General features: G+C 64.4%; 55 protein-coding genes. 17 read left to right on the top strand and 38 right to left on the bottom strand.

Features of this window, described 5'->3' with window-relative positions:
* Positions 1-133: 133 nt before the first annotated feature.
* A complete protein-coding gene (locus WBR68_RS19830) occupies positions 134-811 on the bottom strand; it encodes an ABC transporter ATP-binding protein (protein ID WP_050446919.1) in 678 nt (225 codons plus the stop codon).
* On the opposite strand from WBR68_RS19830, the gene WBR68_RS19825 reads away from it, so the two are divergent.
* On the top strand, positions 810-1,460 hold the full coding sequence (locus WBR68_RS19825) for an arylesterase (RefSeq protein ID WP_050446920.1): 651 nt from the start codon (positions 810-812) through the stop codon (positions 1,458-1,460). The two genes, WBR68_RS19830 and WBR68_RS19825, sit on opposite strands and share 2 nt — an antisense overlap.
* Positions 1,461-1,466: 6 nt before the next feature.
* Here the strand turns inward: WBR68_RS19825 and WBR68_RS19820 are convergent, their stop codons facing one another.
* Complete coding sequence (locus WBR68_RS19820; protein ID WP_050446921.1) at positions 1,467-3,431, bottom strand: SurA N-terminal domain-containing protein; 1,965 nt, start codon at positions 3,429-3,431, stop codon at positions 1,467-1,469.
* Between the two features lie 260 nt (positions 3,432-3,691).
* Between WBR68_RS19820 and ugpQ the strand changes: the two genes are divergently transcribed.
* Both ugpQ and WBR68_RS19810 read left to right on the top strand, forming a co-directional pair.
* Positions 3,692-4,441 (top strand): glycerophosphodiester phosphodiesterase, encoded by a 750-nt coding sequence (gene ugpQ, locus WBR68_RS19815; RefSeq protein ID WP_127184681.1) that lies wholly within the window; start codon positions 3,692-3,694, stop codon positions 4,439-4,441.
* A gap of 13 nt (positions 4,442-4,454) precedes the next feature.
* Positions 4,455-5,345: a 23S rRNA (adenine(2030)-N(6))-methyltransferase RlmJ gene (locus WBR68_RS19810; protein ID WP_050446924.1), complete on the top strand. Its 891-nt coding sequence runs from the start codon at positions 4,455-4,457 to the stop codon at positions 5,343-5,345.
* A gap of 76 nt (positions 5,346-5,421) precedes the next feature.
* On the opposite strand, the gene WBR68_RS19805 is transcribed toward WBR68_RS19810, so the two are convergent.
* From WBR68_RS19805 to WBR68_RS19795, 3 genes are all read right to left on the bottom strand, one after another.
* Complete coding sequence (locus WBR68_RS19805) at positions 5,422-6,858, bottom strand: dihydrolipoyl dehydrogenase (RefSeq protein WP_230695045.1); 1,437 nt, start codon at positions 6,856-6,858, stop codon at positions 5,422-5,424.
* A gap of 235 nt (positions 6,859-7,093) precedes the next feature.
* A complete protein-coding gene (locus WBR68_RS19800) occupies positions 7,094-7,822 on the bottom strand; it encodes a glutathione peroxidase (RefSeq protein WP_100855924.1) in 729 nt (242 codons plus the stop codon).
* Positions 7,823-7,997: 175 nt separating this feature from the next.
* Positions 7,998-8,198, bottom strand: coding sequence for a heavy-metal-associated domain-containing protein (locus WBR68_RS19795; RefSeq protein ID WP_050446927.1), 201 nt, complete (start codon positions 8,196-8,198; stop codon positions 7,998-8,000).
* A 165-nt stretch (positions 8,199-8,363) separates the two neighbouring features.
* Here WBR68_RS19795 and WBR68_RS19790 point away from each other — a divergent pair, with 165 nt between their 5' ends.
* A complete protein-coding gene (locus tag WBR68_RS19790; RefSeq protein WP_230695044.1) occupies positions 8,364-10,643 on the top strand; it encodes a heavy metal translocating P-type ATPase in 2,280 nt (759 codons plus the stop codon).
* A 15-nt stretch (positions 10,644-10,658) separates the two neighbouring features.
* Positions 10,659-11,051 carry a Cu(I)-responsive transcriptional regulator gene (gene cueR / locus WBR68_RS19785; RefSeq protein ID WP_230695043.1) on the top strand — a complete coding sequence of 131 codons (393 nt, stop codon included), beginning with the start codon at positions 10,659-10,661 and terminating at the stop codon, positions 11,049-11,051.
* A gap of 115 nt (positions 11,052-11,166) precedes the next feature.
* Here the strand turns inward: cueR and rlmD are convergent, their stop codons facing one another.
* The 10 genes from rlmD to surE all read right to left on the bottom strand — a co-directional run bounded on the left by rlmD (position 11,167) and on the right by surE (position 20,775).
* Positions 11,167-12,678, bottom strand: a complete 1,512-nt coding sequence (rlmD, locus tag WBR68_RS19780) for a 23S rRNA (uracil(1939)-C(5))-methyltransferase RlmD (RefSeq protein WP_230695042.1) — start codon at positions 12,676-12,678, stop codon at positions 11,167-11,169.
* A 117-nt stretch (positions 12,679-12,795) separates the two neighbouring features.
* A complete protein-coding gene (locus tag WBR68_RS19775) occupies positions 12,796-13,977 on the bottom strand; it encodes an MFS transporter (protein ID WP_230695041.1) in 1,182 nt (393 codons plus the stop codon).
* A 96-nt stretch (positions 13,978-14,073) separates the two neighbouring features.
* On the bottom strand, positions 14,074-14,970 hold the full coding sequence (locus WBR68_RS19770) for a LysR substrate-binding domain-containing protein (protein WP_050446934.1): 897 nt from the start codon (positions 14,968-14,970) through the stop codon (positions 14,074-14,076).
* Between the two features lie 10 nt (positions 14,971-14,980).
* Complete coding sequence (locus WBR68_RS19765; RefSeq protein WP_230695040.1) at positions 14,981-15,328, bottom strand: Imm51 family immunity protein; 348 nt, start codon at positions 15,326-15,328, stop codon at positions 14,981-14,983.
* A gap of 267 nt (positions 15,329-15,595) precedes the next feature.
* Complete coding sequence (locus tag WBR68_RS19760) at positions 15,596-16,348, bottom strand: TorF family putative porin (RefSeq protein WP_050446935.1); 753 nt, start codon at positions 16,346-16,348, stop codon at positions 15,596-15,598.
* Between the two features lie 395 nt (positions 16,349-16,743).
* Positions 16,744-17,376: a hypothetical protein gene (locus WBR68_RS19755; RefSeq protein WP_230695039.1), complete on the bottom strand. Its 633-nt coding sequence runs from the start codon at positions 17,374-17,376 to the stop codon at positions 16,744-16,746.
* A 186-nt stretch (positions 17,377-17,562) separates the two neighbouring features.
* Positions 17,563-18,342: a 3'-5' exonuclease gene (locus WBR68_RS19750; RefSeq protein ID WP_050446937.1), complete on the bottom strand. Its 780-nt coding sequence runs from the start codon at positions 18,340-18,342 to the stop codon at positions 17,563-17,565.
* Complete coding sequence (locus WBR68_RS19745) at positions 18,339-19,190, bottom strand: peptidoglycan DD-metalloendopeptidase family protein (RefSeq protein WP_050446938.1); 852 nt, start codon at positions 19,188-19,190, stop codon at positions 18,339-18,341. The genes WBR68_RS19750 and WBR68_RS19745 overlap by 4 nt, the downstream gene beginning before the upstream one ends.
* Positions 19,191-19,207: 17 nt before the next feature.
* Complete coding sequence (locus WBR68_RS19740; RefSeq protein ID WP_050446939.1) at positions 19,208-20,032, bottom strand: protein-L-isoaspartate(D-aspartate) O-methyltransferase; 825 nt, start codon at positions 20,030-20,032, stop codon at positions 19,208-19,210.
* Entirely contained in the window at positions 20,017-20,775 is a 759-nt protein-coding gene (gene surE, locus WBR68_RS19735) for a 5'/3'-nucleotidase SurE (protein ID WP_050446940.1), read from the bottom strand. Before surE ends, WBR68_RS19740 begins: the two co-directional genes overlap by 16 nt.
* A 192-nt stretch (positions 20,776-20,967) precedes the next feature.
* Between surE and plsY the strand changes: the two genes are divergently transcribed.
* Positions 20,968-21,609, top strand: coding sequence for a glycerol-3-phosphate 1-O-acyltransferase PlsY (plsY, locus tag WBR68_RS19730; protein WP_050446941.1), 642 nt, complete (start codon positions 20,968-20,970; stop codon positions 21,607-21,609).
* A 40-nt stretch (positions 21,610-21,649) separates the two neighbouring features.
* Here the strand turns inward: plsY and tsaD are convergent, their stop codons facing one another.
* Positions 21,650-22,681: a tRNA (adenosine(37)-N6)-threonylcarbamoyltransferase complex transferase subunit TsaD gene (tsaD, locus tag WBR68_RS19725; RefSeq protein ID WP_050446942.1), complete on the bottom strand. Its 1,032-nt coding sequence runs from the start codon at positions 22,679-22,681 to the stop codon at positions 21,650-21,652.
* A gap of 111 nt (positions 22,682-22,792) precedes the next feature.
* Here tsaD and WBR68_RS19720 point away from each other — a divergent pair, with 111 nt between their 5' ends.
* The 3 genes from WBR68_RS19720 to trxA all read left to right on the top strand — a co-directional run bounded on the left by WBR68_RS19720 (position 22,793) and on the right by trxA (position 25,917).
* A complete protein-coding gene (locus tag WBR68_RS19720; protein WP_127184689.1) occupies positions 22,793-24,085 on the top strand; it encodes an NCS2 family permease in 1,293 nt (430 codons plus the stop codon).
* Positions 24,086-24,346: 261 nt separating this feature from the next.
* Complete coding sequence (locus WBR68_RS19715; RefSeq protein WP_050446944.1) at positions 24,347-25,369, top strand: LLM class flavin-dependent oxidoreductase; 1,023 nt, start codon at positions 24,347-24,349, stop codon at positions 25,367-25,369.
* Between the two features lie 173 nt (positions 25,370-25,542).
* Complete coding sequence (gene trxA, locus WBR68_RS19710; protein WP_050446945.1) at positions 25,543-25,917, top strand: thioredoxin; 375 nt, start codon at positions 25,543-25,545, stop codon at positions 25,915-25,917.
* A gap of 144 nt (positions 25,918-26,061) precedes the next feature.
* Here trxA and WBR68_RS19705 read toward each other — a convergent pair whose 3' ends face one another.
* From WBR68_RS19705 to WBR68_RS19630, 16 genes are all read right to left on the bottom strand, one after another.
* Positions 26,062-26,649, bottom strand: coding sequence for an IMPACT family protein (locus WBR68_RS19705; RefSeq protein WP_230695038.1), 588 nt, complete (start codon positions 26,647-26,649; stop codon positions 26,062-26,064).
* Positions 26,650-26,685: 36 nt separating this feature from the next.
* Positions 26,686-27,513, bottom strand: coding sequence for a transporter substrate-binding domain-containing protein (locus tag WBR68_RS19700; RefSeq protein ID WP_050447015.1), 828 nt, complete (start codon positions 27,511-27,513; stop codon positions 26,686-26,688).
* A gap of 10 nt (positions 27,514-27,523) precedes the next feature.
* Positions 27,524-28,297, bottom strand: coding sequence for an ABC transporter permease (locus WBR68_RS19695; RefSeq protein ID WP_050446946.1), 774 nt, complete (start codon positions 28,295-28,297; stop codon positions 27,524-27,526).
* Positions 28,294-29,292, bottom strand: coding sequence for an ABC transporter substrate-binding protein (locus WBR68_RS19690; protein WP_050446947.1), 999 nt, complete (start codon positions 29,290-29,292; stop codon positions 28,294-28,296). The genes WBR68_RS19695 and WBR68_RS19690 overlap by 4 nt, the downstream gene beginning before the upstream one ends.
* 73 nt (positions 29,293-29,365) lie before the next feature.
* Positions 29,366-30,136 carry an ABC transporter ATP-binding protein gene (locus WBR68_RS19685; protein ID WP_230695037.1) on the bottom strand — a complete coding sequence of 257 codons (771 nt, stop codon included), beginning with the start codon at positions 30,134-30,136 and terminating at the stop codon, positions 29,366-29,368.
* 238 nt (positions 30,137-30,374) lie between these two features.
* On the bottom strand, positions 30,375-31,979 hold the full coding sequence (locus tag WBR68_RS19680; protein ID WP_050446949.1) for an ABC-F family ATPase: 1,605 nt from the start codon (positions 31,977-31,979) through the stop codon (positions 30,375-30,377).
* A gap of 116 nt (positions 31,980-32,095) precedes the next feature.
* Positions 32,096-33,220, bottom strand: coding sequence for an LD-carboxypeptidase (locus tag WBR68_RS19675; protein WP_230695036.1), 1,125 nt, complete (start codon positions 33,218-33,220; stop codon positions 32,096-32,098).
* Positions 33,217-33,717 carry a tRNA adenosine(34) deaminase TadA gene (gene tadA / locus WBR68_RS19670; protein WP_127186366.1) on the bottom strand — a complete coding sequence of 167 codons (501 nt, stop codon included), beginning with the start codon at positions 33,715-33,717 and terminating at the stop codon, positions 33,217-33,219. Before tadA ends, WBR68_RS19675 begins: the two co-directional genes overlap by 4 nt.
* Before the next feature lie 10 nt (positions 33,718-33,727).
* Positions 33,728-34,576, bottom strand: a complete 849-nt coding sequence (locus WBR68_RS19665; RefSeq protein ID WP_230695035.1) for an HAD family hydrolase — start codon at positions 34,574-34,576, stop codon at positions 33,728-33,730.
* Between the two features lie 174 nt (positions 34,577-34,750).
* A complete protein-coding gene (locus WBR68_RS19660; protein WP_230695034.1) occupies positions 34,751-35,248 on the bottom strand; it encodes a hypothetical protein in 498 nt (165 codons plus the stop codon).
* Between the two features lie 258 nt (positions 35,249-35,506).
* A complete protein-coding gene (gene mnhG, locus WBR68_RS19655; protein ID WP_050446952.1) occupies positions 35,507-35,848 on the bottom strand; it encodes a monovalent cation/H(+) antiporter subunit G in 342 nt (113 codons plus the stop codon).
* A complete protein-coding gene (locus tag WBR68_RS19650; RefSeq protein ID WP_050446953.1) occupies positions 35,845-36,126 on the bottom strand; it encodes a K+/H+ antiporter subunit F in 282 nt (93 codons plus the stop codon). Before WBR68_RS19650 ends, mnhG begins: the two co-directional genes overlap by 4 nt.
* A 2-nt stretch (positions 36,127-36,128) precedes the next feature.
* Positions 36,129-36,611: a Na+/H+ antiporter subunit E gene (locus tag WBR68_RS19645; RefSeq protein WP_050447018.1), complete on the bottom strand. Its 483-nt coding sequence runs from the start codon at positions 36,609-36,611 to the stop codon at positions 36,129-36,131.
* Entirely contained in the window at positions 36,611-38,239 is a 1,629-nt protein-coding gene (locus WBR68_RS19640; protein ID WP_050446954.1) for a monovalent cation/H+ antiporter subunit D, read from the bottom strand. Before WBR68_RS19640 ends, WBR68_RS19645 begins: the two co-directional genes overlap by 1 nt.
* Positions 38,236-38,580, bottom strand: a complete 345-nt coding sequence (locus WBR68_RS19635; protein WP_050446955.1) for a Na+/H+ antiporter subunit C — start codon at positions 38,578-38,580, stop codon at positions 38,236-38,238. Before WBR68_RS19635 ends, WBR68_RS19640 begins: the two co-directional genes overlap by 4 nt.
* On the bottom strand, positions 38,580-41,495 hold the full coding sequence (locus WBR68_RS19630; RefSeq protein ID WP_230695033.1) for a monovalent cation/H+ antiporter subunit A: 2,916 nt from the start codon (positions 41,493-41,495) through the stop codon (positions 38,580-38,582). The genes WBR68_RS19635 and WBR68_RS19630 overlap by 1 nt, the downstream gene beginning before the upstream one ends.
* 556 nt (positions 41,496-42,051) lie before the next feature.
* Between WBR68_RS19630 and WBR68_RS19625 the strand changes: the two genes are divergently transcribed.
* Together WBR68_RS19625 and WBR68_RS19620 are read left to right on the top strand one after the other, a co-directional pair.
* A complete protein-coding gene (locus WBR68_RS19625; RefSeq protein ID WP_050446957.1) occupies positions 42,052-43,038 on the top strand; it encodes a tripartite tricarboxylate transporter substrate binding protein BugE in 987 nt (328 codons plus the stop codon).
* Between the two features lie 407 nt (positions 43,039-43,445).
* Positions 43,446-44,441 (top strand): FapA family protein, encoded by a 996-nt coding sequence (locus tag WBR68_RS19620; protein WP_230695032.1) that lies wholly within the window; start codon positions 43,446-43,448, stop codon positions 44,439-44,441.
* On the opposite strand, the gene WBR68_RS19615 is transcribed toward WBR68_RS19620, so the two are convergent.
* The 5 genes from WBR68_RS19615 to WBR68_RS19595 form a co-directional block, all read right to left on the bottom strand.
* Positions 44,422-45,303, bottom strand: a complete 882-nt coding sequence (locus WBR68_RS19615; RefSeq protein WP_230695031.1) for a DMT family transporter — start codon at positions 45,301-45,303, stop codon at positions 44,422-44,424. The two genes, WBR68_RS19620 and WBR68_RS19615, sit on opposite strands and share 20 nt — an antisense overlap.
* Before the next feature lie 198 nt (positions 45,304-45,501).
* A complete protein-coding gene (locus WBR68_RS19610; RefSeq protein WP_127184701.1) occupies positions 45,502-45,732 on the bottom strand; it encodes a hypothetical protein in 231 nt (76 codons plus the stop codon).
* A 52-nt stretch (positions 45,733-45,784) separates the two neighbouring features.
* Complete coding sequence (locus WBR68_RS19605) at positions 45,785-48,412, bottom strand: AAA family ATPase (RefSeq protein ID WP_230695030.1); 2,628 nt, start codon at positions 48,410-48,412, stop codon at positions 45,785-45,787.
* Positions 48,409-49,533: a metallophosphoesterase family protein gene (locus tag WBR68_RS19600; protein WP_230695029.1), complete on the bottom strand. Its 1,125-nt coding sequence runs from the start codon at positions 49,531-49,533 to the stop codon at positions 48,409-48,411. The genes WBR68_RS19605 and WBR68_RS19600 overlap by 4 nt, the downstream gene beginning before the upstream one ends.
* Before the next feature lie 75 nt (positions 49,534-49,608).
* Complete coding sequence (locus WBR68_RS19595) at positions 49,609-50,910, bottom strand: D-amino acid dehydrogenase (protein WP_050446962.1); 1,302 nt, start codon at positions 50,908-50,910, stop codon at positions 49,609-49,611.
* Between the two features lie 134 nt (positions 50,911-51,044).
* On the opposite strand from WBR68_RS19595, the gene WBR68_RS19590 reads away from it, so the two are divergent.
* The 5 genes from WBR68_RS19590 (at position 51,045) to WBR68_RS19570 (ending at position 53,588) form a co-directional block, all read left to right on the top strand.
* Positions 51,045-51,512, top strand: coding sequence for a winged helix-turn-helix transcriptional regulator (locus WBR68_RS19590; protein ID WP_050446963.1), 468 nt, complete (start codon positions 51,045-51,047; stop codon positions 51,510-51,512).
* Between the two features lie 140 nt (positions 51,513-51,652).
* The gene (locus tag WBR68_RS19585; protein ID WP_050446964.1) at positions 51,653-52,330 is read left to right on the top strand and encodes a DUF502 domain-containing protein; all 678 of its coding nucleotides are present in this window, start codon (positions 51,653-51,655) and stop codon (positions 52,328-52,330) included.
* Positions 52,331-52,363: 33 nt separating this feature from the next.
* Positions 52,364-52,591, top strand: a complete 228-nt coding sequence (locus tag WBR68_RS19580; RefSeq protein ID WP_050446965.1) for an RNA-binding S4 domain-containing protein — start codon at positions 52,364-52,366, stop codon at positions 52,589-52,591.
* The gene (locus WBR68_RS19575) at positions 52,588-53,163 is read left to right on the top strand and encodes a restriction endonuclease (protein WP_230695028.1); all 576 of its coding nucleotides are present in this window, start codon (positions 52,588-52,590) and stop codon (positions 53,161-53,163) included. The genes WBR68_RS19580 and WBR68_RS19575 overlap by 4 nt, the downstream gene beginning before the upstream one ends.
* 44 nt (positions 53,164-53,207) lie before the next feature.
* Positions 53,208-53,588, top strand: a complete 381-nt coding sequence (locus tag WBR68_RS19570; protein ID WP_050446967.1) for a DUF2784 domain-containing protein — start codon at positions 53,208-53,210, stop codon at positions 53,586-53,588.
* A 72-nt stretch (positions 53,589-53,660) separates the two neighbouring features.
* Here WBR68_RS19570 and WBR68_RS19565 read toward each other — a convergent pair whose 3' ends face one another.
* Positions 53,661-54,788: an acyl-CoA dehydrogenase family protein gene (locus WBR68_RS19565; protein WP_050446968.1), complete on the bottom strand. Its 1,128-nt coding sequence runs from the start codon at positions 54,786-54,788 to the stop codon at positions 53,661-53,663.
* A 237-nt stretch (positions 54,789-55,025) separates the two neighbouring features.
* Between WBR68_RS19565 and WBR68_RS19560 the strand changes: the two genes are divergently transcribed.
* Entirely contained in the window at positions 55,026-55,928 is a 903-nt protein-coding gene (locus WBR68_RS19560) for an NAD(P)/FAD-dependent oxidoreductase (protein ID WP_370641255.1), read from the top strand.
* Positions 55,929-56,229 lie beyond the last annotated feature (301 nt).

Here is a 56,229-nt window from a genome sequence, read left to right as displayed (position 1 = left end):
CGGTGAGCAGACCATCAAGATCTTCCCCGTCAGCCAGGAAGCGGCCGCCACCGACTATGAAGCGGTGGTCGCGGCCTGGAACCAGGCGGTGGCCAAGGCGAAGTAATACCGGGGCCGGCCGGGTCGGGGCGTATCAGTCGCCCTGCACCATCCGGCCGGCGGCCAGCACAAGCTGGCGGCCGCAGCGGGCGGCCAACTGCGGGTCGTGGGTCACCAGCACCAGCGTGGTGCCGTGCTCGCGGTGCAGGTCGAACATCAGGTCGATGACGGTGACGCCCGTGGCGGCGTCCAGGCTGCCGGTGGGCTCATCGGCGAACAGCAGGTCGGGCTGCACCACGAAGGCGCGCGCGAGCGACACGCGCTGCTGCTCGCCGCCCGACAAGGTGCGGGGGTAATGATGCAGACGCGCACCCAGTCCCACGCGCTCCAGCATGGCCTGCGCGGCTTCGCGCGCGGATTGCCCGGCCAGCTCCAGCGGCAGCATCACGTTTTCCAGCGCCGTCAGGTTGGGCAGCAACTGGAACGACTGGAACACGAAACCCACATGATTGGCGCGCAAGCGCGCGCGGCCGTCCTCGTCCAGGGCAAACAGGTCCTGCCCGGCCAGATGCACGCTGCCCACGCTGGGAACATCCAGCCCGGCCAATAGTCCCAACAGCGTGGACTTGCCCGAACCGGAACTTCCGGTGATGGCGACGGCGCTGCCCGCCTGCACCGTAAAATCAATTCCTTCCAGGATAGACAGCGTCCCGCCGGCATCGGCTACCCGCTTGCCCAGCCCTTTCACCTCGATCGAATTCTTGCTATCCATGCGCCTATTTTCCCTTCTGCATCTAACGTCCGCCTTGGCGATTGCCGTCATGGCGCTTCCCGCCCACGCTCAGACCGCCAAGGCGGCCGAGGGTTCCGCGTCGCGCACCGTGCTGGTGGTGGGCGACAGCCTGTCCGCCGAATACGGTATCAAGCGCGGCACGGGTTGGGTGCCCTTGCTGTCCGCTCGGGTTTCCGAACAATACCCCAAGTACCAGGTCGTCAATGCCAGCATCAGCGGCGACACCACCAGCGGCGGCATGGCGCGCCTGCCGGCGCTGCTGCGCCAGCACGCGCCCTCAGTCGTGGTGCTGGAACTGGGTTCCAACGACGCCCTGCGCGGCTTGTCGCTATCAATGACCGAACAGAATCTACGCGCGATGACGCAAGCCGCCAAGCAGGCCGAAGCAAAAGTCGTGATTGTCGGGATGCAGATCCCGCCCAACTACGGCCGCGATTACACCCAGCGCTTCGCCCAACTGTTTTCCACGGTCGCCAAAGACGAAAACGCCCGGCTCGTGCCCTTCCTGATGGAAGGTATTGCAACGAACCGGGCGATGTTCCAGGCTGACGGCATCCATCCTAACGAGGATGCCCAACCCCAACTGCTGGACAACGTATGGCCGACGCTGCGGCCCTTGTTGAACTAGGGCGGATCAGCCCTCTGCCTGCGGCTGATCGCCGCGGATGACCTCGGCAGCGCTGGGCAGTATTTGCACCTTGTACTGTTCACGCAGCATTTTCAGCATGGCTTCAATTTCGGCCTGACCCAGGCCACCCGACAACTGCTGCGCCAGTCGTTCCTTGGCGCTAGCGTCTACCGTGCCGGCCTCAACCTTTTCCACGCGAACCAGCGTGTAGTCGTCACCCGATTGAACGCCGGCATAGCCCGGCAGCGGGGTCGACGGCAGGCGCATCGCGGCATCCACCACCGCTTGCGACAGGTCCTTGGGATCCTGGCGCGAGATCACCACGGCGGGCATGAAGCCTTCCGGCGCGGCGGACGGGTTGGCCTTGTCGGCAGCCAGCGCCGCTTCGCCGGCCTTCTTGGCGGCTTCAGCCGAACGCTCTTTGATCAAGCGGGCACGGATGGAATCGCTGACCTTGTCCAGTACCGGTACATGGGCCGGTTCCACATTGGCGACACGCAGTGCCAACATGACGGCGGGCGAGAGCTCAATGACGCCGGAGTTCTGCTTTTCACGCAGCACGTCGGGCGAAAACAGCACTTGGCGCACGCGCGGGTTGTCCAGCAATTCGGCATCGGGGCTATCGGCGGCGGCGCCCGGGCCGGCCTTGTCGGCAGGCAAAAGGCCTTCACGCGTTACGCCGGAGGCGGTGCGCAGCTTCAGGCCCACGGCATCGGCGGCGGGTTGCAGGCTGTCGCGCTGGTCATAGACCTGCTTGTTCAACTGGCTGGCCATTTCCGAGAAGTGCACGGCGGCAAGCTGCTTGCGCACTTCGCCAGTGATCTGGTCCTTGACCTCGGCCAGCGGCTTGATGGCCGCGGGCTGGATTTCGGTGACCTTGACAATGTGCAGGCCGGACGGGGTTTCGATCACACCGGATACCTGGTCCTTGGCTTGGCTGAAGATGGCCTTTTCCAGCGGGCCCGCCAACATGCCCGGCGCCAGCCAGCCAAGATCACCGCCCTTGCCGGCGGAGCCGGCGTCTTGCGAATTCTTGGAGGCCAGTTCGGCGAACTTGGCCGGGTCGGCGGCAGCCTGCTTGGCCAGGTCCTCGGCCTTGGCGCGCGCGGCCTTGCGGGCCTCTTCCGAGGCACCGGAGGGCAGCTCGATCATGATGTGGCTGGCACGGCGGCGCTCGGGTTGACCAAAGCGGTTCTTGTTTTGTTCGTAGTAAGACGCCAGGTCTTCGTCCTTGACCTGGATGCCCTGCGTAGCCGCAGCTTCGTCCAGCACCAGATATTGCACCTGGACCTGTTCGGGAATCTGCAATTGCTGCTTGTTGGCGTCGTACCAGGCCTGGATGTCGGCCGGCGTGACGGATACCTGCGAACGGTAGTCTTCGGCGGCAAAACGGCGCAGTTGCACGGTGCGCTGCTGCGTCAAGGCGGATTCCAGCGACGCCACGACGACGGCAGGCGCGGTGGCGGATTCGCCCACGGGCTCCAGCACGCGGCCTACGGCCAGGTCACGGCGCAGGCCGGCTTCAAACGACGTGGGCGACATGCCTTGCGCCACCAGCACCTGGCGATAGCGCTCGGGCGAGAAACGGCCGTTGTCCTGGAATTGCGGAATGGCGGCGATGGTGTTGCGCAGCGTTTCGTCCGACACCGTGAAGCGGTTGTCGACGGCAACGTTGGCCAGCAGCCGTTGATTGATGAGCTGGTTCAGCAGATCTTCGCGCAAGGCGGGCGTATCAACGACGGCGGGGTCGAACTGGGTGCCCTGACGCTGCTGTATCTGCGACAGTTGGTTGCGATGCGCCTGGTCGAACTCGGCGCGCGAAATCGGCTGGCCAGCAACTGTTGCCAATTCAGGCTCTTGGCGCATGAAGCTGTCATAGCCTTGAATTCCGACGAGGAAGAAGGACGGCACAATCAGAAGCAGCAGGATGAGCTGCATCCAGCGCCGATGGCTGCGAATTAATTCGAACATGGAATCCCTGTTGCCGCGCTCCGGGGGTGTCCACCCGAAGCCGCACGAAAACGCAAAAAAAAGGGCGAACTTGATTCGCCCCATTCCCATACCGGTCAATACCGGATCAGCGGGCGGATTTTAGCATTTCTCACTCGCCTGGGGCCTTTAGATTCTCTTCAGGTTTTCCGGGAGGCCGGACCCGCTTGTGCCTAAGCGGGCGCCTGCCAAGAAGGAGTATCCTTGCAACCCTGTCCCCAAGAACCCCAAGCAACACCAAAATGACCGCAGAATTGCCCTCCTGGCCCTATTCCCGCTACATCGCGCACCGTGGTGGCGGCCGTCTGGCGCCGGAAAACACCCTGGCCGCCATGCGCGTGGGCGCCCAGCACGGTTTCACGATGTTTGAATACGACGTGAAGCTCAGCCGCGACAACGTGCTGGTGCTGATGCACGACGATAACGTCGACCGCACCTCGAACGGCACCGGCCCCGCGGCCGCCAAGCCCTATGCGGAACTGGCGCAGTTGGACTTCGGCAGTTGGCATTCGGCTGCCTACGCAGGCGAACCGCTGCCCACGCTTGCCGCCGTGGCCCGGTACACGGTGGCCAACCACATTGCCAGCAACGTCGAGATCAAGCCCTGCCCCGGCCGCGAAGCCGAAACCGGCGCCGCCGTGGCACTGGCGTGCAAACAACTGTGGCAAGGCGCCAGCACGCTTCCGCTGCTGTCGTCGTTTGCCGAAGAAGCACTGCAAGCGGCGCTGGAAGCCGTCCCTGAATTGCCGCGCGCCCTGCTGGTGGAAAAGGTGCCCGCCGACTGGCGCGAACGCCTTGCCAAATACCAATGCGTGGCGCTAAACATCAACCAACAAGACGCAACCCGCGAACTGATCGACGCCGTGCATGCCGCCGGCTATCGGATCGCGGCCTGGACCGTCAATGACCCCGAACGTGCCCGCTTGCTGCTGGACTGGGGCATCGACGGCATTTTCACCGACGAGCTGGCCGCGATCCGGCCCGCCGCCTGAGGCAGAACGCCCCGTGTTCAGTTACCGCCACGCCTTCCACGCCGGCAATCACGCCGACGTGCTCAAGCACGCCATCCTGGTCCACACCCTGGACTACTTCAACAAAAAAGACGCGCCCTATTGGGTCGTGGACACCCACGCCGGCGCCGGCCTCTACAACCTTGAGAGCGACTGGGCCAACAAAACGTCGGAATTCGAGGACGGCATCGGCCGCCTTTGGGACGCCAAGGACCTGCCCCCGCTGCTGGCCGACTACGTGGCCCGCATCCGCGACTACAACACCAATGGCCGTCTGAAACGCTATCCCGGTTCGCCGTGGCTGGCGCTGGACGTGATGCGCCCGTCCGACCGGCTGCGCCTGTTCGAAATGCACCCGACCGAGATCGACACGCTGGTCGTCAACCTGGAACACCAGGGCCGCACCGCGCAGCGCCAGACCACCATCTACGGCGATGACGGCTTCGAGGGCGTAAAGGCCCTGCTGCCGCCGCCCACGCGCCGAGGCATGGTGCTGATCGACCCGTCGTACGAAGACAAGCACGACTATCGCCGCACCCTGATTACCGTCAAGGAATGCGTGAAGCGCTTCGCCACCGGCACCATCGCCATCTGGTATCCGCTGGTGCAACGCCGCGAGGCCAGCGAAATGGCGCGCCATTTTGAAAACCTGAAGGTCAAGAGCTGGCTGCACGCCACGCTGACCGTCAAGAAGGCCACCATCGACGGCTACGGTCTGCATGGCAGCGGCATGTTCCTGATCAACCCGCCGTGGACGCTGCACGAAGGCTTGAAGCAGGCCATGCCCTACCTTGCCCGCGAACTGGGCCAGGACGAACGCGCGGGCTTCACCCTGCAATACCGCGAAAACCCGTTCCCGGTGCCGAAGAAGCAGTCGGACGACTGATCAGGATTTCCAACAAAAAAGCCGCGATATCGCGGCTTTTTCATGGACGTAGCCAGGGCGGCTCAAGCCCGCGATATCACACCGTCTCTTGTTCCGACGTCTCGTTGCGCAGCGATTCGCGAGCGGCGGCGAGTTTCGCGGCCGCGTCGCGCAGCGCCGTGCGCAGCCCCTCTTCGATGACGGGGTGGTAGAACGGCATTTCCAGCATGCGCGCCACGGTCAGCTCTTGCTGCACGGCCCAGGCCAGCAAGTGGCCGATGTGCTCGGCGCTGGGTCCGACCATTTCGGCGCCCAGGAAGCGACCCGAGGCAATGTCGGCGTACACATGCAGCATGCCCCTGTTCTTCAACATGACCCGCGAGCGGCCCTGGTCGTTGAAGTCCACTTCGCCCACTACAAAGGTGCCGGGAATCAGGCGGCCGTAGCCCTGGCCCGCCAGCGCAATCTGCGGGTCGGAGAACACCACGGCCAGTGGCGCGCGGCGCAAACCCTTACGCAGTTCGGGAAAGCGCGCGGCGTTTTCGCCGGCAATGCGGCCTTCGTCCGCGGCTTCGTGCAGCAAGGGCGCGTCGGCGTTGGCGTCACCCGCGATGAAGATGGCCGAATCGCCTGCTTGCATCGTTTCGCGGTCGAACAGCGGCACACCGTGCACGCTCAGTTCCAGCGAGGTGTTTTCCAGACCCAGACCATCCACGTTGGCTCGGCGGCCCGTGGCAACCAGTGCGTAGTCGAAGCGTTCGATACGCTCGGCGTTATCCAGCGTGACGTAGCGCACTTCCACCTCGTCGCCCACCCGCGTGGTTTCCAGCACGCGAGCGTCCGGGTCCAGATAGAACTCACGCTGGAAGATCTTGCGGGCGCTATGCCGCACTTGGGGGTCACTGATGCCACCCAGGCTGCCGCTGACACCAAAGACTCGCACCTCGACACCCAAACGCGCCAGCGCCTGGCCCAGTTCCAACCCGATCACACCAGGCCCGAACACCGCGACGCGGCGGGGCAAATCATCCCAGGCGAAAACGTCGTCGTTCACCACTAGGCGATCGCCCAGCGCACGAAAAGGCGGCGGCACCGAAGGCCGCGAACCGGTCGCGATGACCACGCGCGAAGCGTGCACTTCCGTGTGCTCATCCACACGCAACACCGTGTCGGAGACAAAACGCGCATAGCCGCGCAGCTTGTCTTCAGCGGGAATGTTCTCGACACCTTCCAGGACGAAGCCCACGAAACGGTCACGTTCGCGCTTGACGCGGTCCATCACTTCGACGCCATCCACCGTGATCTCGCCGCCGACGTGTACGCCAAAGGCTTCGGTATGCGCCGCGTTGTGGGCGGCTTCGGCGGCGGCGATCAGCAGCTTGGACGGCATGCAGCCAACACGGGCGCAGGTGGTGCCATAGGGGCCGCCTTCAATAAGCAGCGCACGCTTGCCCGCGGCTTTCGCGGCGCGATAAGCGGCCAGACCGGCCGTGCCGGCGCCGATGACAGCGATATCGGTATGCAGAGTTTTCATGACTGGGGTTCCCCCTGTTGCGGGTAGCAAGAAGAATTCAAAGGCGAGTTCCGCCTTGTTGCGCATCCTTGGGACGAGCTCCGTCCGGCGACGCCTGTGACGGGTCGCATAGGGCATGCATTAAGGGTGCGTAAAAAGGGAAGCTCGGGCCGAAAAAAAAACCAGGCGGTCAAGCTACAACCGCCTGCCTTCATCGGCCGGGCGCGGGGGCTTACCCTGCCCGGCCAACAGCCGCTTAAGCGAAGTGCGCCTTCAGGTCTTCCAGGCCGCCGATCAGCGCGCCATTGATGAACACCTGAGGAGCGGTGCCCTTGCCGGACACCGCGCCGATCACACGGCCACGGACCTTGTTTTCCAGCGGGATTTCGATCGGGGCATAGCCCTTTTCGTCCAGCAGCGCCTTGGCTTCCACGCAGAACGGGCAGCCCGGCTTGGAGAACACGACGACTTGGTCGGGCTTCTTCGCCGTCGGCGCGATGTGCGCCAGCATCGTGTCGGCGTCCGACACTTCAAACGGATCGCCTTCCTTTTCGGGTTCGATGAACATCTTCTGCACGACGCCGTCCTTCACCAGCATCGCATAGCGCCAGCTACGCTTGCCGAAGCCCAGGTCGCTCTTGTCGACGAGCATGCCCATGCCTTCCGTGAAGGCGCCGTTACCGTCGGGCAGCAGCGTGATGTTGGCCGATTCCTGGTCCTTGGCCCATTCGTTCATGACGAAGGTATCGTTGACCGACACGCACACGATGCTGTCGACGCCGGCGGCAAAGAATGCGGGGGCCAGTTCGTTGTAGCGCGGCAAGTGGGTGGACGAGCAGGTCGGCGTGAAAGCGCCGGGAAGCGAGAAGACGACAACCGTCTTGTTCTTGAACAGATCGTCGGTTGTGACCTTCTTCCACGTGTTGTCCTCGCGGACGGGGAACGTTACGTTCGGAACACGTTGGCCTTCGCGGTTTTGCAGCATTCAAATCTCTCCTGGGGTAGCGGGGTTTTGTTTAACCACCATGGAAAGAATCATAAACGCCAGCTATCGATAAAACAAATTTAATAAACTAAATTGATTAATAGATTTTAACAATGAAGAAATGAATTTCGGAAAGCGGCATCTATCATAGCCGCCTTCCGATACTGCCGCTTTTTTACACCCGGGCCGGCTCGTAACCCGCTTCGCGGATCGCGGCTTCGACCTTGTCGGCCTGATCCGTGCCCGTTACCGTGACGCGGTGCGAGGCCACGTCGGCAGCGACCGTAGCGCCGGGAACCGCCTGGTTCACCGCGCTGGTGATGCTTTTGACGCAGTGGCCGCAGGTCATGTCTGGGACTTGGAATTCGATGCTCATGGTGGTTTTCCTCAAGATCAGCATTGGCGGATGAAGGATTCGACCCGCCATGACTCGCAGCTTAAACATTCCCATCGTGTCAAGGTCAAGCGTAAAATTGTCCCCTTGACCTTCCCACGATGGGAAGGATGAAACTGCAGGCTCACCCTCAAAACGAGAATCGCCATGAGCGTTGCCAGCCCCTCAAGCACCCAGTTGGAACTTGCCATTGAAGGCATGACGTGCGCGTCGTGCGTGAAGCGCGTGGAAAAGGCCCTGACCCATGTTCCCGGCGTGGCGCAGGCCCAGGTCAACCTGGCCACCGAACGCGCGCTGGTGTCCTACGACCCGGATGCCGCCCAACCCCAAGCCCTGGTGGATGCCGTGGTCAAGATGGGCTACGAGGCCCGCCCCATCGTCGCGCAAGACGACCACGCAGAGCGCCAGTCACAAGCGCGCGACGTCGAAGCGCAGCGCCTGCAACGGGCGTTCACCGTGGCGCTGGTGCTGACCTTGCCCGTGTTCGTGCTGGAAATGGGATCGCACCTGATTCCGGCCCTGCACCATTGGGTGTTGGGCACCATCGGCCAGCAAAACAGTTGGCTGCTTCAATTCGTGCTGACCACCGCCGTCCTGATCTGGCCCGGCCGCCAATTTTTCACCAAGGGGCTGACCGCGCTATGGCGGCGCGCGCCCGAGATGAATTCGCTGGTGGCTCTGGGCGCGGGCGCCGCCTGGGGGTATTCGGTAGTGGCCACCTTTGCGCCCGCCTGGCTGCCCGAGGCCGCGCGCAACGTCTACTTTGAAGCCGCAGCCGTCATCGTCACCTTGATCTTGCTGGGGCGCACCCTGGAAGCGCGCGCCAAGGGCAAGACCGGCGCGGCCATCAAGCGCCTGATCGGCTTGCAGCCGCGCACGGCGCGCGTGATGCGCGACGGCCAGGCCGTGGATGTCGAGATCGAAAAGGTCAACACGGGCGATATCGTGCTGGTGCGCCCCGGCGAGAAGATCCCACTGGACGGCGACGTCATCGAAGGTAGCTCATATGTCGACGAGTCCATGCTTACGGGCGAACCCGTGCCGGTTGAAAAACAGCCCGGCATGCAAGCCACCGGCGGCACCCTGAATACCTCGGGCAGCTTCACGCTGCGGGTCACCCATACCGGCGCCGACACGATGCTGGCTCGCATCATCCGCATGGTGGAATCAGCCCAAGGCGCGCGGCTGCCCATCCAGGCGCTGGTGGACCAGGTCACCGCCTGGTTCGTGCCCGCCGTGATGGCGGCCGCCCTGCTCACGTTTGGGGTCTGGTTCTTCTTCGGCCCTTCGCCCGCGCTGTCGCACGCGCTGGTCAATGCGGTGGCCGTGCTGATCATCGCCTGCCCTTGCGCCATGGGGCTGGCCACGCCCACGTCCATCATGGTGGGCACGGGCCGCGCGGCTGAAATGGGCGTGCTGTTCCGCCAGGGCGATGCCCTGCAAACCTTGCGCGACGTCAATGTGGTGGCCTTCGACAAGACCGGCACGCTGACACTCGGCAAGCCTACGCTGACCGAGCTGGAACCCGCGGCCGGCCATGACGGCCCGCAGGTGCTGCAATGGGTCGCTTCGGTGCAGGCGCGTTCCGAGCATCCCATTGCGCTGGCCATCGTGGCTGCCGCCGAGGAACGCAAGATTGCGCTGTTGCCCGCCGAGGGCTTTGCCGCCATCACGGGCGCGGGTGTTGAAGCCCGCGTGGCGGGTCGCAGCGTGTTGGCGGGAGCCGCGCGGTTGATGGCTGAACGCGGCGTCGACGTCAGCGCATTCGGCGCGCGCGCCACCGACTGGGGCAACGAAGGCAAGACGCCCATCTTTGTTGCCATCGACGGCCAGGCCGCCGCCATGATGGCGGTGACGGACCCGATCAAGCCGTCCGCCGTTTCCGCCATCGCGGCGTTGCATGCGCAAGGCTTGAAGACGGCCATGATCACCGGTGACAACCGCTACACGGCGGCAGCCGTCGCGCGCCAATTGGGTATCGACGAAGTGCGCGCGGAAGTGTTGCCCGACGGCAAGGTGCAAGCCATCGCTGCCCTGCGCGAAGGCGGCCGCAAGGTGGCCTTTGTGGGCGATGGCATCAACGACGCGCCCGCGCTTGCCGCCGCCGACACCGGCATTGCAATCGGCACCGGCACGGACGTCGCCATTGAAGCGGCCTCGGTGGTGTTGATGGCCGACGACCTGCATGGCGTGCCCAACGCCATCGCGCTAAGCCGCGCGACGCTGGCGAACATCCGCCAGAACCTGTTCTGGGCGTTTGCCTACAACGCCGCGCTGATACCGCTGGCGGCCGGCGCCTTGTACCCGGCATTTGGCCTGTCCTTGTCGCCCATTTTCGCGGCGGGCGCGATGGCCTTGTCCAGCGTCTTCGTGCTGGGCAATGCGCTGCGTTTGAAAGCGTTCCGGCCCCATGCCGGCCGCGCCTGATCCAGGAGCCTGAATATGAATATCGGCGAAGCAGCAAAAAGCTCCGGCATTTCCGCCAAGATGATCCGCTATTACGAAAGCATCGGCCTGATCGGCCCCGCGACGCGCACGGACTCGGGCTATCGCGTCTACACCGACCAGGACCTGCACACGCTACGCTTCGTGCGGCGCGCGCGGGACCTGGGGTTTTCGGTGGAGCAGATGAACGAGTTGCTGGCCTTGTGGAAGGACTGCAGCCGCGCCAGCGCCGACGTCAAGCGCATTGCGCTGGAGCACGTAGAGGAACTGGAGCGTAAGGCAGAAGCCCTGCGCGACATGGCCGCGACGCTCAAACATCTGGCGCAGAACTGCCATGGCGATGACCGGCCCAACTGCCCGATTTTGGAAAACCTGGGTCGGTCGCACTGAGGCCTGGGTAATGGCCTGAGTAATGGCCTGGGTAATGGCCTGAGTAATGGCCTGGGCAAGGGCCCGCGCAGCGGTCTGCGCAGGGGCCCATGCAAGGGCCCGCGCCAAGACAAAGTTACGGCGTTTCCGCGGCCTCGCCCGCCCCTGCTGCCTCTGCCGCCACGCGCGCATGGTAGGCGTCTGTCGCCGCCTGCTTGACTGCCGCCTTTTCAGCGGCGGCAGCGGCCTTGGCCTCTTCCGCCGCGATGGCGTCGGCTTCTGCCTGGATGGCGCGCTGGCGAGCCCGTTCCTTCACCTCCGCCACGCCGGCGGCATCCAGCGATTCAAACACGGCGATGGATTCCACGTGGCCCGTATGCGGGAACATGTTGATCACGCCCGCGCTCTTCAGCACATAGCCGCCTTCATGCACCAGGATGGCGGCGTCGCGCGCCAGCGTGGCCGGGTTACAGGACACATAGACGATGCGGCGCGGCCGCTCTTGCACCGTCAGTTCCGACAGCGCTTGCGACACCGCGTGTGCGCCTTCGCGCGGCGGGTCGATCAGCATGCGGTCGAAGTAACCCAGGCTGCGCAGCCAATGCGCATCAACCTCGAACAGGTTCAGCGTGGCGAAGCTGGTGCGTTCGCCCAGGCCGTGGCGCGACGCTGCGTCGAAGGCGCGGTCGGTCAAGGCCTTGCTGCCTTCCACGCCCACCGCTTCGCGGCCTTGCGTGGCCAGCGGCAAGGTGAAATTACCCAGGCCGCAGAACAGGTCGGCCACGCGGTCCGTAGGCTGCACATCCAGCAGCTTCAAGGCGCGCGAAACCATGGCGCGGTTGATGGCGTGGTTGACCTGGGTGAAATCGGTGGGGCGATACGGCATGCGCAGCCCGAATTCCGGCATCGTGTACGACAAGGAGTCGGCGTGCTCAGGCTCCAGCGGATGCACGGTTTCCGGGCCCTTCGCCTGCAACCACCACTGCACGTTGTGCTCGGCGGCAAAGGCGCGCAGGATGGCGATGTCGCCATCGGTCAGGGGCAGCAGATGGCGCAGCACCAGCGCGGTGACGCCATCACCCAGCGACACTTCAATCTGCGGCATGCGGTCGGGCGCCGACATGGACCCGATCATGGCGCGTAGCGGCACCAGCAGGTTGCTGACGTGGCGCGGCAGTACATGGCATTCACGCATGTCGGCCACATAGCTGCTCTTGCGCTCGTGAAAACCCACCAGCACCCCGCCCTTCTTCGGCACCACCCGCACCGACAGGCGGGCGCGATAGCGGTAGCCCCAGGTCGGGCCCTGCAACGGCGGCAGAATCAGCGCCGGACGCAGCTTGCCGACGTGCCAGAAGGTGTCTTCCAACGAACGTTGCTTGATGGCCACCTGCGTGCTGGGTTCCAGGTGCTGCATGGCGCAGCCGCCACAGACGCCAAAATGCGGGCAGCGCGGCACGACCCGCTGCGACGAGGGGCGCAGCACCTCATCCACGCGCGCAATCTCGTAAGACGGCTTGCGGCGCACCGTGACGGTGGTGACCCGTTCGCCCGGCAAGGCGCCTTCCACGAACACCACTTTCCCGTCGCGGCGGGCGATCCCCCTGGCTTCCAGATCCAGGGACTCGATACTCAAAACGTCTGACATCTCACGCAGTCCAGAATTACACGCAACCCATGATTGTAAAAGGACTCCGTGCATTCCCGGAAATGGTCTTTGACGGGGCCGGACCGCCCCGCCTCCCCGCCCGCCGGCAAGCCCAGGTTATGCAGCCTGCCTGCGGCGCAAGCGCAACGATTGCAGGCACAGCGCCCCCATTGCGGCCAGAGCGGCGGCGGCGCCCACCAGCGGCAGCACCGGCAAACCCAGCCACGCGATCGTCAGGCTGCCCAAGCCGCCCCCCACCGCCGTGCCCAGGTTGAACGAAGCGATGTTCAGCCCAGCGGCCACCGCCGTGGCGGCCGGCACGCGGCGTTGCGCCAGCTTCAGCAAACGCAGCGTCAACACCGTCACGATGCAAAAGAACACCAGGCCCAGCACGCCCGCCAGCGCCAGCACGGCGTAGCCCGAGGCGCGGAACTGGTAGAGGCCCAGCAGCGTCGCAAAGAGGCAAGTCAACGCCAGCAACGCGGCGCGGTCGGGATCCATCTTGTCGACCAGGTAGCCGCCCAGCAGGTTGCCACCAATGGAAAACAGCCCGAACAACAGCATCGCCGTACTGAGCCGCTGCACGCCCACGCCGGTGACCTGCAATAAATAGGGCGAAATAAAGGTGAAAAAGCAGAAGGTCGCCACGCTGACCAAGGCCCCCACCCCTGCCGTCATCAGCATTTGCGGGTGAGCGATGGCACGCAGCGCAGCCATGGCGCCGGGCCTGCCCTGCGCCGCCGTAGCGGCGCCCGCGTCACGCGGCATGCACCACAGCAAGCCGGCCAAGCCCAGCACGGCCAACGCGCCAATCGCCAGGAACACCGCGCGCCATGACCAGACGCTGCCCAGAAACGTGCCCAGCGGTACACCCAGCGCCAACGCTAGCGTCAGGCCGATCCACACCACCGCCACGGCGCGTCCGGCGCGCGCCTCGTCGACCAGCCGGGTGGCGGCGTCGGACGCCACCGCCATGAACACGCCATGCGCCAGCCCCACGGCAAACCGCAAGCCCAGCAGCATCGGCAGCGTGCCCGACAGGCTCATCAGGACGCTACCCACCGCCAGCACCCCCATGGCCCACGCCAGGGTGCGCCGGTCTCGCCAGTGCGCAACCAAGGCGGTCAGCAGGGGCGCGCCGATGGCCGCGCCGAAGGCATAGGCGGCGATTGCCGTGCCGACCGCCTCGATCTTGGCGTGCAGGCCATCGGCCATGGCCGAGACCAGGCCGGCCACCACGAATTCAGACAGGCCGAATGCAAAGGTGCAGACGGAGAAAAGATAGACAGCGATAGGCATGGCGTTCAAAGGTCAGCAAAGACAGCCGCCGAGCTTAGAAGCGCCACCGTGCGCCGTAAAATAGTTTATTTATCGCTAAATAAGACTTCTATCGTCTTATTTGATCAGCCGAACGGCGTCGATCAAGCGATCCCGCACAGGCGACGCCCGCTCTGCATTCCACGCCATCAGCAATTCCACATGCCGCAGCGCCTCGGGCGCATCGGCGGCTATGGGGCGGAACACGACGTCGTCGCCCCCGGCCTGGGCCAGCGACGCGGGCAGCAAGGCCACGCCGAAGCCCGCTGCCACCAAGGCCGCCACCGTCTGCAACTGGCGGGCCTCCTGCGTCACTTTGGGCACGAAGCCCGCCGTTTGGCAGAGCTGGGTGAGTTGATCGTGAAAGCCTTGCCCCAAGCGCCGGGGCGAGCCCACGAACGGCTCGTCTTTCAAGGCGGCCAAGTCCACCACCGCTTCGCCTTCCAGGCGATGCCCGGCCGGCAAGGCAACCTGGATAGGCTCTTGCAACAGGCGGTCGAATTGCAGGCTGGGCGTGGTGGCGCCGGGTGTACGCATGAAACCGATATCGGCGCGCCCTGCCTCCAGCGCCTGCACTTGCTCGTGCGTGGTCGCCTCTTGCAAGGTGAAAGCGACCGCCGGATTCGCATCGCGAAAACCACGCAACGCACGCAGCAGCGGAGCATACGGCGCGATATTGATGAACGTCAGCGTCAAATGGCCGTCCATGCCTTGCGCCACGCGCCGCGTATGCGCCACGCTGTCTTCGAGTTCACCCAGGATGCGGCGCGCGGACTGCAGGAATGCCGCGCCCGCCGCCGTCAGGGCCACGCTGCGATTGGTGCGCTCAAACAACTGCGCGCCAATTTCAGCTTCAAGCCGACGGATGGCCTGGCTGAGCGGCGGCTGCGCCATGTGCAGGCGCTGCGCCGCGCGATTGAAATGCAGGGTTTCCGCCACGGCGACAAACTGCCGCAATAACCGGGTTTCGATCATTGCGGCGCGATCAGTCCAGCTCAGCCCGGGAAAACAGGTCTTGAATCAGCTTCCTGTCTTCGCAAGCGGCCTTGAACGCCAGCGCGAAGGTCTTGAGCGCTTCGCTATCGGACGAATAGGCGCAGAACGTATCGGCTTCCGGATCGAAATCGATCAACTCATCGAGTTCGGGCGTTTTCTCGTTCAGAAAAACCAGCGCCAACGACGTCCAGTCGTAGCCCGTGCCCAGAAACCCCTCTTCCCTTCTGCGGCGAAAAACCTCTTCCTTGTATTCCCCGACATTGAGGCTTACCGAGAAGTTGCCTTCGTACTCCATCCAGGAAAACGGCTTGATTGTTTCTTCGAAATCGATAGTCACTGCGCTCAAAGCTCCTTGAATCGCCGGCCGCCGACAGTAGCGGCCAGGCTGATGCGTGGAAAGTCCCCTCCGCATCTTGTGCGCGCCCATTAGAGGCAATTATTGCGATGAGTGCAACGCGGTTCGTCGTGAAGGCCGCCTTGCCCGGGGACTTTGGCGCCCATTGCAGGATAAAAAAAGGGGAATGGAAGGGGACTGTCCCATCAGACAGTCTCCTTCCATTCCCCAAAAGCCGGCGCCATTTACAGCGCCGCCACGGATTTCAAATCAGAACGCACGCGCCACGGAAAACACCGCGCCTATCCGGCCGGAAGGATGGCCGTATTTGGTGGGCAACCAGTTGTCCTTGGTGGCGCCCACTGCGGCCAACCCCAGCACCCAGCCCTTCAGGTCTTTGGTGACGCCGACCTTGTAGTCGACGTAGTGGCCGATGGAGTCGCCGTCCATATTGGATTGGTTTTTCAGCTTTTGATAACCCAGGTGGCCCAGCAAGCCCCAGCCGTCGCCCAGATCAAAGGTGGCCGTGCCGTCCAGGTACCAGGTGCCTTTGCTGTCGGGCGTACTGAAAAAGTCGCTGGGCGTGTAGGAATACTTCAACGAGTAGTTCCCGTAGGAGGCGCCCAGGTACAGGTCGGTGTTGTTGTAGTTGCCGCCCTTCGGGGAGCTGGAACCGGGGTAGTAGTAGTGCAGCACGCCGGCATCCAGGGTAAAGCCGCCGCCTACGTCGCCTTTCCAGCCGCCGTAGAAATCCATTTCCAGGTTGCCATCGGTGAACACGAAATCAGAGACGTTGGAGTTCCAGTTGCCGAGATAGAAGCCAGAGCTATGGGCCAGATCAAACCCCACCTGCACGGCAGGCCGGAAGTCAGTTTGGGAATAGCCGCGGAAGCGGTAGTCGCTGACGATGGCGGCGTTGCCGCTAAGCGAAAATCCGGCTCCCAGGTCGGTGGGTTCGGCCTGGGCGGTCGAGGCGAAACAAGCGGCAAGCGCAAAAGGCAAGGCTAGCAACGTCTTCTTCATGGTGCGGAGTCCTGATCGGATTTAACGAGGAGGAGGAGGACGGCCTGTGGCGCCTCCCTCTGACCGGCTTTGCAGCGGTTGGTTACCGGTTCATTCTTCCTGAAGCAATGTCCGTGCCAGGTTTCAGCGAGATGACACGCGGGTCGCGCCTGAAGTAATGCCACAGTGACAAGCAGTAATTCCGACACAGAACGCACGCGCACACGCACCAGAAGCGGGCGCATCCCGTCACGCCAGCGTGACGCCGTGCATCAACATGGGGAATCTGCGCCAAACTGGTTCAACGCGCGGGCTCGTGCAGACCACTGGAACAAACAAAAACCCGGCACGCGGGGAACGCGTCCGGGTTTGGTGAAATGGCGTCCGCCCCGTGATGGCAGCGAACGGTGGCTGGTTTAGTTGGCCGAAGGCGGCGGAGGCGGAGGCGCGTCGGCGCCAGCGGGCGGAGGCGGCGGCATGCCGCCCTTGCCCTTGCCATGGCGTGCTTCCATCTTGGCGTGGCGTTCCTGCATCTTGGCTTCGCGGTCCTTGACGATCTTCGTCACCTGCCCACGTTGCGTATCGTTCAGGCTGTCCCACACCGCCAGCCATTGCTCGCGCACCTGCTTGGCTTCAGCACCGAACTGATCGCGCGATTGCTCCGATTGCGCCATCAGCGCGCGGGGGTCAAGCTTGCCGCTGTCCAGTTGCGACTTCAACAGATCATGGCGCTTGCCACCGGCTTCGCGCATGGTCTTGTGCAGATCGCGCTGGCCTTCCTGTGCGGTCTTGAACAGCGCCTGCTGTTTCTCGTCCAGCTTCAGCTGATCAACCTGCGCCTTGGATACGGGCCCCAGGCCGGGGATGAACAGGCCGTCGCGCATTCCCTTGTGGAACTCGCCACCGCGCGGGCCGTGGTGATGCATGGCGGCTGGGCCGCCGTCGGCGGGAGCCGGAGGCGCGGCCACGGCGGAGCCAGCCACCAAGCCGCCGGTCGCGGCGACAAATGCAAGAGCGGCCAAATTGGAGCGAAGTGCGAATCGGGACATGTGTGTCTCCTGAAAGTGAAGAAAGCGAGGCAATTGTGCGGTTGGCCCGGTTTCAACCGGGTTTCGCCGTCGCGGTCCATGTTTCAGTCGATTGCGCCTGCACCAGACGTGAAAACGGGGCCTTGCGGACCCCGTCAAGTCCTGGTTTGCCTGGTTTGCATCTACACGCCAACGCAAGGCCCGGCTTCAGATGGCGTCCCAGGCCGCCATGTATTCCTTCCAGTGCGGCGCGTCGCTGGCCGACAGCGTGTCGCGCACCAGGGAGACTTCGGCGTCGTAGCCGGTGCGGTCCAGCTCGCCACGCAGAAAGCGGAAGCGGCAGTACACCAGCCAGGTGTTGACGACGTCGGTTTCGCAATAGGCGCGCACTTCGTCGGCGCGGCCCGTGTTCCAGGCTTCCCATACCTTGCTGCCGTCCATGCCGAGCTTGCCGGGAAAGCCGCACAGCTTGGCCAGGTCATCCAGCGGCGCGTTGGCACGCCCGTTGTACTTGGCCAGCACATCCATCAAGTCCACATGGCGCGTGTGGTAGCGCGCAATGTAGTTGTTGAACTTGAAGTCGCGATCTTCTTCGCCCATGTCCCAATAGCGCGGCGCGGGCACGCCCAGGATCAGGCTGCGGTAATGCAAAACCGGCAGGTCGAAACCCGATCCGTTCCAGCTCACCAGCTTGGGCGTGTAGCGTTCGATGGTCTTGAAGAAGCCCGCCAGCAAGGCGGCCTCGGGGTCATCGGGCTGCCCCAGCGTCTTGACGCGAAAGCCTTGGTCGTCGCGGAACACGCAACCCACCACCGCGACCTTGTGCAAGTGCAGCGGCAGGAAATCATGCCCCACGGCTTCACGGCGCGCGGCCAGCGCACGCTCGACGACGTCCTGATCCGAAACATCCGCCCCCCAGCCGTTGAGCTTGCGCAGCCCATCGGCGTCAGGGATGGTTTCCAGGTCGAATACCAGGGTGGGCGTCATTTTGCGGGCAGGTACTGCATGGGATCGACCGGCGTGCCCTGGCGGCGAATTTCAAAGTGCAGACGCGGCGACGTCGTGTCGCTCTGGCCAAGTTCGGCGATCTTGGCGCCGCGCTTGACGTTCTGCCCCGTCTTCACGAGCAAGGAGCGGTTGTGCGCGTAGGCCGTGATGAAACCGTTCTGGTGTTCAACGATGATCAGGTTGCCCAAACCGCGCACGCCGTTGCCGCTGTACTTGACCAGGCCATCCGCGGCGGCGGTGATCGGGTCACCCAGGGCGCCGGAAATGTCGATGCCCTTGCTGCTGGCGTTGAAGGTCTGCACGATGGGGCCGCTAGCCGGCCATGCCCAATTGATGACGCTGGCGTCTGCCGCGCGCGGCGCGGGCTTGACTTCGACCGGCGCTGGCGCGGGCGTGGCGTCGGGCGGCGGATTGGTGGCGGTGGAACTGTCAGGCTGGTCCAGCGGACGCGGCTGCGGCTTGGCGCTGGCGATGGGGGCCGGTTGCGCACCCGTGCTGGCGCCGCCCGACATCTTCAGCACCTGGCCTACCGAGATCTGGTTGGGATCGCTGAGGTTGTTCCAGCGCTTGACGCTTTCGATATCCACGTTGTTGGCGCGGGCGATCTTGTACAGCGTGTCGCCCGGCTTGACCACATAGCTGCCACCGGGTTGTACCGACGACGGCTGTCCGTTGGTCATGTCGACCACCGGAGCACGAGTTCCTTTTGATGCGCAGCCGGCCAGAATAGCCAGGCTGAGTGCCCCCGCGATAAAGAGCGGGCGGCGCAGGCGCGTCATGGACGCGCCCATAGTCATATCGGTCAGTTGCGACTGCCCGTTGAGCATACGTTTCTCCTGTTTGCTCAAGATTGTATTCCGGCGCGTAGCGGCACAAAGCGCACGGCCTCTAATTCAGTGCGTTTCCAACTGGCCGCGCCGGTGCGTTCAATCAACACCAAGCGCTGGTTGGTGCCCCCTTCGGGAGCGATCAGGCGTCCGCCAGGCGCAAGCTGCGTAAGCAGCGCTTGCGGAATGGCCAGGCCAGCGGCAGCCACAACGATAGCATCGAACGGCGCCACGCCGGGCAGGCCCAGCGTGCCATCGCCGTAGATCAGACGGATGCGCGTGGTCAGCCGCAAGGCGCGCAGATGCTCGCGCGCCAGTTCGTAAAGGCCGCGGATACGTTCGATGGAATGCACTTCACGCACAAACTGCGCCAGCACCGCCGCCTGATAGCCGCAGCCCGCGCCCACTTCCAGCACGCGCGTCGGCGTGCGGTCGTCGCACGCTGCCGCGATCATACGTGCCACCACCCAGGGTTGCGAGATGGTTTGCGAATGCCCGATGGGCAACGCCGCGTCTTCGTAGGCTCGGCTGGCCAGCGCTTCATCCACGAACAGATGACGTGGCACCGCGGCCATTGCGTTCAGCACGCGCTCGTCGCTGATGCCCTGCCCACGCAAGCGCTGCACCATGGCTTGACGCAAGCGGTCAGAGTTCAAACCCAGATTGTTGCCCGAGGCAGGCGTGGGCGCCTGCGTCTGACGCGGCAAAGTGGCCGCGGAAATACGGGTGTTGCTGTTGGTCGCGGTGACGCCGGGGCTGAGCCGGCCTGAGTCGTAGCGAACCGGGCTGGGCCGTCCGGGCACTGCCTGCGACACATCAGGTTGACTTACGCGTTTGCGCATAACGGCTCTGCCCAAGTTCGGATTTCGTCCAGTTGACTGTGCTGGGTCAGGTCCAGCCGCAAAGGCGTCACGGATACCGTGCCCTGCTCCACCGCATGAAAATCAGTGCCCGGCGTGGCATCGGCGGCCAAGCCGACGGGGCCGATCCAATACACCGTATCGCCGTAGGGGGTGGTGGTACGCACGACGGGCTGCGACGGATGGCGCTTGCCCAGCCGCGTGACCGCAAAGCCGTGCAGGTCTTCAAAGCGGCGGTTGGGGATGTTGACGTTCAGCAGCACGGGCGCGGCCAGAGGCTGCGCCAGATGACGTTCCACCACCAGCCGGGCGGCGCGCGCGGCGGAATCGATGTGTTCCCAGCCCTTCTCGGCCAACGAAAAGGCGATGGCGGGAATACCGAACAGATAGCCTTCGCTGGCTGCCGCCACGGTGCCCGAATAGAGCGTGTCGTCGCCCATGTTGGCGCCGTTGTTGATGCCGGACACGACGAGGTCGGGTCGCGCATCCATCAAACCCGTCAGCGCCACGTGCACGCAATCGGACGGGGTGCCGTTGACGGCAATGAAGCCGTTCGAGGCCGTGCGAACCGTCAAGGGCCGGTTCAGCGTCAGGGAATTAGAGGCGCCGCTGTGGTTGGTCTCGGGCGCGACGACGGTAAGATCGCCCAAACCCTGCAGCGCCTCGACCAGCGCTTCCAGCCCAGGGGCAGAGTAACCATCATCGTTCGAAACCAGAATTCGCATTGTGCATCCGAAAGAAAATAAAACGCGGTTGGACGTGTCGGATTGTACCGTCCGCCGCGTCACCCCGTATGACCGTGTGCATCCGTGGGGCATGCGGGCCACGCTCGATAACCCGTACCCAGTGGTTGCGCGCGGCGCGGTAGAATCCGCAGCCATTACGACAACAACCGACAACAACGGACTCCCTTATCCATGGCGATTACCGAACCCTCGCTGGCGTTCACCGCTGCGCTTGTCCTGCTGGCCTACCTGATCGGCTCCGTGCCCTTCGCCGTGGTGGTCAGCAAGCTGATGGGGCTGCAGGACCCCCGCAGTTACGGGTCCAAGAACCCCGGCGCCACCAATGTGCTGCGCACCGGCAACAAGACCGCCGCCGCGCTGACCTTGCTGGGCGACGCCGCCAAGGGCTGGTTCGCGATCTGGCTGGCCGAAAGGCTGGCCCCCGGCATCGCCCCCGTCGGCTTGGCGCTGGTGGCGCTGGCCGCTTTCGTCGGCCATCTGTACCCGGTTTTCCTGCGCTTCAAGGGCGGCAAGGGCGTGGCGACCGCACTGGGCGTGCTGGTGGCGATTCAGCCCTGGCTGGCCGTGGCCACCGCCGCCACCTGGCTGATCATCGCCGTGTTTTTCCGCTATTCGTCCCTGGCGTCGCTGGTGGCGGCGTTCTTTGCGCCCGTCTATTACGTCTTTGGCTCGGGGCTGGCCTGGCACGCTAAGCCGGCGCTGGGCGTGGCCTTGGCGGTGATTGGCGTGCTGCTGTTCTACCGTCACCGCGCCAACATCGCGCGCCTGGTGCAAGGCACGGAAAGCAAAATCGGCGGCGGCAAGAAGAAGTAGTTCTGTCTTGCCGGCCGGTGGAACGAGGAACGTGAACCGGTCAGGCAATATCCGCCAGGTCCCAACGTGGTTTCACCGTGAAGCTGTGCGCATCCGCGTCCAGGGTCACAAGCCCCGCCTTGACGCGCTCGGCCGCCGCGAAGGCGATCATTGCGCCGTTGTCGGTGCATAGCTCAAGCGGCGGGAAATAGGCTTGCGCGCGCAAGGGCTTGAGCGCCGCGGCCAGCTTGGCGCGCAGCAACTGGTTGGCGCCCACGCCGCCCGCCACGACCAGGCGGCGCAGCCCGGTCTGCTTGAGCGCCTTGATGGCCTTGGCCGCCAGCACATCGACAATTGCCCCTTGGGTGGCCGCCGCCAGGTCGGCACGGGTCTGATCGTCCAGCCCCCCTTCCTTTTCAGCCGCCTTGACGCGCGTCAGCACCGCCGTCTTCAGGCCGCTGAAGCTGAAATCCAGGTCGCCGCTATGCAGCATGGGGCGCGGCAAATCAAAACGGGTCGCGTCGCCCTGCCCCGCCAGTTTGGCCAGCGCCGGACCGCCGGGGTAGCCCAGGCCCATCAGCTTGGCCGACTTGTCAAAGGCTTCGCCCGCGGCGTCATCCAGCGTTTCGCCCAACAGTTCGTAGCGGCCCACGCCATCCACGCGCATCAGTTGCGTATGGCCGCCTGACACCAGCAGCGCCACGAAGGGGAAGTCGGGGCGCGGGTCCGCCAGCATCGGCGACAACAGATGGCCTTCCAGGTGGTGGATGCCGATGGCGGGCAAGTGGCGCGACCACGCGAATGACTGCGCGACGCTGGCGCCCACCAGCAAGGCCCCCGCCAGACCCGGCCCCGCCGTGTAGGCGACGGCGCCAATGTCCGACATTTGCAGGCCGGCGTCTTGCAGCACCTGGCGGGTCAAGGGCACGACGCGGCGAATATGGTCGCGCGACGCGAGTTCCGGCACCACGCCACCATATTCCTGGTGCATGGCGATTTGGGTATGCAGCGCGTGCGCCAGCAGACCGCGTTCCGTACAGACGGCTGCGACACCGGTTTCGTCGCAGGAGCTTTCAAAGCCGAGGATAATCATGGCGGCAGAGTTTACAACTGATGCGAAAATACGCCTGTTTTGAAATCGCGCGGCGCCCATCGGCCACCGCCTACAACAACCTACAAGCCTGCAAACACACTGGGGACTGGAATGCTGGAGAAGTTATTCAAGCTGCGTGAACACGGCACCACGGCGCGCACCGAAATCGTGGCTGGCCTGACGACGTTCCTGACGATGTCATACATCATCTTCGTCAACCCGGACATCCTGTCGTCCACCGGCATGGACCGCGACGCCGTCTTCGTGGCCACCTGCCTGGCGGCCGCGCTGGGCTCACTGGTGATGGCGCTGGTGGCCAACTGGCCAATCGGCATGGCGCCCGGCATGGGCCTGAACGCGTTCTTCGCCTTCACCGTTGTCAAGACCATGGGCTACACCTGGGAGCAGGCGCTGGGCGCCGTATTCATCTCGGGCGTGATCTTCCTGATCTTGACGATATCGGGCATCCGCGTGTGGCTCGTCAAAGGCATACCGCATTCCCTGCGCAGCGCCATCGCGGCGGGCATCGGGCTGTTCCTGGCGATTATCGCGCTGTCCAGCGCGGGCATTGTGGTTGCCCATCCGGCCACCAAGGTTTCCCTGGGCAACCTGACGGCGCATGGCCCGCTGTTTGCCATCCTGGGCTTTTTCATCATCGCTTCGCTGGACGCCTTGCGCGTGCGCGGCGCCATCCTGATCGGCATCATCGTCGTCACCGTGTTGTCGATGGCGCTGGGCTACAACGAATTCAAGGGCATCTTCTCGGCCCCGCCCAGCCTGGCCCCCACCTTCCTGAAGCTGGATATCCTGGGCGCGCTGCACAGTGGTTTCGTGCATGTGATTCTGGTGTTCGTGCTGGTTGAAGTGTTCGACGCCACCGGCACGCTGGTCGGCGTGGCCAAGCGCGCCGGCCTGGTCCCGGAAGGCCGCCCCAACCGCCTGGGCCGCGCGCTGTTCGCCGACAGCACGGCCATCGTCGCCGGTTCCGCGCTGGGCACCAGCAGCACCACCGCGTTCGTGGAAAGCGCCTCGGGCGTACAGGCCGGGGGCCGCACCGGCATGACCGCCCTGGTGGTGGCCCTGCTGTTCCTGGCCGCGCTGTTCATCTCGCCCTTGGCTGGCGCCGTGCCCGCCTACGCCACGGCTCCTGCCCTGCTCTATGTGGCCGGCCTGATGATGCGCGAACTGATCGACATCGACTGGAACGAAGTCACCGAAGCCACGCCGGCTGCGCTGACGGCGCTGGTCATGCCCTTCACGTACTCCATCGCCAACGGCATCGCCTTTGGTTTCATCAGCTACGTGGTGCTGAAAACCGCCACCGGCAAGATCCGCGACGTGCATCCGGCCACCTGGTTGGTCGCTGTTCTGTTCGTGATCCGCTACGCCTTTTTCCCCGAATAGCCTGGGTAGAAGTCAGCTTTCAGTCAGCCGCCCGGCGTTGCCGTGGCGGCTTTTTCGTCTGAAGTCTGCATCGTTGATTGGCTGAGGCAATGACACGCATAGCCCCGCCCAATACAACCCGCCCACCCATAAGGTTGCTGCCTGCCTCGGTTGAATTCGTCGATACACTCCCCATGTATCCCGTATGGAGTTCACCTTGCGCCTTACTCGCCTTATCCCCGCGTTGCCGTCCTGTCTTGCCCTGAACGAGGGGATGTCCGCATGAGCGCCCTTGCCCGCATCCCGTTTTCGGTCCTTGATCTGGCCCCTATTGTTCAGGGCCGTGACGCTGCCGACGCGTTTCGCAATACCGTGGCGGTGGCCCAGCATGTGGAGCGGTTGGGCTACAACCGCTTCTGGTTGGCCGAGCACCACAACATCAATGGCATAGCGTCCAGCGCCACCGCCGTGTTGATCGGCCATGTGGCCAGCCAGACACGCACCCTGCGCGTCGGATCGGGCGGCATCATGTTGCCGAATCATGCGCCGCTGATCATCGCCGAGCAATTTGGCACGCTGGAAACCCTGTACCCGGGCCGTATCGACTTAGGCCTGGGCCGTGCACCTGGCAGCGATGGCGCCACGCAGCACGCGCTGCGCCGGGGCCCGCGCAGCGGGCTGGAGTTTCCGGCGCTGGTTGAAGAACTGCGTGGTTTCCTGGCGGCTTCCCGGCCGGGCCAGCCCGTGCGCGCCATTCCCGGCGAGGGGTTGGACATCCCGATCTGGCTATTGGGGTCCAGTGATTTCAGCGCGCGCCTGGCCGCCGAACTGGGTCTGCCGTTTTCTTTCGCGGGGCATTTCTCGCCGGAAGGCATGGCCGCGATGCGGCTGTACCGGCACTTGTTCAAGCCGTCGGAGACGCTGTCGCGCCCTTACGCGATGATCGGCGTACCGGTGGTGGCGGCCGAATCCGACGAAGCCGCCCAGCGCCAATCGACCACGCAGCAACTGAAATTCCTGTCGCTGGTGCGTGGCCACCGCCTGCAATTGCAGCCGCCGGTGGACAGCATGGACGGCTTATGGAACGAATGGGAGCGTGAGGCGGTCAATCAAAGACTGAGCGCTTCGATCGTGGGCGGACCGGACACCGTGAAGCGGCGGCTGGAAGCCCTGGTGGCCGAAACCGAGGCCGATGAAGTCATGATCGTGTCCGACTTTTTCGACATCGCCGATCGCCTGCGCTCTTTTGAGATTGTTGCGTCCTTGAAGAACGACGCGGGCGTCTCGACAAAAACCGCGGTCTGAGCACCGCTGACTGCGCTCTCCACAGCGCCAACCATTGCGACGCTGCCATCGCCCGCTCTACTATTGACCCAGAGCGCGTGGCACATAAAGCGTCGCCGAATCAGGCCGGGGCTGGCACACCCCGGATCCCCGATACCGCCTTTTTGCGCCGCGCTCCGCGGCAAGGATCCAAAATGAGTATTGTTGAACTCACCAAAGAAAGCTTCCAGGAAGCCATTACGCCTGACGGTACCCTGATCGTTGACTTCTGGGCTCCGTGGTGCGGCCCGTGCCGTGGCTTTGCTCCCGTTTTTGAGCAAGCCGCGACCGAGCACACCGACGTCACGTTTGCCAAGGTGAACACCGACGTCGAGCAGGAACTGGCCGGCGCGCTGGGAATTCGTTCAATTCCCACGCTGATGGTCTTCCGTGAGAAGGTCCTGCTGTTCTCGCAACCCGGTGCGCTGTCGGGCGGGCAGTTGAATGAGCTGCTGGCCAAGATCAAGGAAGTGGACATGGAAAAGGTCCACCAGGAAATCGCCGCGGCGCAAGACAGCCAGAACGCGTAAGTGCGTAAACACACAAGGGCCCGGTTCGCTATGATCCGGGCCCTTTTTCAATGCAGATGTGGGGCCGTCTTCGCAATCGGCCTGGCCACCACCGCCTCTATCGTCGGCCTGGCGCCATCGCCGTAGCCATCTCCATCAGCGTCGCTATGACAGCACTTCCCAGGCCGAGCGCCCGCGCGTGATGTTGGCGACGGTGACTTCCAGGTCACTTATCACGGTGCGCGGCGCCACGAAACATAGCGCCACGCCGTCTTCGTTGAAGTCTTCCTGCTGCACCACCGCGCCGGCCTGCGCCAGCCGCGACTTCAGCAGCGCCAGATCCGCAAAACCGCAGGCGCAGCGAACAGTGGCCAAGTCGACGATTTCGCTGCGCTGGCCCAACCGCAGGCAATTCGCCGCGCAGCCGCCATACGCCCGCACCAAGCCGCCAGCGCCCAGTTTGATGCCGCCGTACCAGCGCACCACCAGCACGGCCACACGATCCATGTCCTGGCCCTCGATCGCTTGCAGGATCGGTCGGCCCGCCGTACCGCCGGGCTCACCATCGTCGTTGAATCGGTATTCCTGCCCGATGCGATACGCCCAGCAGTTGTGGGTGGCCTCGGGGTCGCCGCGCTCGGCGAAGAATCGCATCGCCTCTTCCACGGTGGCAACCGGGGCGGCGTACGCGACGAAGCGGCTTTTCTTGATGTCTTCCTGATACGAGCAAGGAGCGGTCAACGTGTGCGTCATGCCCGGCATTGTAAGTGCTGGACCGCACGCGCCGCCCTAGCCGTGGCAGTCGGGCACTTCCTGGTCCAGGTAGACGTCGAAAGCGACGTCGCGCGCCCACTTCGCCGTCATCGCCTTCCAGGCGCCGGACTGGTTCCATGCCTTCATTTCGCTTGCCAGCCACGCTTGACTGGCCGAGTCCGCAGCGGACAACAGCCATACGCGTTCGCGCCGCGTGCCGTCCGGTTCCAGCGTGGAGGAGAACTTCTTCCATTCGGGAAAGCGCACCAGCGGCCCCCACACGGCGTCATCGACCAAGCCGACATCGCAAGCGCCTTCGCGCACCGCCACCAGCGCGTCGGACGGCACGCGGTAGGTGCGCACCACGGCGCCCCAGCTTTCGGCCAGCGCGCGCGTTTCGCTTGCCGCCTCGGCCATGCAGACGCTTCGACCCCGAACATCGGCCGGCGTGCGCAGGGTGGTGTCGCTGCGTATGACGGCCTTGGGGCGGGTGCGGTAACCGGTGGGTTGCACCGCCACGCCGGATGGCGGGGCGCTGGCTTGATCCGCCAGCACCACGTCCACCTCGCCGGCCGCCAAGCGTGCCCCGGCCTCGTCCGCCGGCACCTGCTGCAAGCGCACAGGCAGGCCCAGGCTCAGGCCCAGCTTTTCCGCCATGTTGGCGTCCAGCCCATGGGGGGTGCGTATCTTTGCCCCCGCAACAGGCAGCGGAGCCAGATACGGCACGCCCACCACCAATTCGCCGCGCGCCTTCGCGGCGGCAAAGCCCGCGGGTTGCTGCGCCTGCGCGGTCCCCGCGCCGGCAAGCAGCAGGCCAGCCGTCAGAGCGAACAGATGAGTCAGATGGGTCAGGCGCCGGATCATGGGCATGGACCTACACGTACTGGTAACGCAACAAGCGATGCTTGAGGTTTTCAAGCACGAACTGGTCGATCAAAGCAGCCAGCACGGCGATGACAAGGATGTTGGTCATCACGCCCGTCATGTCCGCGATCTCGCCCGAGTACGCCAGCGAGCGCCCCAGGCCCTTGCCGAAACCGATCAGCATTTCGGCCGAGATCAGCGCGCGCCAGGCGTTGCCAAAGGCAAGCTGCGCGCCCGTGATCAGTTCGGGCATGACGGCGGGCAGGTACACGCGCTTGACCAGGCCCCACCGCGTGGCGCCCATGACGCGCGCCGCCGACACATGCACACGTTGCACGGATTCGGTGGCGTTCATGACGCTGAGCGCGGCCGGGAAGAACGCCGACAGCGCCACCACCACGATGATGGGCGTGTTGCCAAAGCCCATCACGATCAGGAACAGCGGCACCCAGGCAATGGACGGAATCGATTGCAGGATGACAATGGCGCTGCGCAGCACTTCCCGAAAGAAGAACAGCACCGCCGCCACCAGCCCAAAGCCGATGCCCGCCAGCAGCGCCAGGCTATAACCTGCGCCCAGCCGGCCCAAGGTACCCATCAGGCTTTGATGGAAGGATTGCTTGCCCAGGTCTTCGAACAGGCGTTCGACAACGGCCGGCACGCCCGGCATCAGGAAATCAGGCAGGACGAACGCGGCCGATTGCCACAGCAGAAGAATGAAAAGGACACCCAAAACGCCCGCAAGATGCTTGCGGGCGCCGGTCACACGGGTAGACGAGCTCAAAGTTTGCGCGCCTCTTGCCAGGACAGATCAACGATGCTGGACACGTCGTACGGCTTGCCGTCGCGGGTCTTCAGCGAACCTTGGGCTTGCAGGATGTCCGCAATTTCCTGCATGCGCGCCGTGTCCTTCTCCGTCAGCTTGGGCGTGAACACCTGCGTGCTGATGGCTTCGGCGATCACCGTCTCACGCGGCAATTCGCCGCGCTTGAGCGTCTTCAAGGTGGGTTCGGCGATGAAGTAGGACGCGATCAGCTTGGACGCCTGCGCGGGTTCTTTCTGAAGCAGCGTGATGGCCTGGTTTTGCGCGTCCAGCGCCTTCCAGACATCGTCCTTGCGCTTGGCCAGCGTTTCGCCCGAGGTGATCACGACCATGCACGGGAACGGCCAGGCCTGACCCACTTCGTAGATCTGCTTGACCGGCGCCACCAACTGCGCAATGCGGTCATAGGGTTCGAACAGGAAAGCCGCGTCCACGCGCTTGCCCACCAGCGACTGCACGGCAACGGCCGGGCTCACACCCATGATGTTGACGTCGTCGGCGTTCAGCTTGCCTTGCTTGAGCACCACGCCCTTCAAGACTACGTCCGCGGTGCTGCCTTCGGCTTGCGAGGCCAGCGTCTTGCCCTTCAGACCGGCGATGTCCTGGATGCCGGAATCGTCACGCACGACCAGCGAGTGATAGCCCTGCTGCGCGCCGCCCACCACTTTCAGGTCTGCGCCCTTCGAGGCCCACGCCACGGCGTTGGTAAAGCCCAGCACGCCGATATCCAGCTGACCACCGACAATCGCCTTGATCAGGTCAGTGCCCGACTTGAATTCGATCAGCTCGGAATCCAGACCGGCCTTTTGATAGAAACCGCCCTCTTGGGCCACGATCGCTTGCGCGTCGTCCATCACCCGCAGATAGCCCACGCGGAACTTTTCGGCGGCCATTGCAGGGGCCGCGGCCAGCAGCGCGGCCGCCAGCGGCAGGGAAAGCCATTGCTTGAATTTCATCAGAGGAACTCCAGGGGATACAAGGTTGGCAATGCGCGAACGCCGCCACAAATGAGGAATACGGGGAATGGGATCAGGCGGCCAAGGCCATGTCGGCGTCGGCGTGCGAGCCGTCCACCGCAATGCCCAGCAGTCGCAGGATCTCGCGTTTTTCAGCGGCCAGATCCGTCAGGTCGTGCGTCTTGACGCGATTGGCCAGGTTGAATTCGCGCAACACGCGCGCCGGGCGGGGGCTGAAGACCACGATGCGGTCGGCCAGGAACAGGGCCTCGTCCACATCGTGCGTCACGAGCAGCACCGTGGGCTTTTCCTGAGCAATCAGTTGACGCAGCACGTCTTGCAGGCTCAGCCGGGTCAGCGCATCAAGCGCGCCGAAGGGTTCGTCCATCAGCATCGTCTTGGGCTGCGCGATGAACGCACGCGCAAGCGCCGCGCGTTGCCGCATGCCACCGGACACCTGATGCGGATAGTAGTGTTCAAAACCGGCCAGGCTGACACGCTCCAGCCACTGGCGGGCCGCCTCGCGGGCAGGCTTTTTGCCGACGTTCTGGAATTCCAGCGCCAGCGCCACGTTGTCTTCCAGCGTCAGCCAGGGATACAGCGCATGTTCCTGGAACACCAGCGTGCGGCTGGGATGCGGGCCGGCCACGGGCTTACCGTCGGCCAGGACGCTGCCCTGCGTGGGTTTTTCCAGGCCCGCCGCCAGATGCAGCAGCGTGGACTTGCCGCAGCCGGACGGGCCGACCAGGGCGACGAGCTCACCGCTCTTGAATTCGCTGGTGAAGCCATCCACCACGGGCAGGTCGCCGAAGTGCTTGTGGACGTGATCGAAGTTCAGGTTCATAGGACGAATCTTGGCCGGGCATGAAAACGAGGCTCCAATCTAACAATTCGTTATATGAACTCAAACAATCGATATTGAATGTCTTTAAAGCTAGTAGTTATATAAGCCCCTGATGCGAGGCCCAGGCTTGTAAGACACAAGCCGCCAGCCCTGCCCGGCCGGATGTTGGCCAGGCCAAAAACAACACGGCGCGCCACCAAGGGCGCGCCGTGCTTGACCTGTAGCCACTGAAGGGGCGTCAGGCTTCGATGCCGCGCGATTCCAGATAGTCTTCGTAGCCGCCGCGGTAGTCGATGATCTCGCCCGACGGCAGGATTTCGATCACGCGGGTGGCCAGGCCGGACACGAATTCGCGGTCATGCGACACGAACACCAGCGTGCCTTCGTACTTTTCCAAGGCGAACTGAAGCGATTCGATCGATTCCATGTCCAGGTGGTTGGTGGGCTCGTCAAGCAGCATGACGTTGTGCCGGCCCAGCATCAGGCGGCCGAAGGTCATGCGGTTCTTTTCGCCGCCGGACAGCACCTTGGGCGCCTTGGGCAGGTCATCCGCCGAGAACAGCAGGCGGCCCAGCACCGAGCGGATCGACTGGTCATCGTCGCCCGGTTGGCGGTGGTCGCCCATCCAGTCCAGCAGGTTGATGTCGGTTTGCAGGAATTGGTCGGAGACGTCCTGCGACATATAGCCCAGGTCGGCGTTTTCAGACCATTTCACCGAGCCCGAATCCGGCTGCAACTCAGTGGCCAGCAAACGCAGCAAGGTCGTCTTGCCCACGCCGTTGGCACCGATGATGGCGATCTTTTCGCCGGCATCGACCATGGCCGAGAAATTGGTGATGACGGGCGCGTCGTAAGCCTTGGTCAGGTTTTCGACCGTGACCGCCAGGCGGTGCATGACCTTGTTCTGTTCAAAGCGGATGTACGGGTTCTGGCGCGACGACGGCTTGACCACAACCTGGTCGGCCTTGATGCGGTCGATCTGCTTCAGGCGCGAGGTGGCCTGGCGCGACTTCGACTTGTTGGCGGCAAAGCGGCGCACGAAGTCTTGCAGTTCGGCAACCCGTTCCTTGGCCTTGGCGTTGTTGGACACCAGGCGTTCGCGAGCCTGGGTGGAGGCCAGCATGTAGTCGTCGTAGTTGCCCGCGTAGATGCGGATTTCACCGTAGTCGACGTCGGCCATGTGCGTGCACACCTGGTTCAGGAAGTGGCGATCGTGGCTGATGATGATCATCGTGCTCTGGTAGCTGTTGAGCACGTTTTCCAACCAGCGGATGGTGTTGATGTCCAGGTTGTTGGTGGGCTCGTCCAGCAGCAGGACGTCGGGGTTCGAGAACAGCGCTTGTGCCAGCAGCACGCGCAGCTTCCAGCCCGGGGCCACTTCGCGCATGGGCAGATTGTGCTGGTCCACGGCGATTTCCAAACCCAGCAGCAGTTCGCCAGCGCGCGCTTCGGCGGTGTAGCCGTCGTACTCGGCGAACTTGGCTTCCAGGTCAGCCGCGCGCATGTAGTCGTCTTCGGTGGCTTCCGGGTTGGCGTAGATGGCGTCGCGTTCGGACATGGCGGCCCACATCTCGGTGTGGCCCATCATGACCACGTCCAGCACGCGCAGGTCTTCGAACGCGAACTGGTCCTGGCGCAGCTTGCCCAGGCGCACGCCCGGTTCCAGGGAAACGTTGCCGCCGGAGGCTTCGAGGTCGCCGCCGATGATCTTCATGAACGTAGACTTACCGGACCCATTGGCCCCGATCAGCCCGTACCGGTTGCCTTCCCCGAACTTGACGCTGACGTTCTCGAAAAGGGGCTTGGGACCGAACTGGATGGTGAGATTGGCTGTGGATATCACGGTATTTTGAGTCTGAAGGCGCCCGAAGACGCATGCGAGGAAACCCAATAGTGTAGCAAATGGGTTTTTCCCGCCTGCGCTCCGCGCGCCTCAGGCTTCGGGCCGTGCGTACCCGATCAGTGGTGGTGCTCGTCCAGCACCAGGTGGGCCAGGCCCTTCTCGGTGGCGATGCCCACTTTTTGCCCGATGGGCAGCGTGGCCTTGGTTGCAACATGACCATAGGGCAAGCCGGTGATGACCGGCACCTTGACCGTCTTGCGCAGCCACGCCACGACTTCATGCAGGTCGTAACCCTTGTCGTGCGGGGCCAGCTTGTAGTCGGTGAAACGGCCCAGGACAATGGCCTTCTGCTTGGCCAGAATGCCGGCCTGCCACAGTTGGATCAGCATGCGTTCCACGCGGTACGGATGTTCGGCCACGTCTTCCAGGAACAGGATGCCGCCACGCACCTTGGGCATGTACGGCGTGCCGATCAGGGACGCCACCATGGCCAGGTTGCCGCCCCACAGGATGCCGCGGGCGTCGACCGGGTCGGCGTCTTGCGTCTCGAAGCTCAGGATTTCAAGCTCACCGCGCATGACCTCGCCGAACAGCGCTTCGGTCAGGTCGTCGACCTTTTTGCCCCCGAAATCCGCCACGGCGGTCGCGCCGGTGTAGCTGACCGCGCCCGTCTTCGCCAGCAGCGCCAGGTTGAATGCCGTGAAGTCGCTCATGCCCACGAAGCGCTTGCCGCTGTCGGCCATGGCCTTCCAGTCGATTTGGTCCAGCAGGCGGCCCATGCCATAGCCGCCGCGCGTCACCATCACGATGGGCAGCTTTTGCTTGATGGCGCGCGCCAGGCTGGCCGCGCGCTGGGCGTCGGTGCCGGAAAAACGTTGATGCTCGGCAAAAGCGGTGCGGTCCAGGGCGGTCTTGAAGCCCTGCTGCTGCAAGCGCTCGCGCGCCAGTTCAACCGTGGCGGGGTCGCGCACGGCCGACGACGGCGAGATCAGATAGATGCCGCGAGCGTCCGGCATGACCTGCCCTTCGGCGTGATCATGGCTGTGATCGTGGCCGCAGTCTTCACCGCAGGCAAGCCCGTGATCATGGTCGTGGGCGGCGCTTGCCGTGGCGGCTGCCGTAGTGGCCGCCTTTTTATTAGCCGCCTTATTAGCCGCTTTATTAGCCGCCGGTGGGGCCGCCTTGCTGGCTAGCCGAGCCGCCTTGTTGGAGGCGGATTTGGCGGGTTTGCGGGTGCTCATGCGATGGATTCCTTGGTGCGGCGTTCACGGAAGAACCGGCGCAGCAGATCGCCGCAAGGTTCCGCCAGCACGCCGCCGGTGACTGAAGTGTGATGATTGAGTTTGGGCACGGAACCCACGTCCAGCACGCTGCCGCAGGCACCGGTCTTGGGGTCGTAGGCGCCGAACACCACGCGGGCCAGCCGCGCGTGCAGCATGGCGCCGATGCACATCACGCAGGGTTCCAGCGTGACGTATACGGTGATGCCGGGCAGGCGATAGTTTTCCAGTTGCCGCGCCGCGCTGCGCAAAGCGACAATTTCGGCGTGGGCGGTGGGGTCGTGGTCGATGATGGTGCGGTTGTAGCCGCGCCCCAGGATCTCGCCCTGCGCGGAGACGACCAGGGCGCCCACCGGCACCTCGCCGATGGCGTAGGCGGCCTGGGCTTCTTCAAGCGCCAGCCCGATGTAACGTTCGTCTTCCGCGGTCCAGGGCGCAACTGCCGTAACCGCCGCCACGGGGCCGGCCTCAACCACGGTACACCCGTGATTTCAGCGCGATACGGCCGGCCAGGCTGGTCACGGCCTCTTCCAGCCATTGGTACAGCTCGGCCTGTTCGTCGTAACGGGCCTGGTTCAGGTTCGACACGCGCCCTTCTTCGATGAAGCCCCAGGCGCGGCTGCGTTTGTCGCGGTGTTTGGGGTCCCAGACGCCAAAAGCAAAACCGCCGGCGCGCCGGATCAAGGAAAAACACGGGATATCGGTGTAACCGTCGCCCACGAAAACCATCTGGTCGAACGGCACGCGCAAGCGGTCTTCGGGCACCTTGCGATTGACTTCGAAGGGCTTGTTGCGGAAGTCGCGACCGATGATGCCCTTTTGAATGTGGAACAGGTACCGGGTCTTGTCGGTAAAACTGACGATGCGCCGTGGAAAAGCGATGCCGCCATCGTCGCCATAGACGAATTCAGAGGCCCAGATTTCGGTGAATTCGTGGGCAATGGGGGTGGATCGAACCACGTCGCCGATGCCGCTTGAGATCAAGTAGAACTCTAGCTGGACTTGCGGCTGCTCAGCCCGCACCGCGGCGCGCAGCCGCTGAAACAGGGTCGGCACACCATCGTGCAGCTCTAGCCGCGCGCCCCAGTCTTTCAGGCGCTGCTGCGTGATCAACCCATTCGTGCCCGCCTGCGACAGTTGGATCATCTTGTACAGATAGGCGGGGACGGGGTCCCAGTCCTGCTGGGACAACAGCGGGTCGACTTCGTCCTTCCAGAACGAGGCCGTGTCCACACCGATGCTCTCCAGGAAACCGGACGTGCTGTCCGAGGCCAGCGTGTCGTCGAAATCGAAAATCAGGGCGATGACGTCGGACATGGGAAGGTGCGTGAATAGGGGTGTGACAAGCGCGCGAGCGCGCAACAGCCGCCATTTTGCCTGAATGTGACGGCCGCTGCGCCGTCGGCCGTCGCAAATACGGCGCCGAAACCCCTTGCGGGGCGGCGGCGCCGTCGTCATGGCCCTTCAGGGCACGCTTGCTATTGGCGGGGGTTACTGGCGCATCGGGGCGCCCGTGGTGGCAGGCGGGGGGGCCATGCCCGGGGCCGGAGCCGTCGGCGGCGGCATGGTGGTGCTGGGCGGCACCGTGCCCGCAGGCACCTGGATCACCGTTTCACGCAAGACGCCACCGCCCTGCACGCTGCCGCGCACATTGGTGGGCGACGTCATCTGCGTGATGCAATCCTGGCGCGACGTGGCTGGCAAGCGATTGCAGCGGTCAAGCATGTTCTGCTGATAATCGGCGGTGGAGCCTTCTTTCAAGTTCTGACGGTTGGCTTCCTGGCGGGCAGCGCCCGCTTCGCGCATGCAGGTGGCGCGGTCCTGGTTGGACTTGCCGCTTTTGCAGTTCGCCACGTCCTGCTCGTATTGGGACTGGATGGCGGCGCGGCCAATCGCATCTGCCGCGTGGACCGCCCCCGCCGCCAGCATCAAGCCAGCGGCGCAAAGGGATGCCGCAAGGCGTTGGGTATGCATGGGTCGTACGTTCATGGCCAGCTCCTTTGAAGAATTGAACTGTAGACGGCATGGACCGAACTGGGGCCACGCCGACTGCTTGTAACCACTATCCCACGGCAGCGCGCCAGGCACATGACGAGCGACGTGATTTCGTAAGGTTCCGTATCAAGCGCCAGATTTGCGACGAAGTCCGCACAGGCGGAAAAACAGGGGCAGTTGCCCCTGTTCGCGAGAAATGACGCGCTGCGCCATGGTTGGTTACGTTCACATGCCGTGTCGCTTGTTACGACCTTAGCGGGCGTCCTGGTCGGCGTCGGCCTTGGTCAGGCGCTTGCGATACGTGGCTGCGCGCATCAGCAGCATGGCGGTAACGGGCGACGAAACGACCAGCAGCAAAATGATGATCACTTCATGGAACACCGGCCGCGCCGACCACGCAGAAAACACCAGGATGGACGACAGCAGCACGCAGGCGCAACCCAGCGTATTACCCAGCGTAGGCGCGTGGATGCGGGCATAAAAGCTGCGAAAGCGCAGCAGGCCGGCGGAACCAGTCAATGCCAGCAAGCCGCCCAGCACCATCAGAATGCAGGCCGGAATACCAGCCCACAGGGGAATGTGGGCGTCCATCATGGTTCGATCACCTCGCCGCGCAAGAGGAAGCGCGCCATGGCGGTGGACCCGACAAAGCCGAACAGCGCGATCAGCAAGGCGATGTCGAAATACAGCGACGACCCCGACCGAATGCCGAACACCAGCATCATCAGCATGCCGTTGATGTACAGCGTGTCGAGCGCCAGCACGCGATCTTGCGCGGTGGGGCCGCGCAACAGCCGGACGGAGGCAAACACCATGCCCAGCGCAAAACACACCATGGCAAAGGACGCTGCCCAATACAGTGCGGTATTCATTGTCATTCGAACATCTCCATCAAGGGGCGCTCGTAGCGCTGCTGCACCAGATCGACCCAGTGTTGTTCATTCTGGAGATCAAGCACGTGCAGCTTCAGGCTGTGGTCCGGCGTCAGATCCACCCAGACGGTGCCGGGCGTGTACGTGACGATGCAGGCCAACATGGCCAGGCCGTGGGGGTCGCGCATGGTCAACGGTATTTGGATGAAGCCGGGCGAAAAATCATTGCGCCGGGGGTTCAGGATCAGCTTGGCCACCGCGATGTTGGACCTGAAGATGTCCAGCGAGACATGCAGGAAAAGCGGCACCGCTTTCCACAGATGACGTGGCCGCGCGTGCAGCGGACGCAAGCGGGATGCCGCCCACGTAAACCACAGCGCCAACACCGCGCCCAGCGCAATCTGGCCGGCCGACAGGCTTTCGTTCAGCACCAGCCACAAGACAAACAGGAACACCGGCAGCAACAGGAAGTAAAGACGACGCATCATCCCCCCTTGGCGCCACGTACCGGCTGCGCAGACATGACGGCATCAATATAGGACTTAGGCTGATCCAGCGAGCGCGCGGCGTCGTCCAGGTAGGCCGATACCGGCCCTGCCCCCGCCGCCAGGCCCACACATAACAGCAGCAACACCGCAACCGGACCCGCCTCGATCACGCGCAGGCGTGGCGTGCTGCGGTCGTCGCTGGCCCAGAATACGCGGATGCCGGTACGGCTCAACCCGATCAGGCCAGCCAGGCCGGAGACCAGCACGGCGGCAACCAGAATCCAGGCATCCATGGGTGGCGCGGATTCGGTGGCCGCCGAGACAGCGGCCGACAGCAGCGAAAACTTGGCCACGAAACCCGACAGCGGCGGCAAGCCGGTGACCAGTAACGCGCAGGAAATGAAAGCCAGCCCCAGGAAAGCCATGGCGGCGGGAATGGCCACGCCAACCACGTCGTCAGACCGGTTCACCGACGCCGGATCATCCAGGTCAAAAGCGTCCAGCGTCACGGCCAGCACGTTGGCGCCGAAGCTGCGGGTGCGTTCGATCAATTCGGCCAGCAGGAAGAACGCGCCGGTCGTCAGCACCGAGCTGATCAGATAGAACAACGCGGGGCCGGTAAGCGTCACGCCGGGCATGCCCAGCGCCGTCAACAAGGTGCCGGCCGACACGATCACGCAGTAGCCAACAATCTTCTCCAACTGCTGCGTGGCCAAGAGCCCGAAGGCGCCGAACAGCAGCGTGGCCAAGCCTGCCGCGAACATCCAGTCCAGGCTGAAGGCTGCCGGCGCGCCGGTGGGCAGCAGCAGCGAGCCAATGCGCAACAAGCCATAGATGCCCACCTTGGTCATGATGGAAAACATGGCCGCGATGGGCGCGCTGGCCGATCCATAGCCCTTGACCAGCCAGAAATTCAGGGGCCAGGCGCCCGCCTTCACCAGGAACGCCACCCCCAGAATGGCCGCGCCGGCTTCGAACAGCATGCGTTCAGCGCCGGTCAGGTGCCCCGCGCGCAGAGCCAGGTCGGCCATGTTCAGGGTGCCGGTCACGCCGTAGATCAGTGCAATGCTGATCAACAGCAGGAACGATGCGATCAGGTTGACCGCGATGTACTGCAGGCCCGCACTGACGCGCGCCACGCCCGAGCCATGCAGCAGCAAGCCGTAGGACGCGGCCAGCAGCACTTCAAAAAATACGAACAGGTTGAACAGGTCACCGGTCAGGAACGCGCCGTTCAGGCCCATCAGCAGGAACTGGAACAGCGAATGGAAGTGCACGCCGGCGCGGTCCCAGCGGGCCAGCGCATAGGTCAGCGTGGCCAGGCCCAGCACGGCGGTCAAGGTCAGCATGACGGCGGCCAAGCGGTCCACGACCAGCACAATGCCAAACGGCGCGGGCCAGTCGCCGACCAGATAAACGCCCACGCCCTGGGGCCAGACGCCGGGCACGCCGCCACCGGCCACCACCAGCAAGGCGATGGCGGCAGCCAGTTGGCCCAGCGTGGCGATGACGGAAATGGTGCCGCGTGCATAACGGCTGGTGTCGGCCAGCAGCAGCATCGCCGCGCCCGCGAACAGCGGCACGATGATGGGCAATACAGGAAGGTGTTGCAGCCAAAAATTCAAGATTGGGACTCCCGTCCATCAACGTGGTCGGTACCCGTCAGCCCGCGCGAGGCCAGCAGCACCACCAGGAACAACGCGGTAGTGGCGAAGCCGATCACAATGGCCGTCAGCACCAGCGCCTGCGGCAACGGGTCGGCGTACCAGGACGGATCGTGCGCCATGTCCGGATCGATCACCGGCGGACGGCCCGACGTCAGCCGGCCCATGCCGAAGATGAAGAGGTTGACCGCGTAGGAAACCAGCGACAGGCCCATGATGAATTGGAAGGTGCGGGGCCGCAGCAGCAGCCAGACGCCAGAGCCCGCCAGCACGCCAATCGCGACGGCATAAATCAATTCCATCAGGCTTCCCCTGTTTGTACGGTGGCCGCCTGTATCTCGGCGGCGGCCTTGCGTTGTGCGCGCAGCGATTGGTGAGCCAGCGCCACCAGCACCAGCACGGTGGCCCCCACGACCAGCATGTACACGCCCAGGTCGAACAGCAGCACGCTGGACAAGTGCACATGGCCGATCAGCGGCAGCGCCACGTCCCAGGCCAACGCCGCCAGCAGGGGCTTGTAGGCGAGCCATGCGGAGACGGCGGCAATGCCCGCCGCAAGCAGCCCGATGCCGATCCAGTTCTGCGGGTTCAAGCGGCTGCGCGACTCGACCCAATACACGCCGCCCACCATGTACTGCAGGATGACGGCGGTGGCAAAAATAAGGCCACCCACGAAACCACCGCCCGGCTGGTTGTGGCCGCGCAGCAGGAAGTACACCGAAATCAGCGCGGCGGTGGGCAGCATCAGGCGCACCAGCACCGTTGGCACCATCATCGAACCGCTGGGCAACAGCGCCTTGATGTCGGGCGCGGCCGGCACGCCGCCGTCCTGCTCTTGTTGCTGGCGCGGCAGGTCGATGCTTTCAGCGGCGGGACGGAAGCGGCGCAGCAGCGCGTAGACGGTCAGCGCCACGATGCCCAGCACGGTGATTTCACCAAAGGTATCGAAGCCCCGGAAGTCCACCAGGATGACGTTCACGACGTTGGTGCCGCCACCGTCAGGCAGCGCGCGGTCGACGAAATAGGATGAAATCGTGTCGCCTTGCGGGCGCATCAACACGGCATAGGCCAGCGCCGCCATGCCGGTGCCGGCAGCCGTGGCCATCAACAGGTCGCGAAAGCGCCGGCCACGGGCCAGCAGTGTCTCTTTGAATGTTTCTTCGTCGTCCTGTTCGATACGGCGCGGCAACCAGCGCAAGCCCAGCAGCAGCAGCACCACGGTGACGACTTCCACGGACAACTGGGTCAACGCCAGGTCAGGCGCGGAAAACCACACGAATGTCAGGCAGGTGATCAGCCCCGCGCCGCCAGCCAGCGCCAAGGACGCCAAACGGTGATATTTGGCTTGATAGGCTGCGGCCACCGCGCAAACGCCGCCCACCAGCCACAGCAGGGCAAAGGCCGGGTCCAGCGGCGTCATGCGGCCCGTGCCCTCCAGCCAGCCGCCGGCACGCAAGGGCAGCCAGGCCACGAACAAGGTGCCCAGCACAATCAGCAGCATCTGCACCTGCAGCCGCGACGACGCCACCCAACGCAGCAACCATGCCGCCGCCACGCTGGAGCCGTCCAGCAGGGCTTCAAATGTGCGTCGGCCGTCCAGGCGGTAGATGAACGGAACGCGGCCAGGATTGGCTCGCTGATGGGCGCGCAGAACCAGGTAGAGCAGCACGCCCGCGGTGGTGGCCACCATGCTCATCACCAAGGGCAGGTTCACGCCATGCCAGACGGCCAGGCTGTATTCGGGCATGTTGTCGCCCAGGATGCTTTGCGCGGCGGTCGCTAGGAAGGGGCCGACCGTCAGGCCGGGCGCGACACCCACCAGCAGGCACATCAACACCAGCAAGGCGCTGGGGAACAACATCCAGCGCGGCGGCTCATGTGGCGCGCGCGGCAGGTCGGTGGCCGGCGGACCGAAAAACACCTGCAGGATGAAACGCAAGGAATACGCCACGCTGAACGCGCCGGCTATCGTCGCCAACAGCGGCAAGCCAATCTGCGTATAGCGGTCGCCGCTGACGAAGGTGGTCTCGGCGAAGAACATTTCCTTGGACAAAAATCCGTTCAACAGCGGCACGCCCGCCATCGACGCCGCCGCCACCATGGCCAGCGTGGCGGTGATCGGCATGGCTTTATATAGCCCGGACAAGCGGCTCAGGTCGCGGGTACCGGTTTCGTGGTCGACCACCCCCGCCGCCATGAACAACGAGGCCTTGAATGTGGCGTGGTTGATCATGTGGAAGATGGCCGCCACCAGGGCCAGTTCGCTGTTCAGGCCCAGCAGCAGCGTGATCAGGCCCAGATGGCTGATGGTGGAATACGCCAGCACGCCTTTCATGTCCTGCTGGAAGATGGCGGCATAGGCGCCCAGCACCAGCGTGATCAGCCCTGCCCCACCGATCACCCAGAACCATTGGTCCGTGCCCGCCAGCACCGGCCAAAATCGCGCTAGCAGGAACACGCCGGCCTTCACCATGGTGGCCGAATGCAGGTAGGCGGACACCGGCGTGGGCGCGGCCATCGCGTTGGGCAGCCAGAAATGAAACGGAAACTGGGCGCTCTTGGTCAGCGCGCCCAGCGCCACCAGGATCAATACGGCGGGATACCAGGGGTCGGCACGCACCAAGTCGCCGGCCGCCAGCACGCGGTCCATGTCGTAACTGCCCACGATGTGGCCCAGAATGAGCACGCCGGCCAACAGGCAGAGTCCGCCCGCGCCAGTCACCGTCAGCGCCATGCGCGCGCCGCGGCGGGCATCCAGACGGTGATGCCAATAGGCAATCAGCATGAACGACGCCAAGCTGGTCATTTCCCAGAACATGACCAGTTGGATCAGGTTGCCCGACAGCACCACACCCAGCATGGCGGCCATGAAGGCCAGGAAAAACGAAAAGAAGCGTGGGACCGGGTCTTCGGGCGACATGTAGTAGCGGGCGTACAGCACCACCAGCGCGCCCATGCCGGACACAATCAGCGCGAACAGCCAGGCGTAGCCGTCCATTCGCAGGGTGAATTGCAGGCCCAGGGCGGGCGCCCAGGGCATATCGGCCCGGATCACGCCGCCGTTGGCGACTTCCGGGTACAGGCTGGCGATCAGAACCACACAGACCAGGGCGATGATGCCTGCCAACCACGCCTCGGCATTGCGAGCGTTGGAAGGCAGCAGCGCGGCGCACAGGCTGCCGGCAAACGGCAGAGCGAGGATCAGGATCAGCGACATGGCGTTCCGAGAATGTCCGGGCCCCCTCCCGCCAGCACATGGCAGCGAAAGACGAAACAGACCGGGGATTGAATGACGGACGGAACCCTGGCCCGGTGCGTCGCTGCACTACACGTTGCCCCGCGGGGACGTAACTACCGCCCCATTGAACGCCGCAGATTGAAACAAACGCAATAGCTGTCTTGCAAGACCGGCCAAGAATCTCATCCGAAAAATATCAGATTCTTGTAAGTTATGCAGCAATTTATGCACGTAACCGGCTAATGACGGCAAGATGACTGCGCAATGATTGCGCATTGAAAGGCGATCCCAACGTGTTCATGTTGTTGTCAGACATGAGTTTTTTGGCTATCTGACGTCAATTTCGTACAACACCCAGCCACCCGAAAAATATATGCCTGACTAGCGAGGAGAAATCCTGAGTTGACCGTAGGGGGATTCCTGTGTGGAATTGCGCCCACGAAGCCGTGACCAAGCTCGTACCCCGGCAAGGCACGCTTTACCGACGCCGGCCCAAGAAGCCGGCCGGCTCGGAACAACTATATGGAGAAGACTCTTGACCGTGCTGTCACATGCCAAGGCCATTCTGGCCGCCGCCATCGCAGGCGTCTGCTTTAGTTCCGCGGCGCAGGCCGCCGACCCCTACCCGAACAAACCCATCCGCCTGATTGTTCCTTTTGCCGCCGGCGGCACCACCGACATCGTGGCCCGCATCGTGTCCGATGGCCTGGGCCGCGAGCTCGGGCAAGCCGTGGTGGTGGAAAACCGGGGCGGCGGCGGCGGGTCCATCGGCGCCGACGCGGTGGTGCGTTCCACCCCCGACGGTTACACGTTGGGCGTGGCCACCGTCAGCACCATGGCCACCAACCCGGCGACCAACCCCAAGAACCCCTACAACCCGCTCAAGGACTTCGCGCCCATCACCAACCTGGTGAACGTGCCGAACGTGTTGACGGTGAACCCATCGGTGCCGGCCAAGAACCTGGCGGAATTCATCGCCTTGCTGAAGGCAAACCCGGGCAAGTATGCCTATGCCTCGTCCGGCGCGGGCGGCATCGGCCACCTGGACGGCGAGCTTTTCAAATCCCTGACCCAGACCGATATGGTGCACGTGCCGTATCGCGGCTCGGGTCCGGCTTTGAATGATGTGATCGCGGGTCAGGTGAACGCGCAGTTCGACAACCTGCCGTCGTCCATGCCGCATATTCAAGCTGGCAAGCTGCGCGCCCTGGCCGTGGCCGCCCCCAAGCGCCTGCCCAGCCTGCCGGATGTACCGACGTTCACGGAAGCGGGCTTGCCGGAAATGGACAACATGGCCTGGTACGGGCTGGTGGCGCCAGCAGGCACCCCGCAAGCCGTGATCGATCGCGTGCATGATGCGGCCGTCAAGGCGCTGAAAGACCCCAAGACGGTGCAGCGCCTGGCCGACGGCGGCTCGCTGGTGGACGGCAACACGCCCGCTCAGTACGCCGAACAGATCAAGCGCGAACTGGAGCTGCGCCAGCGCATTGCCAAGGAACGCAAGATCGTGTCGACGAACTGATCGCGTCAACGCGCGCGGCTGTCCCCTAACCGGGGACAGCTTGCCGACTTGACTAGCGATGCCCGGGTGTTAGCATCTGCCCCCGTGCGATCCCATTTTTCTCCCCTCCTCCCCGCTGCTTGCGTTCTCTGCGCCCTGCGCTCGACCTTGTTGAGCTCGCAGGAAGTCGCCGCGCGTTGCGCTTACGCGCGCTCCAAGCCCGGCTGATCGCCCGGCTTGCCCACCTTCCCAATTCCTGATTCCGGCCTGCTGCCGGCGGGCTGAGCACATCCCGTGCTTGCCCGCCGCGCCTGGCCGGCGAACGCCCTGCCGCGTGGCTGGGTGCGTCCGTCAATACTCCTTTTGAATCTTTGTCGCTTGCCCGATGGCCGGCGGCCCGGCCACGCATTGATCTTCATTCCAGCGCCATGCAACTTACCAAGAAATTCGTCAAAGCCAAGAACCCCTGCGCGGGCGGCTACAAATGGTTCATTCGCGATCACAACGGTCAGGGGGACTACCAAGCCGTGCTTGATGCCCTGGTCGCCGACGGCCGCGTCGGCGACGCCAACTGGCTGCTGGATCAGTTTGGCCCGACCGACGCGGTGCTCAGGCTGGACTCGCTTGACGCCCACGCCATCGTCTTCGCGGGCACGCTGGAAATTCGCATGGGCATCAATGTGGACACGGTGGTGCGCGCCGGGCGCAGCATCATCACGGGCGGAGGCATCCGCGCCGGAGAAACCATCATGGCGGGCGAAAACATCACGGCCGCCGCCAACATCGCAAGCGGCGGCGAGATCCACGCGGGCGGCGACATCAGCGCGGACTGGGGCATCGAATCCGCCTCGCGCGTGGAGTGCCGCGGCAACGTGCGCGCCAAGTGGGACATCTGCGCGGGCCAGGACCTGGCCGTCACCGGCCACTTGCATGCAGGCCAGGACGTGCAGGCGCAAGGCGCCATCCAATGCGGCCAAGGCATCAAGGCGGGCGGCGATGTGCGCGCCGACCATGCCATCAGCGCGGCCTCCGGCATTCAGGCGGGAGGCGCGATTCAATGCGGCGACCACCTGGCTTCGGGCTGGGGCATGATCGCCGGGGGCGACATCCGCGCCGACGGCTCGATTCGCGCCGGTGAAGGCCTGAAAGCGGACGGCGTGATCCAGGCCGGCGACGGCCATGGTGTGTACGCCGGCCTGAGTGTCAGGTTGGACGCGTGGTCCGTTTGCGCCCGCGTCGTTGCGCGATCGCGGCCTGCCCAGTTGGTCAGCGGGCACTGGGCTGGCCCCAGCACCGTGGCCGACGGCGACGTTGATGCTGACGGCAACGTAGACGCAGACAGCAACGACATTGCAGGCAGCACTGCCAAAGCGGGCTGCGCCCGCCAGGCTAGGACCCAGCCGGTCAGCCCCGCCTTGGCGTAACCGCGGGGGCTTGATGCCGCAGCACCAGCATCAAGCCCAGCAAAATCGCCCCCATGCCGGCCAGGCTTAGCGCGGACAGGCGGTTGCCCAGCACCAGATAATCCAGGGCTGCGGTGCCAGCCGGCACCAGATAGAACAGGCTGGTGACGTTGACCAGGTTGCCGGCCTGGATCATGCGGTAGAACAGCAGCGTGGCGCCGATGGAAATCACCAGCCCCATCCAGACCAAGGGCAGTATCAGGCCGATGTTCCATTGCGCTGCGATTGGCTGGAACGGCGCCAACAGCAGGCACAGCGCCAGGCTTACCGCGTACTGCAAGGGCATGACATCCAACGGCGCCTGCGTGACGCGCTTTTGCAGAATAGCGCCCGCCGTCATGCTGGCCAGCGCCGCAAACGCGAAGGCCATGCCGGCTACTGAGAAGCGCGCCATGCCGATGCTTTGATACATCACCATGACCAGACCCGCCAATGCCAGCAACAGCCCGGCAATACGGGCGGGGTCATAGCGCCGTTCCATTAAAGCCAAGGTCAGGATGGGCTGCGCTCCCAGCAAGGTGGCCAACACGCCCGGCGTAATGCCGTGGTCCAGGGCAAGCAGGTAGCAGATGGAATAGACGCCGATCAGCAACAGGCCGGTTGCCGCGACCATCACGCGCGTGCCCGGCGCGGGCAGCCAGCGTTTGCGGTGGATGCAAATCAGCAAGAGCACCGACAACGCCAGGAGGAAACGCAGCAGCAGAAAGCCAAAGGCCGACGCTTGCGACAGCCCCCATTTGGCGAAGATTGCGCCGGCGCTCCACAGCAGCACGAACAAGGTTGTAGACCCGTAAGCGGCCCACGAGATGCGATTCGAAAACATGAGATTTCACCTGTCAGGGTAAGCACAGGCTCCAGACCGATCGTCGATAGTCGACAGCCGACGGCCGCTCGCGCGCGGCCGGATCGGCCGCTCGCGGAATCAGCCGCGACAAGCGCATACGCAACTTGGCGCACGCCTGTCGCGCGTCAAGGGACTATCTATGAACGGGAGTTGGAGCCGGGAATGGTGGATCGGCGATCAGCCGATCACGACCACGGCGGGCGGATTCGCGCCACGGACCCCGCCGACGGGCGGCGAGACGGGCGGCGACATCACCGCAGAGAAGACAGGAGAAACGACGGGAGATATGGCGGAACAAATGCCAGCGGAAAACGCAGGGTGAAGCGCGCTGCCCGTCATTTGCGCCCAAGCCAGGCGCACGCCACGCGCGGCCGGGGCGGCGGCAATGGCAAAGCTGGAGAGGGGCATGAAATCGAGCATCCGCAAAGACTACCGACCGCCCCTTTTCCCGTCAAGAACCTTAAGCGCCGATGCGCCGCTGTTCCACACCCATGTCGCGCCAGGCATCGCCGTGGCAGGTGAACATCAGGATTTGATGGCGCGTTGCCGCGTCGAACAAGGCGCGCTTCATGAAGTCGCGGCGGGCATCGTCGGTGTGTACCAGTGCGTCGTCCAGCAACAGCAAGGTGGGCCGCCCGGCCTCTTGCAGCAGATCCGCATACGCAAACCGGGCCAGGATGCCCAGTTGCTCACGCGTGCCGAAACTGAGCGCGTCCAGCAAGTCTTCGCCCTCGGCGCGGCGCAGCGCCGTGGGCAGCAAGGCGTCGTCCAGCCGCAGTGCGGCGTCGGGAAACAGCAATGCCAGGTAGTGGTTCAAGCGGCGAGCCAGCGGCGCCTGCAGCCGTTGCGTGGCGGCGGCGCGTTTATCCGTCAGCAGTTTTTGCAGCAGATCCAGCGCGGCCGCACGACGCGACAATTCATCACGGCGGCGTGCCAGCCGTTCGCACGCTGCCGTGGCTTCTGACAGGCGTTCGCCCAAGCCCTGCGCCCCGGCCTGATCCAGCTTTCCCTGCAATTGAAGGATGTCGCCGTGACGCTTGTGTTGCGCCTCACGCTCGATAGCCGCCGACTTTTCATAGCGCTGGACATCTTGCTCGGCCAGTTCGGGCCGGTATTCCGCCAGCGCGGCTTGCGCCTCGCGCACCCGGCGGTCCAGGTCGTCGTGCGCGCTGCGCACTTCGGCCAGGCGCCCTGCCCGAGCCTGCCGCTGGGCGGCGCGTTCGGCGGACTGCATGTCAGCGGCGCGTGCGGCCGCCTGCCCTTCCAGCAGTTGCGCGCGTGCCAGGTCCGCGTCCAGCGCACGTTGGGCGGCAGCCAGCGCGGCCTCGGCCTGTGTGGCAACCGCAGTGGCTTCGCGCAAGGCCTGAGTGGCCGCCGGCAAATCACCTACGTCCGCCGACGCCACGGCCGGCAGCTTGGTCAGCCGTTCTTGCAACGGCACGCGGCGAGCCAGGGCCTCGTCGCGCTGCCCGCGCAGCACATCCACCCCCTTGGGCGCATGAATGGCCAGCGTCTTGCGCATGCCGTCAAGCTCGCGCTGCAACGCCGTATAGCGCGCATGGCGCTGCTCGGCGTCAGCCAGCGTGGCCACGCCCAAGCGCCCCAGTAAAGCCTCCCACACCGACTGCAAACCGCCAAGTTCGCGCTGCAGCGCGGGCAAATCCTGACCGCCCGGCTCAATCCGGAACCGGCCCACGCCGGGCAGTTCCAGGTTGGCGGCAGACGTCAGCAATACCTGATCGGCGCCGCTCAGTGCCCGGCCGTCAAGCATTGCCTGATGCCCTGGTTCAAGTTGGTAAGACAGACGCGTGGCAACCGCTTGCTGTTGCAATTGCAGGTTGGCCAGTTCGCGTTCGGTCTTGCGCAGCGCGTCGATGTCGCCATCGGCGATTTCAATGCGCAGCGCTTCAGTCTTCAGCGTGGATCCCTGTTCGATCAGAGCAGTGGCGGCCTTGAGCGCGTCGTCCAGCCGTTCAACTTCGGCGTTCAACTGGACAAGTTGGCGTTCAAGGTCGCGGCGGTCAGTCACGGCCTGTACGGCGGCTACCCGCAAGCGGGCCGCGTCGACCGCGGCGGCATGCGCCTGCTGTTGCTGCTGCGCGCGGGCCAGGGGTGCCTGCGCGGCATCCACCCGGGCACGCGCGCCCTGCGCTTCCTTGACCAGCGCCTGGTAATCGGCGTCGTCTTGCTGATCGCGCCCCACCTGGTCTTGCAGCAAGGCCAAGGTTTGCGCGGCCTGGACCTGTTCGCGCCGCAGGCCGTCAAGCGCCTCGCGTTGTTTCGCCACCGCCGCCAGCCGCGCGCGCGCGTCGGCAGCCTTGGCCTCGAAGTCTTTCCAGGGTTCGTTGGCCTGGGCGCGTTCATGCTCGCGACGCAGTTCGGCCAGGCGGTCCACATCGGCATTCAACTGCGCCATGGCCCGCGCGCAGTCGTCGCGTTCGGTGGTGGCGCGCGCCAGGGCGTCTTCGGCGTCTTTATAGATGCCCTTGGGGCGTCCGTTGCGCGCATCCAGCAAGGCGGCGCGCTCGGCGGACACGCGCTCAAACAGGCGATCGCCATCACTTGAAGCCAGCTCGCCGGACAACTGCGTCAAGGCATCGCGCAAATGCGTGCTGGCGTAGGCCGCCGCCGCTTGCAGGTTGTGGCCGTCGCCTTGCTGAATCCACAACAGGCCGGGGATGCCGGCCAGGTCCGGCTTGCTTTGCCCGCGGCCCGGCAGTTCAAACCCCAGCAAGGCGGCCAACGCGTTTTCGGCTTCTTCGCCATCCAGGCGCTGCGCGCCGCCGTCGATCAGCAATTCACAACGGGCGCGCGACAGGAATTGCTTTTTCAGCACATACGCATGGCCGGCATGCGCGAACGACAGCTCCACGCTGGGCCGCGCGCCGGACTCGCCATGCGGCGCTAAGTCCGCGACCTTGCTGGTGCTGTAGCGTTCCAGAAAGGCCGCGCGTATGGCGGCGGCAACCGTGCTCTTTCCGGCCTCGTTCGCGCCCACGAACAGGTTCAAGCCTTCTTGAAGGCCGTCCAGCACCAAGGGTTGGCGAAATTTCCGGAACTCTTCAAGGGCGATTCTTGACAGCTTCATTTGGCGGCCCCCATGGCGCTTTCACGCTGGAACCGCAGCAACAGGCGCAAGGCTTCCGCGGCAACCGCCGCCTGCTCGCCTTCGTCCTGCAGGGTCTGCAATTGCGCGGCCACCTCGCCTACGTAGCCGCTGGCGCCCAGTTCGGCCAAATCGGCCTGGTCAGGCTCCAGCCGTAGGCCGGACAGGTCGGGCAGCAAGGCACGCACCTGCGCGGCGGCCTGATCCACCGCGCGTTGCAGCACATCAAACGTTTCCATATTGACGTGGCCTTGCACGTCCAGCCGCAGCACCTCGTCAGCGCGCAAGGCCGCCAGGCGTTCGGCCAGGGCCTGCGCGTCGGTGGGCAGGCTGATGGTTTCCGTCCACGCCGACCAGCGGTACTTGCCGACGGCGATGCGTTCGACCACGGGCGCCGCCCCCGGCGCATCAATCTGCACGTCCAGCACGTAGCCGGGCTCGTTGCCGCGAAAGCGATCTTGTTCGGGCGTGCCGGCGTACCAGGTGTGCGCGTCAATGGACAGGCAGCCGTGCCAATCGCCCAGCGCCAGGTAGTCCAGGCGGGCACGGGCGGCGCGGTCGGGCGCGATGGGGTTGGTGGCGTCGATGGTGTCCGGCAAACGGCCCGCCACGCTGCCATGGGCCAGGCCCACGCGCACGCGGCCGGCTCCGGTGTCCAGCGTATCGAAGGACTGGGTCACGTCGTCGTAGGTATGGCGTTGGGTCAGCGGCGCGGCCAGCACGGCAAGGTTTATGGCAGGCAAGTCCACCACGCCGATGCGCGTGGGCACGTGTACGTTGGCGGGTATGCAGCCCAATTGCGCGGCGCGGCTCCAGACGCTGTCGGCCAAGGCGGCGTCGTGGTTGCCGGCGATCATGACCCAGGGGCCGGCATAGGCGGCCATGGCGGCGAAGAGCCGGCGGATAGTGCGATCGGACACGCCTTGCGTATCGAAGACATCGCCCGCGACCAGCACGGCATCCACGCGGCGTTCGGCGGCAAGCGCCGCGATACGCGCCACCACATCAAAGCGCGCCTCGGCCAGGATGGCGGCGTCGTCGGTTTCAAACTGGCCGTATTGACGGCCGATCTGCCAGTCGGCGGTATGCAGGAAATGAGTCATGCGCCGATTTTGGCATAAGCCGGCACCCGCCAAAGCAGCAGAGTGCCGAATCCGTCACGCCGTATCAGCGCCCGTTCAAGCGCCCTTGCCGTCCAACACCAAGGATGGGCTCGATGCCGCGCCGCGCTCGTAGCGCGAAATGCCCAGGCCGTCGGTGCGGATGGCGGGGCGCTGCCCCATCACCTGGTCGGCCACCAGCTTGCCGGAGCCGCAAGCCATGGTCCAACCCAGCGTGCCGTGGCCGGTGTTCAGGAACAGGTTGCCGTAACGGGTGGGCCCGACGATGGGCGTGCTGTCCGGCGTCATCGGGCGCAGGCCGGTCCAGAATTCAGCCTGGGCCACGTGGCCGCTGCCGGGGAACAGGTCGTTCACGACCAGTTCCAGCGTCTTGCGGCGCGCGTCCTTCAAGCGCAGGTCGAAACCGGACAGTTCGGCCATGCCGCCCACCCGGATGCGGTCGTCGAACCGGGTCACCGCGATCTTGTAGGTTTCGTCCAGGATGGTGGACACAGGCGCGGCGGCCTCGTCTTTCATGGGGATGGTCAGCGAATAGCCCTTGACCGGATAAACCGGCAGGTCCAGGCCCAGCGGTTCGAGCAGACCGCGCGAGTAGCTGCCGAAGGCGGCCACGTAGCGGTCGGCCGTCAGGACCTCGTTGCCCACGCGCACGCCGGTGATCTGGCCCCCTGCGGTGTTCAAGCCCGAGACCGTCTGGTTGAAGCGGAAGTCCACGCCCAGGGCAGCGGCCATCTCGGCCAGCCGTGTCGTGAACAGGCGGCAGTCGCCGGTTTCGTCGTTGGGCAGGCGCAGGCCGCCGGCCAGCTTGTGGATCGAGCGCGCCAGGGCGGGTTCGGCCGTGACCAGGCGGTTGCGGTCCAGCAGTTCATAGGGCACGCCTACTTCTTCCAGCACCGCGATGTCACGCCGGGCGGCTTCCAATTGGGCGTCGGTGCGGAACAGCTGCAAGGTGCCCCGCGCACGCTCTTCATAATGAATGCCCGTGGACGTGCGCAGTTCGCGCAGGCAATCGCGGCTGTATTCGGCCAGGCGCAGCATGCGCTCTTTATTGACCGAATAGCGGTCGGCCGAACAGTTGGCCAGCATGGCGGCCATCCACTTCAATTGGTACAGGCTACCGTCCAGGCGTATCGCCAAGGGCGCATGCTTCTTGAACAGCCACTTGATGGCTTTTAGCGGAATGCCGGGCGCGGCCCAGGGCGTGGAATAGCCCGGCGAGACCTGGCCGGCATTGGCGTAGCTGGTTTCCTGGGCGGCGGCGGGCTGGCGGTCCAGGACCGTCACGCGGGCCCCCTGACGGGCGAGATAATACGCGGTCGTGGTGCCGATCACGCCGCTGCCAAGGACGATTACATGCATGATTCTTTCCGTATTTGGATTTACTCAGTTATTTCGGTAGTCTATGACTCCAATCGCAGTGAAAAGCACTGATTATTTTGCTTTAGCAGCGCTTTTTCTGGGGTGCCCCCTGTTTTCCGATCGGCAAAAGTGAAATGCGCGACCTAGACCGAATTGACCTGAAAATCCTGGAAATCCTGCAGCGCGAAGGCCGCATTTCCGTTACCGATCTGGCCGAGCGGGTCAGCCTGTCGGCCACCCCCTGTTCGGACCGGGTCAAACGGATGGAACGCGAGGGCGTGATCACGGGTTACCATGCGCGCGTCAATCCGGCGGCCTTGGGCAAGAACCTGCTGGTGTTTCTAGAGATCAAGCTGTCGGCGAAGTCCGGCGACGTGTTCGACAAGGTAAAGAAAGAGCTGCTGTACGTGCCCGAAGTGATGGAATGCCATCTGGTGTCCGGCGATTTCGATTACCTCGTGAAGGCCCGCCTGACAGAAATGAACGAATATCGGCGCCTGTTGGGCGAAATTCTTAAGCGCTTGCCGGCGTCGGCGGAATCCCGCAGTTACATCGTCATGGAAGAAATCAAGGAAACCCTGTATCTGCCGGTGGATCGGTAATTGACACACTGGCCTTGGGGCAAGCGCCCCACCGGATACGCGGATTGTTACGGGCGCGCGCGTGCGCGGCTGCTATGCTGGCGGCCCTCCGACCCGTGCCGCCCAGTTCTGGTCCGACCCCAATTCTTTAGTCCCAGCCTATGACTCGCCTTTACAAATACTTCTTCCGCGGCCTGATTACCGTGCTGCCGCTGGCCCTGACCATCTACCTGCTCTACATCTTTCTGGCGTGGACGGAGGCCGTGGCGCTGACGTTTCTGCGCCCCTTCATTGGTGGCTTCTACGTGCCGGGCATGGGGCTGGCGCTGGGCATTCTGGGCATTCTGGCCATCGGCTATCTGGTGTCCAAGCAACGCGTGCAGAAGTTCCTGACCGTGGTGGAAATGCCCTTTACCAACCTGCCGGTCGTGAAGAGCATTTATTCGTCGCTGAAGAGCTTTGCCGACTATTTTTCGCCCAGTTCCAAGAACACGGCGCAACAGGTCGTTGTCCTGCGCTTGCCGGGACAGCAACTGGAACTGGTGGGCCTGGTGACGCGGCGCAGCCTGGAAGGCCTGCCCGAAGGGTTTACACAGGGCGATCGCGTGGCCGTCTACCTGCCCATGGGCTACATGATTGGCGGCTACACCGTATTTGTGCCGCAAGACTGGGTACAGCCCATCCAGATGTCGGTCGAGGAAGCCATGCGCTCATCGCTGATCGCCTGGATGGCGCGCGCCGAGAACAACAGCCGCCCCACGGCCCCGCCCGTGCCGGACACGCCCGTGGCGCCCCCCCCGCCGCCGCCCGCCAACACGAATGGCGGCGACCCGGCCTGACCGGCTTTTCATCTATCCCTTTCCGCGCAATCCATGCCCATTATTGAATTCACGCTTGCCGAAGGCAGCCCCTATATTGAAATCAACCAGCTCCTGAAAGCCACCGGCGTCTGCGACAGCGGCGGCGCGGGCAAGATGATGGTGGCCGATGGCCAGGTCAGCGTGGGCGGCGTCATCGAAACGCGCAAGACCGCGAAGATCCGCGACGGCCAGATCGTCACTTGCGGCGACATACGCATCGTTGTGCGAGGCCCGCAATGAAACTCAAGATGGCCAAGAACTCCATCTTCGCCGTGCTGCTGCGCTCGCCCTGGTGGATGAGCGCGGGCGTGGCCGTGCTGCTTAGCGCCGGCGGTTTCGCCGCGCTGCCGCTGGAGTACGCGGCGATGGGCGTGTTCGCGGCGGTGCCGTTCGCGGTCATTGCCATCATGGCGGCCTACAAGCAGTTGCGGGCACCGTCGGAAACGCGCGTGCAGGCCGTGGCCGAAGCCGCCGCGGCCATGACGTGGGTCGAGTTCGCCAATACCGTTGAAGCCGGTTTCAAACGCGACGGCTGCGAGGTCCAACGCCTGCAGACACCCGGGGCCGACTTCGCTTTGAGCAAAGACGGCCACGTGGCGATCGTCAGCGCCAAACGCTGGAAAGCCGCGCGCGTGGGGGTGGAGCCGCTGCGTGAACTGCAAGCCGCGCGTGAAAAACGCGGCGCGCGCGAAGCCATCTACATCGCCCTGGGCGACGTCTCCGACAACGCCTGGCAGTACGCGAAGGCGCAAGGCGTGTCGCTGATGACGGCGCCGGAACTGGCCAAGTTGCTGCGCGACCTGAAGGTCTGAGCGGGCCGACATTTCGCGCCTTTCTGTTCGATCCGGATCTTTCGATGACCTATCGCATCCTTGCCGATCTGGTGCTTGTCGTGCACGGGCTGTTCGTTGCCTTCGTTGTATTCGGCGGGCTGCTGGCGCTATGGCGGCCGCGCATGGCTTACTGGCATCTGCCGGCGCTGGTGTGGGGCGCGGTGGTGGTGGGCATGGGCTGGATCTGCCCCTTGACGCCGCTGGAAGTGTCGCTGCGCCAACAGGCGGGCCAGCAAGGCTATGCGGGCGGTTTTATCGAACACTATCTGCTGGGCCTCATCTACCCCGATAGCATCACCCGAACCACGCAGATGTTGCTGGCCGCGCTGCTGATCATCGGCAATATCGTGGTGTATGCCCTGTGGGTGCGCCGACGCCGGCGTGCCAGGCGCGCCGCGCCTTAACGCCGGCACGCGCTACAAGCCAAGCCATCGCGCCAGGCTGATAACGCACGCATCAAGGCCCAGCGCCCAAGCTTACAGACCGCGCGCGATCACTAGCCGCTGGATGTCGCTGGTGCCTTCGTAGATCTGACACACGCGCACGTCGCGGTAAATGCGTTCAACCGGAAAGTCTTTCAGATAGCCGTATCCGCCCAAGGTCTGGATGGCGGCCGAACACACTTTCTCGGCCATTTCGGATGCGAATAGCTTGGCCATGGACGCTTCCATCAACGCCGGTTTGCCGGCTTCGCGCAGCGCCGCCGCATGCAGCACCATCTGGCGCGCGGCGTGGATCTGCGTCGCCATGTCGGCCAGGCGGAACGCCACGGCCTGATGTTCCATGATGGGCTTGCCGAATGCCTGGCGGTCGCGGGCGTAGTCGCGCGCGCATTCAAAGGCGGCCCGCGCCATGCCCACCGATTGCGACGCGATGCCGATGCGCCCGCCTTCCAGGTTGGCCAGCGCAATCTTGTAGCCCTGCCCTTCATCACCCAGCCGGTAGGCGGCGGGGATGCGCATGTCTTCAAACGCGATCTGGCAGGTGTCCGAAGCATGCTGACCCAGCTTGTCTTCGACCCGCAGCACTTGATAGCCCGGGGTGTCGGTGGGCACGATGAAGGCCGAGATGCCGCGCTTGCCGGCGTCGGGGTCGGTGACCGCGAAGACGATCACGGTTTGGCCGCTCTTGCCCGACGTAATGAATTGCTTGGCGCCGTTCAAGACGTAGTCGTCGCCGTCGCGGCGGGCGCGGGTGCGCAGACTGCTGGCGTCGGAACCCGCTTGCGGCTCGGTCAGGGCAAAGCCGCCGATGTGCTCGCCGCTTGCGAGCGGCCGCAGGAATTGCTCTTTCTGCGCGTCGTTGCCGAACTTCAGGATGGGCATGCAGGCCACCGAATTGTGCACGCTCATGATGGTGGAGCACGCGCCGCTGCCGGCCGCGATTTCTTCCAGCGCCACGGCGTACGACACGTAGCCGCTGTCGTTGCCGTCCCATTCCTCGGGCACCAACATGCCGAAGAACCCCAACTGCGCCATTTCTTGAATGGCGTCGGCGGGATAGTGGTGGTCACGATCCCAGCGCTCGGCGTTGGGCGTCAGGCGTTCCGTGGCGAAACGGCGCGCCATCTCTTGAATACTGAGTTGCTCTTCGGTCAACAGCATGTTTTGTCTCCTGGGTTGCGCGGGCGGGCGGGCGCCGGATGGGCGCCGCTTGCCTTGTTCTGTCGTGCCGCGTTGGCGGGGTACGGACGAGGCACGGCATCGAGAATACACCGTCGTTCCCATGTGCGCGGGAAGGTTGTTCGCTTCAAGAACCTTTTAGTGTTGCGTGAAAACCGAGGATCGAATTATCATGCAACTTATTAAGTATCTTGATGAGACATGGAAAGGAGTTTGCGCATGAATTACGACGTGATCATTGTGGGCGGCAGCTTTGCCGGCCTATCGGCCGCCATGCAACTGGCGCGTGCCAGAAGGCGTATCGCGCTGATCGATGGCGGCCAGCCCCGCAACCGTTACGCTGCCCACTCGCACGGCTTCCTTGGCCAGGACGGCAAGACGCCGCAGGACATCGTGCAGCAGGCCCGCGAGCAGTTGGCCCACTATCCCACCGTGACATTCCTGGATGGCAACGCCGTAACGGCCAGTGGTTCAATCGGCCGCTTTGCAGTAACGATGGCGGACGGGCAGCAGGTGCAAGGCAAGCGCCTGATTTTGGCCACGGGGCTGCGCGACGAACTCCCTGCCCTGCCCGGCTTGAACGAGCGTTGGGGCAAGACGGTCTTGCACTGCCCTTACTGCCATGGCTATGAAGTGGCCGGCAGCCCGCTGGGCGTGATGGCGGCGCATCCGATGTCGGCGCACCAGGCCATGCTGCTGCCGGACTGGGGTCCCACTACGTTCTTCACACAAGGTGAATTTGAACCGGATGAGGAACAGGCCGCTTTGATGGCCAAGCGCGGCGTGCGTATCGAACGCAGCCCTATCGTTGAATTGATGGGCACGTCCCCTAGCCTGGACGCGGTCAAGCTGGCCGACGGGCGCCGCATGGCAGTCCACGCGCTGTTCGTGGCCAGCAAGACGCACATGGCCAGCCCGCTGGCTGCGCAGTTGGGTTGCGCGTTCAGCGACGGCCCCCTGGGTCCGTTGATACGTGTGGATGATCTGCGGCAGACAAGCGTCGAAGGCGTCTTCGCCGCAGGCGACGCCGCCATTCCCATGAGCAACGCCACGCTAGCCAGCGCGTCCGGCGTGATGGCGGGCGTGTGCACGCATCGTTCGCTGGTGATGGATTGCTCGTAGGATGGGTGTAGCGCGCGATGCGTGGCGCAAGAACCCTGCCGAAGATCGCGCGCAACCCATCGCGCGGACGTTGCCGATGGGTTGCGCGCGGCAGGCGCCGGTTTTCGCGGGCAGGCGGTGCCGCGCTTCACCCATCCTACGCATCTTGGACAGCACGCCGATCCCGGCTCGTAGGATGGGTGTAGCGCGCGATGCGTGGCGCAAGAACCCTGCCGAAGATCGCGTGTATGGACCGGGGACATGGGTAACGGGTGTTCGGGGACATAGGTAACACTTCTAGCATCACGGTATGGTCGTTTTT

The sequence above is a fragment of the Achromobacter sp. JD-1 genome (assembly GCF_038594925.1).
In the GTDB taxonomy this organism is placed as follows: Bacteria; Pseudomonadota; Gammaproteobacteria; order Burkholderiales; family Burkholderiaceae_B; genus Achromobacter; species Achromobacter spanius_C.
The sequence above is the reverse complement of the archived record's forward strand: the minus strand, read 5'-3'. Positions and strand labels throughout refer to the sequence as shown.

Coding starts and splice junctions, on each gene's coding strand:
- mnhG (WP_050446952.1), bottom strand. CDS start 35,848: ATGATGGACGCCCACATTCCCCTGTGGGCTGGTATTCCGGCCTGCATT.
- WBR68_RS19745 (WP_050446938.1), bottom strand. CDS start 19,190: ATGCTCAACGGGCAGTCGCAACTGACCGATATGACTATGGGCGCGTCC.
- WBR68_RS19660 (WP_230695034.1), bottom strand. CDS start 35,248: ATGAACGTACGACCCATGCATACCCAACGCCTTGCGGCATCCCTTTGC.
- WBR68_RS19700 (WP_050447015.1), bottom strand. CDS start 27,513: ATGATCCGGCGCCTGACCCATCTGACTCATCTGTTCGCTCTGACGGCT.
- WBR68_RS19820 (WP_050446921.1), bottom strand. CDS start 3,431: ATGTTCGAATTAATTCGCAGCCATCGGCGCTGGATGCAGCTCATCCTG.
- WBR68_RS19590 (WP_050446963.1), top strand. CDS start 51,045: ATGCGCGACCTAGACCGAATTGACCTGAAAATCCTGGAAATCCTGCAG.
- WBR68_RS19630 (WP_230695033.1), bottom strand. CDS start 41,495: ATGTCGCTGATCCTGATCCTCGCTCTGCCGTTTGCCGGCAGCCTGTGC.
- WBR68_RS19615 (WP_230695031.1), bottom strand. CDS start 45,303: ATGTTTTCGAATCGCATCTCGTGGGCCGCTTACGGGTCTACAACCTTG.
- WBR68_RS19750 (WP_050446937.1), bottom strand. CDS start 18,342: ATGACGCCCACCCTGGTATTCGACCTGGAAACCATCCCTGACGCCGAT.
- plsY (WP_050446941.1), top strand. CDS start 20,968: ATGGCGATTACCGAACCCTCGCTGGCGTTCACCGCTGCGCTTGTCCTG.
- WBR68_RS19805 (WP_230695045.1), bottom strand. CDS start 6,858: ATGAAAACTCTGCATACCGATATCGCTGTCATCGGCGCCGGCACGGCC.
- WBR68_RS19645 (WP_050447018.1), bottom strand. CDS start 36,611: ATGCGTCGTCTTTACTTCCTGTTGCTGCCGGTGTTCCTGTTTGTCTTG.
- WBR68_RS19580 (WP_050446965.1), top strand. CDS start 52,364: ATGCCCATTATTGAATTCACGCTTGCCGAAGGCAGCCCCTATATTGAA.
- WBR68_RS19770 (WP_050446934.1), bottom strand. CDS start 14,970: ATGATCGAAACCCGGTTATTGCGGCAGTTTGTCGCCGTGGCGGAAACC.
- WBR68_RS19650 (WP_050446953.1), bottom strand. CDS start 36,126: ATGAATACCGCACTGTATTGGGCAGCGTCCTTTGCCATGGTGTGTTTT.
- cueR (WP_230695043.1), top strand. CDS start 10,659: ATGAATATCGGCGAAGCAGCAAAAAGCTCCGGCATTTCCGCCAAGATG.
- WBR68_RS19610 (WP_127184701.1), bottom strand. CDS start 45,732: ATGCCCCTCTCCAGCTTTGCCATTGCCGCCGCCCCGGCCGCGCGTGGC.
- WBR68_RS19565 (WP_050446968.1), bottom strand. CDS start 54,788: ATGCTGTTGACCGAAGAGCAACTCAGTATTCAAGAGATGGCGCGCCGT.
- rlmD (WP_230695042.1), bottom strand. CDS start 12,678: ATGTCAGACGTTTTGAGTATCGAGTCCCTGGATCTGGAAGCCAGGGGG.
- WBR68_RS19795 (WP_050446927.1), bottom strand. CDS start 8,198: ATGAGCATCGAATTCCAAGTCCCAGACATGACCTGCGGCCACTGCGTC.
- WBR68_RS19605 (WP_230695030.1), bottom strand. CDS start 48,412: ATGAAGCTGTCAAGAATCGCCCTTGAAGAGTTCCGGAAATTTCGCCAA.
- WBR68_RS19775 (WP_230695041.1), bottom strand. CDS start 13,977: ATGCCTATCGCTGTCTATCTTTTCTCCGTCTGCACCTTTGCATTCGGC.
- WBR68_RS19685 (WP_230695037.1), bottom strand. CDS start 30,136: ATGAACCTGAACTTCGATCACGTCCACAAGCACTTCGGCGACCTGCCC.
- trxA (WP_050446945.1), top strand. CDS start 25,543: ATGAGTATTGTTGAACTCACCAAAGAAAGCTTCCAGGAAGCCATTACG.
- WBR68_RS19595 (WP_050446962.1), bottom strand. CDS start 50,910: ATGCATGTAATCGTCCTTGGCAGCGGCGTGATCGGCACCACGACCGCG.
- WBR68_RS19760 (WP_050446935.1), bottom strand. CDS start 16,348: ATGAAGAAGACGTTGCTAGCCTTGCCTTTTGCGCTTGCCGCTTGTTTC.
- WBR68_RS19620 (WP_230695032.1), top strand. CDS start 43,446: ATGCAACTTACCAAGAAATTCGTCAAAGCCAAGAACCCCTGCGCGGGC.
- WBR68_RS19755 (WP_230695039.1), bottom strand. CDS start 17,376: ATGTCCCGATTCGCACTTCGCTCCAATTTGGCCGCTCTTGCATTTGTC.
- WBR68_RS19675 (WP_230695036.1), bottom strand. CDS start 33,220: ATGAGCACCCGCAAACCCGCCAAATCCGCCTCCAACAAGGCGGCTCGG.
- WBR68_RS19665 (WP_230695035.1), bottom strand. CDS start 34,576: ATGTCCGACGTCATCGCCCTGATTTTCGATTTCGACGACACGCTGGCC.
- WBR68_RS19825 (WP_050446920.1), top strand. CDS start 810: ATGCGCCTATTTTCCCTTCTGCATCTAACGTCCGCCTTGGCGATTGCC.
- WBR68_RS19690 (WP_050446947.1), bottom strand. CDS start 29,292: ATGAAATTCAAGCAATGGCTTTCCCTGCCGCTGGCGGCCGCGCTGCTG.
- WBR68_RS19715 (WP_050446944.1), top strand. CDS start 24,347: ATGAGCGCCCTTGCCCGCATCCCGTTTTCGGTCCTTGATCTGGCCCCT.
- WBR68_RS19600 (WP_230695029.1), bottom strand. CDS start 49,533: ATGACTCATTTCCTGCATACCGCCGACTGGCAGATCGGCCGTCAATAC.
- WBR68_RS19575 (WP_230695028.1), top strand. CDS start 52,588: ATGAAACTCAAGATGGCCAAGAACTCCATCTTCGCCGTGCTGCTGCGC.
- WBR68_RS19705 (WP_230695038.1), bottom strand. CDS start 26,649: ATGACGCACACGTTGACCGCTCCTTGCTCGTATCAGGAAGACATCAAG.
- WBR68_RS19740 (WP_050446939.1), bottom strand. CDS start 20,032: ATGCGCAAACGCGTAAGTCAACCTGATGTGTCGCAGGCAGTGCCCGGA.
- WBR68_RS19790 (WP_230695044.1), top strand. CDS start 8,364: ATGAGCGTTGCCAGCCCCTCAAGCACCCAGTTGGAACTTGCCATTGAA.
- WBR68_RS19800 (WP_100855924.1), bottom strand. CDS start 7,822: ATGCTGCAAAACCGCGAAGGCCAACGTGTTCCGAACGTAACGTTCCCC.
- WBR68_RS19720 (WP_127184689.1), top strand. CDS start 22,793: ATGCTGGAGAAGTTATTCAAGCTGCGTGAACACGGCACCACGGCGCGC.
- surE (WP_050446940.1), bottom strand. CDS start 20,775: ATGCGAATTCTGGTTTCGAACGATGATGGTTACTCTGCCCCTGGGCTG.
- WBR68_RS19585 (WP_050446964.1), top strand. CDS start 51,653: ATGACTCGCCTTTACAAATACTTCTTCCGCGGCCTGATTACCGTGCTG.
- WBR68_RS19570 (WP_050446967.1), top strand. CDS start 53,208: ATGACCTATCGCATCCTTGCCGATCTGGTGCTTGTCGTGCACGGGCTG.
- tsaD (WP_050446942.1), bottom strand. CDS start 22,681: ATGATTATCCTCGGCTTTGAAAGCTCCTGCGACGAAACCGGTGTCGCA.
- WBR68_RS19635 (WP_050446955.1), bottom strand. CDS start 38,580: ATGGAATTGATTTATGCCGTCGCGATTGGCGTGCTGGCGGGCTCTGGC.
- ugpQ (WP_127184681.1), top strand. CDS start 3,692: ATGACCGCAGAATTGCCCTCCTGGCCCTATTCCCGCTACATCGCGCAC.
- WBR68_RS19560 (WP_370641255.1), top strand. CDS start 55,026: ATGAATTACGACGTGATCATTGTGGGCGGCAGCTTTGCCGGCCTATCG.
- WBR68_RS19830 (WP_050446919.1), bottom strand. CDS start 811: ATGGATAGCAAGAATTCGATCGAGGTGAAAGGGCTGGGCAAGCGGGTA.